Source organism: Methylocaldum sp. RMAD-M, from assembly GCF_017832375.1.
Classification (GTDB): Bacteria; Pseudomonadota; Gammaproteobacteria; order Methylococcales; family Methylococcaceae; genus Methylocaldum.
In genome coordinates this window covers 1-57,493 of the sequence record NZ_JAFIBZ010000008.1, presented here as the reverse complement: position 1 = coordinate 57,493, position 57,493 = coordinate 1, and the positions used below count along the sequence as shown (strand labels likewise).

Sequence of the window (57,493 nt, the reverse complement as noted above, 5' to 3'; positions counted from 1 at the left end):
TCTTTGCGCCTTCATCGCCCGCAAGACCAGCCAAATCGCCGAAAAGCGAACGGTGAAACACCGCCGGTGCGCCGAACGCATCGCTATACCGGGAGGCGACGATCGGCGGATGAGATGCACTGAACGCTTCGACCAGGCGGTTCAAGTGACGGTAATCGATCAAAGCCTGATCGCACAAAGCCAGAAGCACCGCGTCCAGTTCCGGCGCCGTGCTGTTGAGCGCCGTCACTCCCATCCGGATCGAGCTGCCGATGCCTTCTTCCCAGTCCGGATTGATAACGGTCAGCAGCCGAAGCCCTTCGAGTTCGTGGGCGCATGCCTCGGCGCCGGCGCCGAGAATGACTGCGATTTTCGAGCATCGCGAGGCCAGGGCCGACTTCGCCGCCCGGCGCAGGAGGCTTTCTCCGCGATAGTGCAGCAGCTGTTTGGGCTTGCCGAGACGCCGGGAGCCTCCTGCGGCAAGCAGCACCAGGCCGATTTCCGGCTGGTTCGGGTTGGTTGACATCGTTGGGCGCCTCGGGCATTTTGCCGAATAGACATCTTAAACCGCATGTCCGGTGCGGTTTCCATTATAGCCAGAGGAGGGAACACATGATCGCGCTGAACGTCAACGGCAAAAGTTATCAAGTGGACGTTTCCGGAGACACCCCCTTGCTCTGGGTTCTGCGGGATCATCTCGGGCTCACCGGCACCAAGTACGGCTGCGGCGTGGCCGTGTGCGGCGCGTGTACCGTACATGTCGACGGCGAACAGGCTCGCGCCTGCATCACCCCGGTGTCCAGCGTGGGCGGCAAACAGGTGACGACCATCGAAGGCTTGTCCGCACAGGGCGATCATCCGGTACAGAAAGCCTGGATCGAAGTGGACGTGCCGCAATGCGGCTACTGCCAGTCGGGCCAGATCATGGCGGCCGCTGCGCTGCTCGCAAAAAATCCCAATCCCGGCGATGCCGATATCGATAGCGCAATGTCCGGCATCTTGTGCCGCTGCGGAACCTATCAACGCATCCGCAAGGCGATACGCCGGGCCGCGGATATGGCAAAAGGAGCTTAGCCATGAGCATCGAACCCGCCAATCCGGGACGCCGGCAATTCCTCAAATCGTCCGCAGCGCTCGGAGGCAGCCTGGTCATTGCCTTTTATCTGCCGCGCACCATGAAGTTCGCCATGGCGGCGGAAGATCCGGCCAAAACTTATCCGCCCAATGCCTTCATCCGCATCGGCGAGGATGAAACCGTCACGATCCTGATCAACAAGTCCGAAATGGGGCAGGGCGTTTACACTTCGCTCGCGATGCTGGTGGCCGACGAGCTGGAGGCCGACTGGAGCAAGGTCCGGGTCGAAGCCGCTCCGGTTGCGCCGGTTTACAACCATACCGTCTGGAACATACAGGCTACGGGCGGCAGCACGAGCGTCGCGACCTCCTGGGAGCAGCTCCGCAAGGTGGGTGCGGCCGGGCGGACGCTTTTGATTCAGGCCGCCGCCGATACCTGGAAGGTCAAGCCGGATTCCTGTCGTGCCGAGAACGGCTATGTCATCCATACGCCGACCCGGCGGCGCCTGTCCTACGGTGCATTGAGCGCCAAGGCCGCCGAGCTGCCGATGCCGGCCCAAGTTAAACTTAAAGATCCCAAGCAGTTCAAGCTGATCGGCAAGCCGACCCGCCGTCTCGATACGCCGGCCAAGACCAACGGCACGGCCCAATTCGGGATGGACGTGCAGTTGCCGGGGCTGTTGACCGCCCTGATTGCGCGGCCGCCGGTGTTCGGCGCCAAAGTGAAGAGCTTCGATGCCGCCAAGTCCAAAGCCGTTGCCGGTGTGGTGGACGTGGTTCAGGTTCCGTCCGGTATCGCCGTGGTGGCTAAGGATTTCTGGTCGGCCAAGAAGGGACGCGATGCTTTGGAGATCGTGTGGGATCGCGGGGTGAATACCGATCTCTCTTCCGCGAAGCTTCGCGAGGATTTCGCCCGATTGGCCAGGATGTCGGGGCTTCCGGCCAAGGAAAGAGGCGATGCAACCGGCATTCTCGCCAAAATCGCCAAACCGTTCAGCGCCGAGTACGAAGTGCCTTATCTGGCCCACGCTCCCATGGAACCCTTGAACTGCACGGTGGATCTTCGCGAGGACCGCTGCGAGATTTGGACCGGCACCCAGTTCCAGACAGCCGACCGCAACCAGGCGGCAGCCATCGCAGGGCTCAAGCCGGAACAGGTCGAGCTTCACACAACCTTTCTCGGGGGCGGTTTCGGTCGGCGGGGAAACCCGCAGTCCGATTTCGTCAGCGAGGCTGTGCACGTCGCGAAGGCGGTGAAGAAACCGGTCAAGGTGGTTTGGACCCGCGAGGACGACATCAAGGGCGGCTACTATCGCCCGGCCTTCCACGACCGGCTGACCGCAGGCCTCGATGCGAAAGGCAGGCTGGTCGCCTGGACCCATACCATCGTCGGCCAATCCATCGCCATCGGGACGCCGTTCGAAGGTGCAATGGTGCGGGACGGAGTCGATGTGTCATCCGTCGAAGGAGCGGCCGATCTGCCCTATGCGATTCCGAACATCCGCGTCGATCTGCACAGTCCCAAGCTCGACATTCCGGTGCTGTGGTGGCGTTCGGTGGGTCATTCGCATACCGCATTCGTGGTCGAAAGCTTCATCGACGAAGTCGCGCATGCCGTCGGCAAGGACCCGTACCGGTTGCGGTATGAACTGCTGACGAAACATCCCCGGCATCGGGGCGTCCTCGAACTGGCGGCGAAGAAAGCCGGCTGGGGCTCGGCCCTCGCGAAAGGCCGCGGGCGCGGCATCGCCGTGCATTCCTCGTTCGGCAGCTATGTGGCGCAAGTCGCCGAGGTTTCGGTGGAGGACGGACAACCCAGAGTGCATCGGGTCGTCTGTGTCATCGATTGCGGCCAAGTGGTCAACCCGGACACCATCGCGGCGCAAATGGAAAGCGGCATCGTCTGGGCGCTTTCCGCGGCGCTCTACGGGGAAATCACTCTGAACAAAGGCGAAGTGGAGCAGAGCAATTTCACCGACTATCCGATCTTGCGGATCGACGAGATGCCGGCGGTCGAGGTGCACATCGTACCTAGCCGGGAGCCGCCGTCCGGCGTGGGCGAACCCGGGGTGCCGCCGCTGGCTCCGGCCGTTGCCAATGCACTGTTCGCTGCGACCGGTAAACGCATCCGATCGCTGCCTTTGTCCAGGCACGATCTCAAAACCGCTTAAGGGAAATCCCCATGTCGCAAAGCAAGGAATTGCAGGACATTCTGGCCGCACTTAAGGACGGCGGAAAGCCGCGAGCATTGGCGACCGTAATCGAGGCCAAAGGCTCGACTTATCGGCGTGCCGGCGCGCGCCTGCTGATTCTGGAAGACGGCTCGACGGTCGGCGGTGTCAGCGGCGGCTGCCTGGAAGCCGATATCTGCGCCCGCTCCGAAGACATTGCCGCGGACGGTCGGCCGGCAGTCGTCACTTACGACCATACCTCCGATGCGGATTTGGTGTTCGGACTGGCGCTGGGCTGCAACGGCGTAATCCGCATCCTGGTCGAACCGCTGTTGCAAGGGGAGATTCCTGCCTATCTTCAGGCCGTCGAAAATAGTCTCGGATCACGCCGACCGCTAGCGGTGGCCGTGGTCGTCGGCTGCGGAGGCGATCTTCGTCACCGATCGGGTGAGCGTCTATGGATCGGCGCGGATAACGCCATCGGCGGAGAACTTGGACAAAGCCCGTATGCCGAGCGAATCGTCGACGATGCACGGATGGTGTTGAGCAGCGGCCGATCGGAACTAAAAACTTACGGCAGCGGTTCGGGCGAGCTCGAGATTTTCGTCGAGGCGATCCGGCCGCCGTTGGCTTTGATCATCTTCGGTGCCGGCCATGACGCGATTCCCTTGGCGGATCTGGCCAAACGGCTGGGCTGGGATGTCACGGTAGTCGATGGCCGCCCCGCGTATGCCGCACGGGAGCGCTTTCCGATGGCGGACGAGGTGCGTTTGTGCCGGGCCGACGCCGTGGCGAACGAGATTTCGCTCGAAGGAGCCGGCGCGGCGGTGGTAATGAATCACAATTATCATCGCGACCGGGCCATTCTCGCCCATTTGTTGCATTCGCCAGTGTCTTATATCGGCATGCTCGGTCCGCGTAAGCGCACTCAAAAGATGCTCGAAGAATTGGCCCAAGACGGTTTGAGCTTAGATGAAGCTCGACTAGGTCGCCTCCACGGTCCCGTCGGCCTGGACATCGGCGCGGAAACGCCGGAACAGGTAGCCTTGTCCATCATCGCCGAAATCCTGGCCGTCTCGTCCGACCGTTCGGGGGCACCCCTCAAGTACCGCGAAGCGCCGATACACGATAGCCGGGCCTAGTGCGCTTTCCGCGATACGCCGGCGCGGGAATTCTCGGCCAGACGTAGGTCGGCAATTCTTTGCCGACACATGGGCCCGAGTAACCAGCGGATCAGAACGACCGGCTTTTTTCCCGACGGTAGGTCTGTGCCACGGCGATGAAAGCCAGGAAGTCGTAGATGGCATGGATGAGAATGGGGATGACCAGATTGCGTTCGCCGCCGAAATCGAGCGCGATCCCGAGATAAACGCCGGTAAGTCCGGCAAGCAGTGCATAAAGAGGCGTGACCCAATGCACCAGGGCAAATACCAAGTTGCTGAAGGCGATGCCGCCTATCCATCCCCAGTTTTGTTCGAACCAGGGCTGAAGCAGGCCGCGAAACAGGATTTCTTCGGAAATGCCGGCCAAAAAGCCCAGGTACAGCAATTCTTGCCAGCGATAGCGGCTCAGAAAAGGCCCTAGTTTTTCTACCAAGAAGTTCTTTACCGCACGCATGCCGCTCCAAGGCAGGTTATAGGACAGGGCAAACAGCAAATAGAGGGGCAATGTGCCCACGATGCCCAAAACCAAGGCCATCGGGCTGAATCCGATATGCGCCAACGGATTGATCGAAACCGCCCAGCCTATCACGTAGGCAAGGAGAATCAGGCCGCCTTCGAACCAGGTGGCGATCTTCAGGAATTGGTTATATCGAGTGGGGGGTTGTTGGTCTAACATGGTTTCACATCATGTGGAGGCTTCAGCAGCCGTATTCAAGGTACGATTTTCCCAAACGGCCACGGAAAGATAGGCTATTAAGCTGGCCGCCAGAGATGCCAGATAAGGGGTCGCCAGCTCCAGCGCATAACTGCCGATCAGCCACACGGTCATGCCGACGACCAGCGCTGCGGCAGCGCTTTTGGCTTGGCCGATGCGAGTGAACAAGCCGAGCAGGATGACGACGAAAATCGGTGCGCCGCCGAAGGCTGACGCCTCTTCCACAAGCGCATACACGCCTTCGGCGTAGAGCGCCAACACATAGGCCACGATACCGAAGATCAACACGCCGGTGCGGGCAATGCGGACCTTGCCGGATTCGGATACGTTTCCCGCCAAAGGGATCACGAGGTTGTGGGAAACCAGAGCCGAGGCGGCGAGGAGGGCGCTGTCCACGGTCGAGAGAATCGCGGAAATCAGGGCTCCGGCGAACAGCACGTAGGCAAAAGTGGAGAGGTGCTCTTGCGCGAGTCTCGGCAGGATCTGCTCCGGATTTTCGAGTTCCGGCAGCAGGTGAACGCCGAGCAGTCCGATAAAGACCGGAATCGATCCGGCCAGCAGATACAGTCCGCCTCCCGCCAGACAGCTCGCTCGGGCGACATGATGGGAGCGGCTCGCCAGGATGCGTGCGCACAGCTCCTGAGCGAACAATGAGCCGGTGATCGGTATCGCCCAAGTTTCAATCACTTCCAGCAGTGGTTTCTCGCCGCCGCCGAACAGCCTGAGTCGAGATGGCTCGATCGCACCGAAACTTTCTGCTAAGCCGCCGTTGGCCTTGGTTACGGCGTAAAAAAGAACGGCAAGGCCGACGATGAGCGCGATGCCCTGGATCAGGTCGGTGATGACATCGGCGAACAAACCGCCGTAAACCGTATAAATAATGACCACCGTCGCCGCTATCGTGATGGCGATTTCGACCTCGAAATCGGAAGAGGCCGAAATGACTTGTCCGAACGCACGAATCTGTGCCGCGGCCCACATGATGGACGTCGGGGCGAGCATAAGCACCGCCAGCCGCTCGACTTTGGGGGAATAACGGATTCGGAACAAATCCGCCAAAGTCGTGAGTTTTCTGCGCCAAAGGGGCACCGCGAAAAAGAGTCCCATCAGAAGGAGACAAGCGGCATAGCCGAAAGGATCGGCAGACCCGCCGGAAAGTCCTGACTGGTAGATCGATCCGGCGGCCCCGATGCAGGTTTCCGCCCCGAACCAGGTGGCGAAAACCGTGAAAGTGCCTAGCTTAAGCCCAAGCCTACGGCCGGCTAAAAGATAATCGTCCTCGCTGGATATATGTCTGGACACCAGCATGCCGATCAGCAGCTGGACCAGGATGTAGGCGACGATGCCGAGCAGCACGATATTCATGGGCGGCAGCACACTAAGGCAAATTGGTGAAGCGATGGGCGCGTAATTCTAACGGAAAATGGCACCACAGATTAAAACTTGCGCTGTGATGCGTCGAATACGCGTAAAGGGTTGATGTGATGGAAGAATATCCGCCCTGGAAAGCGGTCAATTCTAGGCTGATACGCGCCGAACCGTTGTCGGACGTTCGTCGAACAGGTCGGTTGATCGCGCCTGGCGCCATTCTCGTCTCGCTTTTGTTAGAAGGAGAGTTTGCTTTGTCTGGCAGACCAGGGGCTTGGGCATGGGCTTGGGAACTCGGCTTGAAGCCTTTGCCCGAGTATTCTAGGTGTTTGTCATCGCCGTCGACGAGGGGGTAAAGGCAAACGTCAGGCGATATTGGCGATATTATTGCGGCATATCGCCGGAAACCGCTGAACCGATGGCAGCTTTCGCCTGACTGCCGAGTTCAGCGGGGGCGATCGGTTTTAACCTTTTTTAACCTTCTCCGGGAAACAGCCCTACCGAGCCCGGTTTGAGGCGCTTACAGGCTACGACGATATCCTCCACGTGGCATCTGTATTTACCTGCTCCGGAGGCATCGCCGCTGCATTCCTCGCAAACCAGCTTCCCTTGGTCTTTAGCTTCGGAAACATACCATCCGTAGCCTTGCGTTTCGCAGAACCGTCTTGTGAATTTGTCGATGGTGTACTTATCGGTAGCTTTTTGCGAGGCTTCGTCCTTTACGGCACATTTTTGCGCCGGTATCGTATTTCCCATGAGGGTTCGCTCTATATATTCGGCCGCAAACGCCGTGCCGCAGGAAAAGAAGACGGCGGCCAACACGCAAAGTAATTTGGAACTTAACGCTCTTGTTCTCATGAAGGTGACCTCTTGATGGTGGTCTCGTAATACGAGGCGACGATTAGTTCAAAACTCGGATATTCATTTGGGCCGCCTCTTCGGACAGTTGCTGGCGAATCGGGTCGTATTTGTCGTTTTCACTCAACTTCACCATCGCGATGACGCCGACCAGCGCGATCGTTGCGAGAGCGACATAAATCCAGAAATAATCTTTCTTTACTGCTTGGTTCTCGACATTCATTTTTTTCACCCTAATCCGGTTATAAGCTGGCCTTCAATGGCCAGGGGTTGTTAGGAGCCAGAGTTGCCGCAGATGCCGATAAAAGGTATAAGGTCATTGCGGTTTCTGCGTTTAGAATACGAAGAAGCCCGTTTTGGAACCCGGAAAACGGGGCCCTATCGATACTTTTCAGGCTGCAGCAGGGCATGCGGGAACGCCCGGCCGCTGCTTTTGGTATCGGGTCAATACTTTATGCCCGGCTTGTAAGTCCTGTCAACTAGGGCGCTTCGATTATTTTGGGCGAGCGATGAGGTCGCCGGCGTGATCGATATCCGCTCACGACAGCCGTCTCCGAATCACGTGGCGCGTCTTTATGCCGACGGATCAGGCGGTCATGCTCGAATCGTCGATTTTGAGGCTGAGGTGTTGCGGTCTGGCCGAGTCGCCTAGCTTAATCGCCAGGGCAATCAGATAGACATCCATGACGCCGTAATAACAGATTACAAAACGGTCGAAGAATCGAAGTAGCGGATTATGGATGTTTTCCTGCTCGGTGATGGTCAAAACGGTACCGTCGCCGTCTTCTTCGAGTTCGTAAATCCAAGTACCGCTCAAGGGAAGGTCGTCGCCGACGATTTTGGTGACGAGGCGTGAAGGCAGTTTACGTTCGACTACTCGAAAATGTACTCGGCTATGCTGGGAACAGATTTCGTACCAGCTGGGCAGCCCGTCGATATCGGGACCGCGCTCGGTACGGTGCAATCCCGGCCGCCACGTCGCGTAAGATTCGAAATCATTGATGATGTCCCAAACCTTATTCGGCGGGGCGCTAAGGCGGATCCGGCTGGCGGCCACATGGGTTTTCGGCAATTTTCTCCCGACGAACGTCGCCGCCAAGATCAAGACGGCGAATAGCAGCACGATGAAGAAAAAAGTCGTCATATTGCCGACCCCGGCGGCCAGGAAGCCAAATTTCCGTTGAGAGTCCGGAAGAACGACGGAGGAACGCTCCTCCGCTGGACTTAATCTTGCCAGCTATTATAGGGGTTCGTCGACAAACTCGTGTTGTAATAACGCGGATCGTAAGTCACTTCTTCACCCAACCAGCCGGGTTTCTCGAACGTTTCGTCCGGATTTCCCAGTTCGATTTCCGCGACCACGAGGCCGGTGTTGTCGCCCTCGAAAACGTCGATTTCCCATGTATGGGGCCCCACGTCGACGAAGTACCGGGTTTTTTCGATTAGGGGCCTGCGGCTCAAGGTGCTCAACATGGTGTGAGCGTCGTTTGCCGGAATTTCGTATTCGAACTCCTGCCGCTGGGTACCTATGGTAACGCTCTTGATGTTGAGCCAAGCCCGGTCGCCGCAAACCCTCACCCGGACCGAGCAATGGATTTCGTTATTGAGATACCCCTGACGAAAATAGGCGGAATCCCTGACCGAATTGCGCCAACTGTCGTTTAGGACCAAAAATTTACGTTCGATTTCAAGCGCCATCGTCGATATCTGCCGTGGAAGAAGGTGATGCGGTCTCGGTCGAGAGCCGCGATCCGAATGCAGCGCTTATTCCTGTGCATCCGCCCAGTCTTCCCAGTAGGGTTTCGGATGAAACCGTTCGCTCAAGAAATCGACGAAGGTTCTAACTTTGGCCGACAAGTGCTTGCGATGCGGGTAAACCGCATGAATCTCCAAGGGCGCCGGTACGTAATCGGTGAGCACCGGGTTCAGTCTGCCTTTGCGGATGTCCTGGCCGACCATATAAGTCGGCAGCAACACCAAGCCCAGACCGTTGATCGCGGCCATGCGCAAGGCATCTGCGACATTTGCTTCCATGTTGCCGGTGACCTTGACCACGGTGGTTTCGCCGCCGGGTATGCTGAACTGCCATTGGTCGCGCGGCGGCAAGCTGGAGTTGGTCAAGCAGTTGTGCTTACGGAGATCGTCCGGCGTCTTGGGTATTCCGTGCTTATTGAAGTACTGGGGCGAGCCGCAAACGATACGCTGAGAGCTGCCCAGCTTGCGGGCGATCAGACTGGAATCGCGCATTTCGTCGAGATGAATCGCAAGGTCGAATCCTTCCTCGATCAAATCGATATAGCCCGCCTGCAGCACCAGCTCGACGTTCACCTCCGGAAACGCCTCCATGTAGGCGGCTATCGCCGGTGCCAAATGGTACGCGCCGAAGAACGGCGTCGCATTCACCTTGAGAGTTCCGCGGGGTTCCGTTTGCAACCGGGTGACGGCGATTTCCATTTCTTCCATTTCGTCGAGAATCTGCAGGCAGCGTTCCAGATAAACCATTCCAACCTCGGTGAGGCTGAGGTTTCGGGTCGTGCGGTTCAACAGCCTGATTCCGAGGCCGTTTTCCAATTGCATCACGTGCTTGGTCGCCATGGCTCGGGACAGTCCGAGTTCTTTGGCAGCCGAAGCGAAACTCCCGGCTTTCGCGACCTTGGTGAATACCAACATGCTAGTCAATTTATCCATGGTGATCCGAGTTGATAATTTTAATTATGGAAACAATTCGTAAAGGTTATTAGATATTGTAAACCAACTTTGTTGCTCTATAGTCTACAGTCGTGGGCAAAAAGTTTTAGCCTCAGGAGGTGGTCACATGAGACGTAGCTTAGGACTGATAGTCGCATTATTCGCCGCCTCGGGAACGGGAGCGTCCCAGGCAGCCGAAGATGTTAGACAAATTGCGGAGTCCAGTATTGCAAAGTGGAATGCCGCTTTCGCCAAAGGCAAAGTCGACGAGATTCTGTCTTTGTATGCCGATAATGCAATGCTGGTACAGCCTAACGGTTCAGTATCGAAAAGTGTCGGCGAAATCCGCGCGTTTTGGCAAACACTGATTCAGAAAGGCGTTTATGCGATGGATGTCGTCGATGTGCGCGGCGAGAAGGACGATACCATCGTCGCAACGACGAAGTTGTCCGACATCAAGACGCTGCAAGGTCCGTCGCAAGTGATGAAGTATCGCTACGACGGGGTACTTTACAGTGTATTGAAACGTCAAGCGGACGGAAGCTGGAAGGCGCAAGTCCAGCAATGGACCGGTAACCACAAGATTTAAAGTCTAAAGAGAATGGCCAATCCACCTGTTGAGAGGTAAAAACAGCGATGGTCCGAAATCGACCTGAGAATCAGGTATTCCGAAAAAGAGCTTCATGGGAAGCTCTTTTTTTTGTCAAAGGAAAAGAGGACGGACATGTCGATCGATGCTTCACATGCTTTTTGCGTTGCCTTTCGGATGTTAGACTATATTCCCTACTATTTAAGTTGGAATTTCACCCGTCGACACGATTGGGTGTGCTGATCTTATCAATAGACAAAAGGAGAATCTGATGACTCATGAACTTCCCCCGTTACCTTATGCCAAGAATGCGTTGGAGCCGCATATCTCTGCAGAAACTCTCGAATACCATTACGGTAAACATCATCAGACGTATGTCACCAACCTCAATAACCTGATCGGCGGGACCGAATTCGAGAATCTGTCCCTGGAAGACATCATCAAGAAATCCTCGGGCGGTATTTTCAACAACGCCGCTCAAGTCTGGAATCACACGTTCTATTGGAATTGCCTGAAACCTAACGGCGGCGGAGAACCCGCCGGAGCATTGGCCGGCGCGATCAATCAATCGTTCGGCTCGTTCGAAAAGTTCAAAGAAGAATTCACCAAGTGCGCCATCGGCACATTCGGTTCGGGCTGGGCTTGGCTGGTGAAGAACGCAGACGGCAGTCTCGCGATCGTCAGCACCAGCAACGCCGGCAACCCAATGACGAGCAATCAAACGCCGCTGCTCACCTGCGACGTTTGGGAGCATGCCTACTACATCGACTATCGCAACGCCCGTCCGAAATACGTCGAGTCATTCTGGAACCTGGTCAACTGGGATTTCGTCGAGAAGAATTTCGGCGTTTAGGTATTATTAATCAGGCCCGTAAATACCCTCCTGGTATTTCGGGCCGCCGCCCAGGCCCGGTACACGCCCGGCCTGGGCTCACGCGGCTTGTCGCCGCGCCGGGGCATCCCTGCCCCGGATTAACCCGGCCTATATTTATAGGCCGGGTTAATAATAAATAACGGATCGGCAGTTCGTCGATCCAAATCATTTTACGAGGCCGTTAATCGTTTTCGATTAACGGCTTTTTTGTCGCCTAATCAGGGAGCGCAGTGGCCAGTGCAATCCACCCGGAGGGAAGAGCGCAAACGTCTACAGTTAAGGAAGCTCTGAATAAGTGAATTCCGTTCATGTCCCTTCGACAGGCTCACGAGAGCATTCGACAAGCCTGTCCTGAGCCCATCGAAAAACTTAATCAGAGCTTCCTTGTTTCCGAGCGGCGAAAGCTGCGCTTCGGCGGCCGGGGAGGAGCACGGCCAAGAATAAGCCGAGAGACTGTTTGTGCATGGCCGTTGACAAATAGGTAATCCTACGTGTGATATGTAGCCTCCAACCCGTGCTCCTCCCCGTTCCGAAACGCCCATGACCGTAAAGCTGAAACCCTTGGTCCTATTGTTATTGGCGGCACTTCTGGTAGCCGGCTGTGCTAGCCGGCCGCCCGCGAAGTCGCCGAAAAAAATCGGTAAGGCCAATGTCTCTCCTCCGACCCGGCTATCCCGGAACTCGTCCGCACAAGCCTCCGCGGCTGCGCGGCGTAGGCCCGAATCATCCTACCCTTCGATCCGCAGTTCATCCGGAGGCAGTCATTACCGGGCATTCCGGATCACCGGGGATTACGCCGGCTACCCGGCGCTTCAACAGTTCATCGAATACATGGTCAGCCGGCACGGATTTTCCCGCGAGTATCTGAGCGGCGTGTTTTCGCAAGCCAAGCGTAAACAGTGGACGCTCGATTACCTGGGTAAACAGGCCGATGCGGTTGGACAGCCGCGCCCCGGAGCCTGGTCGCGCTACCGCTCCAAGTTTCTTACCGAGAAGCACATCTCCAGCGGGGCCGCCTTCTGGCGCCGTCATGCTTCGGCGTTGGAGCGTGCCGGCGCGCTGTACGGCGTGCCGCCCGAGTACATTCTCGGGATCATGGGAGTGGAGACGATTTACGGCGCCAATGTGGGCAACCATCGGGTGATCGATGCGCTGACCACGTTATCGTTCGATTACCCGCGCCGGGGAGACTATTTCAAGACCGAACTGGAAAAGTTCCTGTTGATGGCACGGGACGAACGGGTCGATCCGTTCTATCCGGTAGGCTCTTATGCCGGCGCGATGGGTCTGGGCCAATTCATGCCCAGCAGTTTTCTGCAATGGGCGGTGGATTTCGACGGTGATGGTCACCGCGATTTGTGGAATCCGGTAGATGCGATCGGCAGCATCGCCAATTATTTCGCAGCCCACGGCTGGCGGCCGGGCGAACCGGTGGTGACCGCCGCCCGGGGCAGCGCCATGGCCAGAAATCTCGAATCGGGGTTCGATACCCGCTATTCCCTGGCCGCTTTGACGAGCTACGGCATTCAACCCGTCGCCGCCTTAGGCCGCGATTCCACGGTGCGCTTGCTCCGCCTCAGCGCCGACTCCGGCGACGAATACTGGCTTGGTCACCAAAACTTCTACGTGATCACCCGCTACAACCACAGCACCCACTACGCCATGGCCGTGCATCAGCTCGCCCAGGCGATCAAGCGCCGTTATTTCGAGAGTGTGGCTTTATTGCAGTAACGGATAGCGCGTTTCTCGGCTCAACGACCCGGACGATTGGCTCTCGGTTTCCCCCAGAACTTTAATCGTAGGGTGGGTTAGCGCAGCGTAACCCACCGATTCGAGGTCGCTCGGTGGGTTACGGCCTCACGGCCTAACCCACCCTACAAAAATGAGCTCCTTATTGAAAGCGATTTGGAATAAATCGGAGAAGGAAGATTTGTTAAAACGTTATCTTCCCGTAGACGGTGGCATAGGGAGAATTGTCCCGCAGCCGTTTGTAAGTGACTTGCGGATACCAGGTTCCGCTGGTGGTGGGGAGTGTCGTCAACACGTCGAAGCGCTGACCGGGAGAGATGTCTACGCTGGTGACGGTTTTCGGGGTCGGCAGGGCGCGCCCGTCCTGAACATAGATCGTGACGGATTTAAGGTTTCCGGCGCTGTCCTTGATGGCGAAGGTGCCGTTGGTGGAGTGCAGCCCCACGAGTCGCAGCGCGACTTTCTTCGATGTCGCGGCGGCAAGCGATATCGCGGGCGAGGAGGCGGCTTTTCCTCCTTGCCGCTTCGGCCCGGCCGAACAGGGCTACCAGGCACCAGGGCATGATATGTCTTAGTTTTAGTTGTTTTCGTTTTTCCATGTTTCTTACTCTTTTTGGCAGAAAACTCAGCACGGACATTTCGATATGTTTTTCGCCTCGCCACGGCTCTCCCCTGAGCTGATCCAAGAAGCGTGGGTTGACAATCCTTTGTCGAAAAAGGCGTCTGGCCGACAATAAGGTCAAATTGGCATATCACGAGACCGCGAGTGCAGAATTTCTCCGACCGATCGGCCCGAATTCCCGAACTGACCGCACGTTGGCGTTCCGGGGGCTTGAGCGATGCCGCCTATGCGGCGCTGTATTTCTTTACCTGGCTGATTGCATTGCACGGACCGCGTTTTGCTTCGCGCAAGGTCAAGAGCGATCCGAGGCCGGACGCATCAAGTTGGCTGGCGGATTTCGACCGATCGGCCGGAAGCGAATTGGAGCGGGTGCTGGTCGATCGGATCGAGCGTTATCACTTTTTCGGTCTTATCCCGAATGCTTCGGTGGCGCTCTCGGCGTGGTTGCGCGGCGAATGGCCCCTACTGCTGACCGAGCGGATTCCGCCGCCCGGAGAAGTCCTTGAGATGCAGGCGACGGGCCGGCGGCCGGTCACGGTCGTGGCCGATTATCCGCGGCTCTTGCGGCCGGTTCTCAAGAAGCCGAACGGTTTCGCTTTTTTCGTGCACGACCTCGAACATGCCTTCAAGTTCTTCCACGACCCCAATGTCCACGACGGACAGAGGAAATTTTTCGGGTTGCTTCGGGAGACGGTTCGGCAGGGTTTATTCAGTCCCTATCTGGGCGATAAGGTTTTTGCGGAGAAGTTCGATTACCTGATCAGCGACATGAATACCCACGTGATTCACAGCCTGCGCTTCCTGGGCGCGATTCTGATCGAGTGCATCTTGCGCCGGGAAGGGAAGGCGCCGCATGAAACGCTGTCGTCCGCAGCCGGGGACGAGTTAGCCGAACTGCTGCAAACCCTGAGCCGTTGCTGGGCGTTTTCGCCGGCCGCCGAGAAAGCGATGCTGCGTCTCATCGACGGCGGGTTCGGCGAGGCCGATGCGGCTTTGATCGAGCGGGCGGGCTCGCGGGCCTCGTAGGGCGGGTTAGGCCGGAAGGCCGTAACCCACCGAAGAACCCCACACCGGCGGGTTACGCGGAGCCTGTCCTGAGTTTCGTCGAAGGGCCTGTCCTGAGCCTGTCGAAGGGCTAACCCGCCCTACAGCGAACGTTCATTTGAATGCCCTCGGGAATTACGCCGTTTCCACAACAGCCGCCTTGATTCCCGGCTCTTCGGGCCGTTCGATGACCAGCGCGGGCCGGGTTTCGCGAGCGCCGATGGTCGCCAGATCCCAGATCAGCAGAACCAGGCCGACGGCGGTGACGATTCCGAAAATCAGCCGCCAAAACATGGCCTGCGTGAACCAGGGGTGGGTCTGGGCGGCGAAATAACCGCTCCAGGTCGAGCCTTCGATAGCACGTTCGATGAACGATTGCTCGTAGCCGGCGATGAGCAGGGCCACGGTCATGCCGACCACGCCGAGATTCAAGAGGACCATCGACCATTTCCACTTCCAGCCGTTGTCGGCGAGATTGGCGCCCATCCACACATTGCCGCGCCACTGTTGTACCGCGAGATAGAAGAAGGCGATATTGATCGTGGCGTAAGCCCCGAAGAACGACAAATGGCCGTGGGAAGCCGTCCATTGAGTGCCGTGGGTGTAGAGATTGATTTGCGGCAGGGTGTGCATGAAGCCCCAGACGCCGGCGCCGAAGAAGTTGCCGAAAGTGTGCGCGATCACCCAGCCCAGCGCGGGATGATTGGTGCTCTTGAACTTGTGGACGCCGGCGTCATAGATGGAGTGCACCACCATGGCGACCAGCGGAATCGGCTCCAGGGCGGAGAAGAAGCCGCCGATGGGGAACCAGTACTCGGGGGTGCCGATCCAGAAATAGTGATGGCCCAGCCCCAGGATGCCCGAACCGAACATCAGCGCCACCTCGATGTACAGCCAGGTCTGGACGATCTTGCGCCGGGCGCCCAGGAGCTTCATCAGGCTCCAGGCCATGATGCAGCCGACCAGCACCTCCCAGGTCGCTTCCACCCAGAGATGGACCACCCACCACCACCAATAGTGATCCACGGTCACGTTGGTGGTGTAGAACATCCCCGCCAGATAGAGACCGACCAGGGCGACCAGATCGAGTGTGAGCACGCCGGAGACGCCGGACCAGCGGCCCTTGGAAAAGGTGCCCGCGACGTTGTAGAAGAACACCAGCATGACGGCGACGATGCCGATATCCGCCCACCGAGGTGCCTCGATGTATTCGCGCCCTTCGTTGATCAGCCACCGGGTGGTATCGTCGCCCGCGCCGATTTGCAGGAACAGATACACCAGCACGACGACGCCGACCGCGGCCGTCAGCACCCAGAAGGCGATCTCCCCGAGCTTGAGCCCGACGATCTCGACTCCGCTCTCTTCTTCGAGAAACCAGTAGACGGCCCCGATGAACCCGTACAGCATCCACACGATCATCGCGTTGATGTGGAGCATGCGGTTCACGCTGAAATCCAGGGTTTCGAACAGAAAGCCGGGAGCGAGGAACTGAACGGCGGCGAGCAGGCCGAACAGGATTTGCGCCACGAAAAGAACCATCGCGACAATAAAATATTTCACCGCGAGCTTTTGTCCGCCATTGAGATTTCGACTGTCAAGGACTCCGACGCTCATTATTGGTTCTCCTGTGCGTATAGGGTCTTGAAGTTATGAGGAAAGCCGTTGGTGTCGATGGCCGCGGTCCATTTGAGAAAAGCGATCAGTCCCCTGGCCTCGTCTTCGGTGATGCCGAGGTCGGGCATCCTGCGCCCGGTGCCGTACGACCTGGCGTTGCCGGCCGGGTCCTGGAGGAAAGCCAGCATCAGCGTCTCGCGGTTGGTTTCGTCCACCCAATTCGGATCCAGCCAGGACTTGGTCAGGTCGGGCGCGTAGTAGGCGCCGTTCCCCAGAATCGTATGGCAGTTGATGCAGTTCTTCGCCTGAAAGGTCTTCTTGCCGAGGGTCACGAGCTTTTCCGCCTCTTCGTCGCTCAAGGTCTTGCCGAACAGAGGCGCATCGCTTTCGACAACCGGTACGTAGCGGTTCAGCTTGGCGTTGAGACGGTAATCGATCTTCTTGTTGATGACGCTGTAGGCGGGTACGCGCGCGGTGCTGCCGGCCGACACCTTGGCCATCGAGTCGAAGGTCAGGACGATCAGCAGCAGAAACGAAACCGCCGTCACCCAGATGGCGGTTTTCTTCCAAAACGTTTCGGATGCCCATAGAGGCGTGGTGTTCACGATTGTTCCCCCTCTTGTTGTTGGTTGATGATCGGACGATCGTGTTCGGAGTGTTCGCCGGCATGAGTGACCGTGCATAGCCGCCAGATCGCCTGAGGCGCGGCGAAGTAGCCGATCAGCATGAGGCCGGCGATGATGCGCCAAAAGCCTTCGAAATGGGATGTTTCCGCCAACAGCCAAACCGAGACGGCCAGAACGCCGTAGCTGACATAGGCCAAAATCAAGAATCCGGGACGGCGCGTCAGCTTGCCCCAGGCTAAAAGCGCGGCATAAGAGGCGCCGGCGAGGATGATCGTAGCGGCCGAGAAGACGTTAACGAAGAAATCGTCGAGCGCGACCGGTTCGATCATCGGCGGTGCAAGGATGTCCGCTTGTGTGCGTTCAACCGGGAGCGCTACACGTCCAACGATTCATCGTCGTCATATTCGTCGAATCCATCGCCGGAGTCGTCGAAGCCGGAATCGGAAGCCGGTTCGTCAGCGTTGTAGTACTCGTTGATGGTGATGTTTTCGACGTTTTCAGGAGAAGTCGATGCCGAATCGAGGAATCCGCCGCCGGAACCGTGGTGCAAAAGGTTTTCGATGCCGTGGAACAGAAACGCGCCGCCCGCGATTCCGGCCGCAGTCGCTGCCGCCGTACCTAAGAAACTCATGGCGGAGCTTTGTCCGGCCATATTCGTAGCATGGGGCGATGCCGGCGGTCCACCGGCAGGCGGCATGGACGCTGGCCGGTTGGGGGATGTGCCCCAAGGGTCCGCACCCAGAAAACCGCTCGCTTGGGAGCTTTTAACCTGCAATTGATTGATCTGATTTTGCAGTTGCTCGATTTGGGCCTTGGCGGCATTCAGCGCTCTTTCCTGCAACAGCGCTTTCTGTACGAGCAGATAAACGGCATCGGGTTGTTGTGCCGTGGCCTGATTGATGAGAGTGTCGGCTTCCGGATCTTTGCTGGATACTTTAATTTGCTTGAGCTGGTCGAGGAAATTGGTCAGCAGACGTCGTTCTTCGGTGTGCATCAGGGTCTCCGCGTCGGAATATGTTGAATGATGCTGAAGTTAAGGATTTGTCAAACATTTTACAAGGTCTGACGGACGGCGCCGCTGTCGTGCGCCAGGGCAATCAATGAAATGGTTCTAAAGGAGAAATCAGCATGGGTACTGCACTGGTAACCGGTTCCAATCGTGGCATCGGTCTCGAATTTTGCAGGCAATACGCTGATGCGGGCTGGAAAGTTCTGGCGTGTTGCCGCCGTCCCGAGCAAGCGTCGGATTTGCAGGGTTTGGCCATCCATCATCCGTCGGTTTCCATCCATCAGTTGGACCTCGGAAATTTCGATCAGATCGATGCGCTGGCGCACGCCCAGGCGTCCGAAACGATCGACGTGTTGATCAATAACGCCGGAATCTACGGCGACTCCGGCCGGAATGTCCTTGGGGCGCTCGATTACGAGCTTTGGGCGCGGGTTCTGAAGATCAATGCGGAGGCGCCGGTCAAGATGACCGAGGCGTTTCTTCCCCATGTTTCGCGCAGTGAGCGCAAGTTGGTGGTCGCCATAACCAGCCTCATGGGCAGCATGGCCGATAACTCGAGCGGCGGCGCAATCATGTACCGCACCAGTAAGGCCGCGCTGAATGCCGCCATGAAGAGCCTTGCGATCGATCTCAAGCCCCGCGGGGTAGGTGTGATGATTTTGCATCCCGGCTGGGTGAAGACCGACATGGGCGGTTCAAACGCGCCGACGTCGCCGGCCGAAAGCGTCGCAGGCATGCGGCGGACGATCGAAGGTTTCGCTCTCCGCGACTCGGGGCGGTTCCTGGATTTTCGCGGACGCGAACTTCCCTGGTGAAGAAAGACGGCAAGCGTGTCATTTGAAAAAACACGGACCTTTGCCTACGCTTCATGGAACACGGGAAGATCGAAGCGAAGCTTCGAGGTGAAAGAACTTTCTCGTTGCTATGGTCACGAAAATCACTGTTTGCCAGCAAGGGGCCACTCATGTCGAGATCAATAAGAACCATTTTCCTTTCGGCGACGGCGGCGCTGGTCATGTCGTCCGCGTCGATGGCTTCGGACAATTACGGTCATGACGTGGGCATGAAATTGGGTTCGGGGCTGAGCAATCTGGCCATGGGATGGGTCGAGTTCCCCAAGAACATGATCAATACCACGAACGAAACCAACGTCATTTTTGGGCTCTCCGGCGGGTTTCTGAAAGGCGGGTTGCACACTCTAGGCCGTATCGCGTCCGGCCTCGTCGATGTCATTACCTTTCCCTTGCCTACGCAACCGATCACGAAACCTACCTTCGTGTGGCAAGACTTCGGCGTCGAAACGCAGTATGGTCCCGTCTTTCAGTTGAAAGATTAAGTCGGAGCGCGGCGGACCGTTGGTCAAGGTCCGCCTTTCTCGAAGCAAGAAGGGGTGACCGAGGTTCTCCCGGCATGGAGCGCCGACTCACCCCAGCCCTCATGTCCGTCCCCAGCGTTGTCTCCGGCCGATTTAAGGCGGAGTCGATCCCGTCATTGATAATTCTCGATTCGAAATCATACCGGTCATAATAGGTCCAAGTAGGTAAAGCACAATCAGCCGCGTTGACCGGTCTAATTATCTTATCAGCCTGGAATTCGAGCGGTTTTCCGAATCATCGAAATCGCCGCCGACAACATGGAACGCGGGAATTCACTGATTGGCGTCATTTGATCGCTAGCTATATTTCAGATCCAGGACGGACAGATGGTTTTGTCTGAATAGGTTGGTATATGCCAAAGGAAAAAAAGAGCAATCCAGCATCGATGTTTCCGGATGGGATGTCCGGATTCAAGTCGATAGACCGGTTTACCCGAACCTTGCTGGACGGCTTCGACGACGCGGTGTGCATGCTCGACGAGGCAGGCAACGTCGTTTTCATGAATCGGGCAGCGGAGGAGTTGTTCGGCTATTCCGAAGAAGAGCTTCGGGGACGATCCGTGTTTTCGGAACTGGAGGTGCCGGCGGAATCAACGCCGCTCCGCTGGGATCGCAAGCCTACGACGGTTGCGCAGGAACGTTTCTTCAATACCAATGAGACTCGGTTCCGCCGCAAGGACGGAACGGTATTTGGTGCCCGGTATAGACTCACGCCTCTAAAGGAAGACGGCGTCCGTATGAACCTTCTTCACCTGACCTGCATCGGTCCGTGCGAGAAGCGCGACGGCGTATTCGATACGGAGTCCAATCTCAGGGCGATACTCGACACCATCAGCGACGGCGTCATCGTCATTAACGATGTCGGGATTATTCAATTGCTCAACCCGGCCGCCGAGCGATTGTTCGGATACAAACGGGAGGAACTGATCGGGGAGAACGTCAACCGGCTCATGCCGTCGCCTTATCACGAAGAGCACGACGGCTATCTCGCCAATTACCGCAAGACCGGCATCAAGAAGATTATCGGTACCGGCCGCGAAGTCGCCGGTCAGCGCAAGGACGGCAGCGTTTTCCCGATGTATCTCTCCATCGGCGAGCTTCGGCAAGGGAATCGCCGCTTATTCGTCGGCATCACCCACGATTTGACTCGGCGAAAAAAGAACGAGGAATACCTGTCGATTCTGTCCGGTGCGGTGGAGCAAAGCCCGAACGCGATCATGATTGCCGATCTCGAAGGTCGCATCACCTTTGTGAACCGGGCCTTTTGCCGCCTGACCGGATACAGCGCCGACGAAGTCATCGGTCTGAACCCGCGGCTGTTGCAGTCGGGCCAGACGCCGCAGGGGGTTTACCGGCGGCTGTGGGAAACGATTCGGGCCGGCAAAGAGTGGCAGGGAGAGATTCAAGACCGGAAAAAATCGGGCGAACTGTATTGGGCGCTCGAAACGATCACCCCGATCCGCGATGCTTCCGGCAAGGTCACCCGTTATCTTGCGACCCAGCGGGACATCACCGAGCAGAAGCGCGCCAAGGAAGCGTTGCAGGAGAGCGAAGAGCGCTTTCGGCAAGTCGCGGAGATGGTCGGCGAGTGGTTGTGGGAGCAGGACCCGGAAGGCCGTTACGTTTACAGCAGCGGCTCGGTCTATACCATCCTCGGCTTGAAGCCCGAAGAAATCATCGGCAAGCGCTACCTGGATCTCCTGACTCCCGAGGATCGGCAACACTGGGCCGAGACCTTGCCGCCGACCGAGCGCGTTCACGAGGGTTTTTACAGGCTCATCAATCATTACCGCCACCGGGACGGACACGAGGTTTTCACCGAATCCACCGGCGCCCCGATATTCGACGACGAGGGCCAGGTCGTCAAATGGCGCGGCATGGATCTGGATATTACGGCGCGCAAGCGAGCCGAGGATACCCTGCGCTTGCGCGAGCGAGCCATCGAAGCGGCGAGTGTCGGTATCGTGATCGCCGACGCCCGGCAGCCGCATTACCCGAATATTTACGTCAACCCGGCGTTGAGCCGGATTACCGGCTATTCGCGCGAGGAGTTGCTGGGACGAAACCTCAAGATATTGCAGGGTCCGGAAACCGAAGAAGCCGCTAAAGAGACGATTCGCCAAGCATTGAGGCAAGGAACCAGTTGCGAGGTCGTGTTGCGAAATTACCGGAAGAACGGAACTCCCTTCTGGAATGAGCTGCTGCTGTCGCCGGTGCGGGATGGACAGGGTGTCGTCACCCACTACATCGGCATTCAGACCGATGTGACCGAGCGCCGGCGGGCGGAAGAGGAACGGCACGAACTCGAAATCGCCAAGCACATTCAGCTCTCGCTGCTGCCGAAAAGACCGCTGCGGCTTCCGATGGCCGAGATCGCCGGGGTCTGCGTCCCGGCGAGCCACGTCGGCGGCGATTATTTCGATTACTTCCATTACGATGGAAATGCCGATATCGTCGTGGCCGACGTATCGGGCCATAGCGTCGGTGCCGCTCTCATCATGACCGAAATGCGCAGCACCTTGAAAGCCGAGACCCGAAGGACGCCGGACAATCCGGCTCCGCAGAGCGCCGCCGAGGTGTTGCGGGCACTCAACCATCTCCTTTACGAGGATTTGAGTGCGGCCGAGCTTTTCATCACGATGTTCTATCTGAAATACGATCTCGGAGAACGCCTGCTGCGCTATGCCAACGCCGGACACAACCGCGCCTTGTTGCGGAGGCAGCGGGATTGGACCGTTAGCGAACTGGACGCGGAAGGACTGATCCTCGGCGTCAAGCGGGACGTGTTTTTCGAGGAAAAAAGCCTCATTCTGGAGGCGGGCGACCGATTGCTGCTCTACACCGACGGCGTGATCGAGGCGCAGAACGAACAGGGAGAATTCTTCGGCATTTCGCGATTGTGCAACATCTTCGCCGCCGACCGCTCGGAATCGCCGGAAGCGACCATTCGAAAACTGATGAGCGAGCTGCGGACCTTCAGCGGGGAGAACGAGTTCGCGGACGACATCACCATGGTGAATTTACAGGTTCGCTGAGCGGGCAAACTTCGCTTGGTGCGTCCGGTTCGCCCGGCTCCAAGGGATGCTGGCCTTTTCGTTGTAGCGATGTGGCTCTCGTAGGTCGCGATCAGGCGGAGCCGTTCCCCGACAGGCGCGTTATGCTCGGCGCGCGGATTTGTTCAGAGCTTTCTTAACTTAGCCTTACCTTGGTTGATTTCTTATGCGCATGGTATTAAAACGCCCGATTACTGTCGTCTTTTTCGCCCTGATCTTGGCAAGCTGCGCGGAATCCGAGACGAAAACGTCTATGCAGACGGCATCCCGCCCCTCGGATTACGCCCGCGGCAAGTATGTGTATAGCGCCTTCTGTGCCGAGTGCCATGATTCCGGCCGAGACGGGGCCCCCATGCTGGACGATTCCGAAGCCTGGGAATCGCGGACCCTGGAATTGCCGTCGCTGCTGACGGATCATGCGACCAAAGGTTTTTTGGGCATGCCGGAAAAAGGCGCCCATTCCGATTTAAGCGACGACGCCGTTCGAGATGCGGTCCATTACATGATCAGGCAGATTGCGAGCGGCGATTAGCTGCCGAATGGGTGGCGCAATGCCGACCTCGCCGCCGGGATTTTCGGGAACGGTGCAATTACTTCGGTCAGAAGGGGGCAAATCGGCCCGAGTGATGAAACTTCTACTTTAACTTTGGGGTCTTATCGAGGTTCGTCAATTTAGGTAACTCTACTTACCGGCAAGGAGTGCTTTCAACAGGGAGCGCACTCAAATCAAACGGTTTTTGTTGAACAGCTACGTCATAGCGGTACTCGGCACCTTGGCCGTATCGCTCATTCTGGCGTTTTTCAATCCGGTTTTCGCCGGATCTCCGCCGCTGCTGCTGTTTTTGGTTGCGGTACTGCCGGCGGCTTGGCGCGGGGGGCTCGGTCCGGGGCTTCTTGCCACTGCCCTGAGTACTTTTGTCGGCATGTACTTCTTGGTCGAGCCCAGTTATTCGCTGGATATCGCTGAAACCGCCGAAAGACTGCGTTTGCTCCTGCTGTTCAGCGTCGGAATGCTGCTCAGCCTGGTGCTCGATCGTTTGAAAAAATCGGAGGCCCGGGCGCGCGAAGCGGTGATCGATCGCGAGAAGGAGCTGAAGCGAGAAATCGTCGAGCATTGGGAGACCGAGCAAAAGCTCAAGGATGGCGAAACCTTTGCCCGCAAGGTGCTGATGTCTTCCCTGAACGGTCTTTACATCTACGACGTAAAGACCGGTACCGATACCTTCATCAACGCCCAGTATACGAGGCTCACCGGCTATACGCTCGATGATCTCAAGACTCTGCCCGGGCCGGCGTTTTTCGCCTTGTTTCACCCGGACGACCAGGCGCGAGTCGTCGCCCATCTGGAGAATCTTACGCGCATCGCGGATGGTGACGTTTCGGAAATCGAATACCGCTTCAAAACCGCGGACGGCCGTTGGATATGGTGCTTGTCGCGCGATGCGGTTTTTTCGCGGGATGCCGATGGGACGGTCCGCCAATGTATCGGGGCGTTCCTGGATATCACGGAGCGCAAGCAAGCGGAAGATGCGCTGCGCGAGTCGGACCGCCGCAAGGACGAATTTCTGGCCATGTTGGGGCACGAGCTCCGGAATCCCTTGGCGCCGATTCGAAACGCCGTAAAGGTGATGAAGAAGGTCGGTCTGCCCCATCCCAAGCTAGCCTGGGCGAGCGACGTCATCGACCGGCAAGTCAATCAACTGGCGCACTTGGTGGACGATCTTCTCGATGTTTCCCGCATCGTCCAGGGCAAAATCACCTTGCATAAGACCACGGTCGAAGTGGATAAAGTGATCGAGCTGGCGCTCGAAACCACCCGCCCGCTGATCGAGGCCCGCCATCACGAACTCAAGCTCACGCTGCCCGAGGCCCCTCTGCGGCTGGACGGGGATGCCATACGCCTGGCGCAAGTCGTGGGCAATCTGCTCAACAACGCCGCGAAGTATACGCCGGATGGCGGGACGATCTGGGTGACGGCCGCTCGGAAAAACGGCGAAGCGATTATTTCGGTGCGCGACACCGGCGAAGGTATTCCGAAAAACTTGTTGCCCAAGCTCTTCAAGCTTTTCACGCAAGCCGAACGCACCTTGGACCGCGCGCAAGGAGGCCTGGGGCTGGGCCTGACCATCGTGCAGAAAATCGTCGAATTGCATGGCGGCTGGGTCGAAGCCAAAAGCGAAGGCCCCGGCAGGGGAAGCGAATTTATCGTATATCTACCGGCTTTAGCGCCGGCTCTCGAGACCGATTCGCTGCTTAGGGAAGCCGTGAACAAATCCGAAAGCCTTTCGGGTTGACTGTCACGGCGGGCCGGCAAGTACGGCGACAACTTTGTCCAGCCTCGGATGCCTATAAGTAAAGTCCATTCGGGAGCAGGAGCATGATTCGACTCGTATTCGAAAGCAGTGACCCGGGATACGCCATAACGCTTGGCCCAGCGCCTTTATTCCGGGTCGGTGGCAATTTCATCCGGCAAGGACCGGAAAAATCCGTCGTGGCGAGATACCGGAACCATTTCTGGGAAGTTCAGGAGCGGCACTTCACGCGCTACGATTGTCTGGATAGCGCATCGATCCATTTCGAGGATATTGCCGGCGATCCGTCGGAATCGTTCGGGCCGTTTGTTCGCTTTTGGGTCGCCGACGGGGCGCTTTATGCGGAAAGAAATCTCTTCGCCAAATTCATGGAAGAATCTCTGCTCTGGCATTGTTATCCGACCGACACCTATTGGCCGATCATGGTGATTACCCAGGCCGACCGGACCGATTAGATTTTCTCCGGGCAAAACTTCACATTCGGGCGGCGGTCGTAAATCTATCGGCTGTCGGAATTCTTGTGTCAGAGAGCTACGTGGGTGCTGGCCATGTTGCAACTCGCAAGGGAGGTGGGTCGAGTCGATGAGCCGCATCATGCCTTTACGAGCGACTCTTGTATTCATCGCGGCATTTCTCTTCGGCTGCGGGCGGCCGGATTCCGATTCGATCCGTCTGACCGGCTGGATCGCATCGCCGATCGAAGAAAATCTGACGCGGACGTTCATCGACACTTTCGAGCAACGGCATCCCGGCCTTCCGGTCCGGTACGAGCCGATCACGGCCAATTACATGGACAAGCTGCTGCTCATGCTAGCCACCGGGACCGCGCCGGATGTGGTGATGATCGAGGCTTTCTGGATTCCGCTGCTGGTCGAGTATGACGTTTTGCTGCCGCTCGACGGTTTCCTTGTCCGTGACCCCGGCTTTTTTCCGGACGACTTCGAGCCGATGCTGCTCGATGCGTTTCGTTCCAACGGCGCGTTGTACGGATTGCCCAAGGATTATTCGACCCTGGCGCTTTATTTCAACCCGGCGATGTTCGCCGAAGCCGGACTCGCGGAACCTCCGAGGACTTGGGAAGAATTCGCCGAGTACGCCCGGCGGCTCACCCGCGATACCGACGGCGACGGCAGCGTCGACCAGTACGGATACAGCCATGCCGAAGACCTCGAATATTCGCTGCCCTTCGTCTGGCAGAACCGGGGCGAATATCTCGACGCGCAAGGCCGCGCCGCTTTCGGCGAACCCGCCTTCGCGGAAGCGCTGGGTTTCCTTCAGCGGATGAAGACGGACGGCATCGCCGTCATGCCTTCCGACGTCGGAGCGGCCTGGAACATGGACGCTTTCGGCCGCCGCCGCGTCGCCATGGCGATCTCGGGACTCTGGGCGGCGAATTTCCTGAACGAGACCCATGCAGGCACCCCATATCGGGCGGCTTTGCTGCCCGCCGGAAAGAAGGCGGCTTCGGTCGCGTTCGTGGCCGGTTATGCCGTCCCCAAGCGGACCCGAAACCCGGATCGAGCATGGCAGCTGCTTCGTTATCTCACCGGCCGCGAAGGCGGGCGCATCTGGGTCAAATCCGATGTCGGCCTGCCGGCCCGGCGCTCGATTGCGCTGGAATCGAAGATCGAGCGCGATCCCTTGAAGCGGGTTTTTCTGCAAAGCCTCGATCATGCGCGGATTTGGCAATTCAGGGTGAACCAGCGCGTCCTGGACGAAACCCAGAGCGTGCTGCAAGCCATCTTTCTCACCGGCGCCGCGGTTCAATCGACGCTGGACGATTTGAAGCGCCGGGTGGAACGGGGAGGGCAGTTTCACGCCGATGTCCGAGGCCATGAGTCGCAAAGCCGGTCCGGGCCGCCCCGCTGACATGCCCGAGCGTCATCGCGAGGCTTGGGCCGCATTTTTCTTTCTGTCGCCGGGACTCGTCGTTCTTTCGCTGTTCGTGTTCGGCCCCCTGATTTTCATCTTCGTCGTCGCATTTTTCGACTGGAATCTTTTTCGGCCCGAACAGCATTTCCTCGGTGTCGCGAATTTCGTCGAATTGACGGGCGACGAGCTGTTTTTCGCCGCTCTGCGCAACACCACGGTCTATGTTCTGGGCGTGGTGCCGGCCCAGACTCTCTTGGCCTTGTTGCTGGCGCTCGCCGTCAACCAGAACATTCCGGCCCGTGGATTTTTTCGCGCGGCGTTTTACATCCCGGCCATCACTTCCTCGGTAGTGACGTCCATCATCTTTCTGTGGATCTACTCGAAGCCGGGTTTGCTCAATTACGTCCTGTCGCAGTTCGGAATCGTCGGGCCGGACTGGATCGGATCGCCCAAATATGCGCTCGGCGCAATCATGGCGCTCAACGTATGGTCGACCTCGGGGTATTTCATGGTGGCGTTTCTGGCCGGGCTACAGAGTATCCCGGCTTCGCTCTATGAAGCCGCCCGGATCGACGGCGCGAGTCCCTGGGCGCGCTTCCGGCACATCACGGTGCCGGGCCTCAAGCCCACGCTGTTTTTCGTGGTGACCCTCGGGATCATCGGCAGCTTTCAGGTGTTCGATCAAATCTACATGATGAGCGCGGGCGGGCCGGTCAATGCCACCACCACGCTCAGCTATTTCATCTATAACAGCGCCTTCCGGTATTTCCGCTTCGGCTATGCCGCGGCGGCCGCCGTGGTGCTGTTCGCGGTCATACTGCTCGTCACCCGGATGCAGCGGAAGATCGTCCGTCCGGAAGCGCCGTGAACAGATCTCGGACCGTTCGAAACGCAATCCGGAGGTCGGCCGTCCTTGCGCTCTTGCTTGCGGCCACCGGCATTTTCACGCTCCCCTTTATTTGGTCCCTGTCCATCTCGTTTCAACCGCCGGGAGATGTTTTCAGTTGGCCGATCGAGCTCATTCCTGACGAGTTCACCTTGCAGAATTATCGGCGGCTCTGGACCGAAATTCCGTTCGCCCGGTGGCTGCTCAACAGCGGCGGCGTCGCGTTGGCGGTGACGCTGGCGAACCTTTTCTTCGACGCCCTCGCGGGCTATGCCTTCGCCCGCTTGCGCTTTCCGGGGCGGAACGTCCTATTCGCCCTGTTGCTGGCGACGCTGATGGTGCCCGCTCATGTAACCCTGGTGCCCAAATTCATGCTCTTGAATGCCCTGGGTCTGGTCAATACCTATACCGCGCTGGTCGCGCCGGCCATGGTTCAGGTGGTCGGCATTTTCCTGATGAAGCAGTTTTTCGAGTCCATCCCCAAGCAGCTGGAAGAGGCGGCCCGCATCGACGGCTGCAACCGATTCCAAGTGTTTTGGCGGGTGGTACTGCCGGCGTCCCGGCCCGCGCTGGCGGCGCTGGGCATCTATACCTTCCAGAGCAATTGGAACGAATTCCTGTGGCCGCTGGTCGTGACCACCACCAGCGACCGGTTCACCCTTCCGGTCGGCCTCGCCATGTTCCGCTACGAATTCAGGGTCGAATGGACCATGCTGATGGCGGGCGCCGTGCTCATCGCCCTTCCGACACTAATCATATTCCTGGTCTTCCAGCGCCTTTTCATTCAGGGCATCGCCACGAGCGGATTGAAAGGGTGAACACTAGAGCGTGGAGCTAGAGCGTTTTCTGGTTTGGCGTAGCGCCCCGAAGGTGCAGTAGGTCGGCAATCCGTTGCCGACACATTGGGGCGGTGAGGGGCTTTGTCGGCAAAGGATTGCCGACCTACCAAGTTCCCGATTCTCACCGCTAAACTGCGGTGAAAAACGCTCTAGAGATTCGGATGCGCGGTAGGCGGGCAGGCGAACAAATCGATCCGCATGTCATCGGAATCTGGAATGCCGAGACCCGGAAAGACGGTCCTCCGACTTTTACCGCGCAGTCACCCCAGCAGGGTGTTGGTCGAGGCCAACACATTAACAATCCTTGATTTTTAATGAGATACGGCATTTTTCCGGAAATGCCGTTCGGCTGGGCAAACGGTGCCGGTTTCTTTCCATAGCTGTATATGCCAGATAAGTGACTGAAAAATAGAACAATATTCGTGCTGGCATGATTCCTCCCTTGTATTCGGCACCGGGCTCACGGTCACACGGATCGCATCGAGCCCAACACGCCAGGCGTTTCGAAAAATGAAAATACTCGGGAGGATTTATGTCGATTTACCAAGTCTCCAAATTTGCCGAGAACCCGGAGCCGTTGTTCAGCTTCCGAAGGTTTCTTGAAAATACCGCCAATCTCGGCCTCGTTCTGCCGTTCGGCGCGGCCAGCGTCACGTCGGTGGTGTCCCTGGCCCATACCGGCGAGATTTCGCTGCCTCTCGTCTCGTCCGCATTTCTCTGTGTGTATTCCAGTTATTTGATCGATCATCTCGCCGATGTCGGCAGGCTGGATGGAAACCTGGAGTCGACGCGCACCAAGACCCTTTCGAGAAAATCGCTGTTTACCGCCTTCGGCGTGGCCGCATTCGTAGCCGCCGCGGGCATAGCCTTGGTTTTCTCCGGCCTGGAAGCGTTTTTATTGCTCCTCTGCTTTCCTTTGGCGGTGGCTCTGTACGGAACCTCACTGTTCGGGACACTGGCCGGCGAACTTCTACCCTATCGGCGACTGAAAGACATTCCAGGCATCAAGGCCTTTTACACGGCATTCTTCTGGGGCTTTTTGATGCTCTATGCTTCCCGTTTCGTCGATGCTCAGGATTTGCGCCAAACCGTATTTTTCTTCGTTTACATGATGCTTTCCGACTTCGTGAATACCGTCTTTTGCGACTTCAAAGATCTGGCGCGTGATCGGGTGGAAGGCGTCAAGACCCTGCCCCTGCTGCTGGGCGTGGCGAGGACGAGCAAGCTTATTCAAGCGGTGAACGGCATTGCGCTCATGGTATTGGCAGTGTCCGTCCATCTGCAGTGGATTCCGGCCTGGATGTTGGCATTGGCGCCGGTTCACCTCTATGTCCGGGCAATCGTCGATCATGGCCAAAAGCTGGTAGCCGCCGACGGCAATCCCGGCGATGCGGCGATGGATGCCGAATTCCTCCTGTGGTTGCCCCTGGTCTTGGGCGGGTTGGCGCTAGGCCTGTGAACGACGGCTCCGACACTTCCAAAGGTACCCAGCCATGACGCCACAACAAGAACTCATTTTCCAGATTTCAGCCACGGCATCGATGACCCTATGGATTGCCGCCTATATCCTCATCATCCGCCGCGGCTTCAAGGATCAAACGTATGGCATGCCGTTCGCACCGATGTGCGTGAACGTCTCCTACGAATTCATTTTCGGTTTCGTTTATCCGGATATGCCGCCGGTGAATTACGCGAATATCGCTTGGTTTTTCATCGATCTGGCCATCGTCTATCAATATCTGCGGTTCGGGCGGGAAGAGTTTCCTGCTGTGTTTCCAAGGCAATGGTTTATCCCGGCTTTCGTCCTGGGGCTGGTGACGGCGTTTTTCGGGGTCATCGCGATTACCCTGGAATTCAAGGACTTTCACGGGAACTACACGGGATGGGGAGATCAGTTGCTGATTTCCATAACCTACCTGTATCTGTTGGCCCGCCGCGAAAGCACGCGCGGCCAGTCGGTTTATATCGTCCTGACGCGGATGTTCGGTTCGATTGTTCTGATTCCCGCGCAGTATGTCCAAGCCCCCGAGTCGATTCTCCTGCCGTTTTTGTATGCGGGATTCATCGTGTTCGACGCGATATACCTTTTCTTGTTGGTTAGGCAGTGCCGTTCGGAGGGGATTAATCCCTGGGCGCGGGTTTAAGCTTCGTAGAGTGGAACGGGTTAGGTCTTATCGACCCGGTTTTTCCGGCGCAGCTTTCAGGAAGCAGTTGTTTGGATATGGATTCCGCCGATCATTGACCTTGGGTGTCCGTGTATACGACCATATACAGTTGATAAGAAAAGTTATCGCTTTTGCCACTGTCAAGTGGTCCAAGTCGAGCGGTCAAAAATCGGGCGGGTCAACCGCCCGTTTCCGTGTTTGTCCCTGTGACGGCCGGTTGCTGTAAGACTGTTTAGGGGGAAAACGTCCGGAGTAGCAGGTCCATGGCTTGCCTTCACGGGCGCGCAGTCGGAAAAGAACAATTAAAAGGCAATACGGCACTGATGGCAGTTCGTCACAGCATCCGGAGTTGGACCAGAACACTCTTTCGGAAAGCTTTTCTTTCAGCGTTTGACGGCAACGCTTGCTCTCGGCGAGTGATTCTTGCCGGGGTGCTATCCGGCGTTTTGGCTCCGCAGACGGCCTCTGCCGATGCCTTTCCCGGCGATCTGCTGCTCTTTCCCGAGCTCACCAGTCTCCATCGCTTCGATCTTCAAGACGGTTCCAGCCTGAAGAACTATTGGATCAATCCGGGGCTGAATCTCTTCTACGGCTTGGATCAAGGCCGGTTCCGTTTCCTGCTGGAGTGGCTGGTGGACCGCTCCGCGCAGGAGGTCCAGAGGTTGCAGCTCGGCTGGCGCTGGCAGGACACCACGTTTTGGGTGGGCCGGTTTCACAATCCCATCGGTTACTGGAACATCCATTTTCATCACGGGGCTTACATGATGACCAGCATCACCCGCCCCGGTGTGATGACTTACGAAACGTCAGGCGGCCCGCTGCCGATGCATGTCACCGGGCTTTACGTCGAAGGGGTTCGGGAACTCGGGGATTCCAGTCTCTATTACGTTCTGAATGCCGGCGTGGGTCCGGACCTCGAGAAGAAGCGGCTGGACGCGTTCGACGTTCTGGACCCGGAAGGTACGCGGCTCCCGGCCGTGACTTTGCGCCTCGGATATCAGCCGGTCAGCTTCGGTTCCGACGAGATCGGTTTTTCCTTCAGCTATACCGAAATATCCGGCCGCCGGATCGGCGTGGACCGAATCAATCAGATCGTGGCGGGCGTCTTTGCCAATTGGCGATCGGAGAATCTCGGTTTCCTGGGCGAGGCCTTTTACATCCATAACGATTTCACGGGCGGCGCTTCGGAACCCGAATCCGACGTGCTGAACCTCTACGGGCAGGCGGAATGGCGGGTGGCCGACGATCTGACCTTGTACAGCCGGATTGAAGGCACGTTCAACGATAACGGCGACTTGTACTTCGATCATTTTCGAAACTTCGTGCGTGATCGATACATGGGCGGCGTACGCTACGAACTGCCCTACAAGATGGCTCTGAAACTCGAGCTTTCGCGCGAGCACACGAGGGATGACGCCTTCGGGCAGGTGGGGCTCCAATGGAGCGCGGTGTTCCCCTAGCCATGTCCAAGCTGTCGTTCCTGATCCTGTTGTTATCGCTCGCGTCCGGCGCGCTGGCCATTGAGGCCGACGGCTTGCGCGAACTCGTTCTCGCCGCAAGTTCCCAGTCGAACATTCCCAAGCTTTCGCTGCAGGAGACCCGGAAGCTTTATCTAGGCGTACCGGTCGAGAAGAACGGCAAGACCATCAAACCTCTGCTGAATGTCAGCGAGTCCCTGCTGTTCGAAGTATTTTTGCAGAAGGTTACCTTCATGTCCTCCGACGCCTACGAGAAACAGGTCCTGGCGATCGTATTCCGCCTCGGCGGCCAGAGGCCCCAGGCTTTTCACGATAGACAGACCCTGAACGCCGCCTTGCTGGAACATCCGGATTCGGTGACGTTCATGTGGGCCAAGGATTTGGATCAGTACAGAGGGCTGAAACCTATCAACACTCTTTGGGCGGGGTCTGCCGATTGAAACGTTTCTTCCATAGCTTCAACGGGCGCCTGCTGCTGTCCATCGTAGGTGTTCATATCATGCTGGTGCCCCTGTTGCTGTTCGGGGTTTATTTGATCGCCAAGCCCGGTGTCGAGCGGCAATTCGTCAATCAGGTGCGCTCGGATGCATTGCTTTTCGGCAATCTGATCGGTTCTCGGCTGACGACGGGGGATACGGCGGAAATCGCGGCGCTCATGGGCGAGTTTCTGTTGAACGGCCGGCTGATTTTTGCCGAGGTGCAGATGGGCGACCGGATAATACCGCCCAATATCCCGCTGGCCACACAAGAACCTTTCAACGAGGATTTCTTCTTCGGACAGCATGAGGACGGCATTTATTTCATCGCGGTGCCTTTGACCGAAGGCGATGCCGGCGGACAGCCGGTCTTGCGTCTGGGTTACGACGAAACCCCGGTCCGGCAGGAACTCATGTCCCTTTACCGCCGCGGCATTTATCTGGTGGCGTCCTATCTGGGCCTGACCCTGATCGTCGTGGCCTTGTTGGGAAGGCGCCTGGTTCGGCCGCTGGAAATTCTTCGGCGGGAGGCGGATCAGATCACGGCCGGCGACCACGGCACCGAGTTCGGCACCCGTTCCGGAATCGCCGAGGTGGCCGCCTTGGCGGAGAATCTCGAACGGATGCGGCAGGGCCTCATTCATGCGCGCGACGCGGCCCTTCAGGCGGCGCTGACGAAAAGCGAATTCCTGGCCAACATGAGCCATGAAATCCGCACGCCCATGAACGGCGTCATCGGCATGCTGGAACTGGCCTTGCGCACCGAACTCACGCCGCAGCAGAAAGACTATCTCACCATGGCCAGTTCATCCGCCGAATCCCTGCTGCGCCTGCTGAACGACATACTCGATTTTTCGAAGATCGAGGCACGAAAGCTGGAGCTCGAGTGCATCCAGTTCGATTTGCGCGACGCCGTGGGCGACACACTGAAGCTGCTGGCGCCTCAGGCCCATGCCAAAGGCCTGGAGCTGACTTATCTCATCGATCCCCAGATACCCGACATCGTTTCCGGAGACGTCGGCCGTTTGCGGCAGATTCTCATCAATCTGGTGAGCAATGCCATCAAGTTCACGCCGCAGGGCGAGATCGTGGTGCGGGTCGAGTCCGGATGCGACCGCTGTGCCGACAGCATCTGTCCCCGCTTCTCGGTGAGCGATACCGGCGTCGGAATCCCAGCGGACAAGCAAACGGTGATCTTCGACGCGTTTACCCAGGCGGATGCCTCTTCCACGCGCATGTTCGGCGGAACCGGGCTGGGATTGGCGATTTCCTCGCGCCTGGTGAATCTGATGCGGGGGGACATGGGCCTCGAAAGCGAAGTAGGCCGCGGCAGCACCTTTTATTTCACGGTTCCGTTAAAAGTACCGTCGGAAACGGCGCCGGGCCCCCGGCAAAGGTCCTTCGATCTGCACGGGGTCAAAGTCCTGGTGGTGGATGATCATCCGGTCAACCGCTACATTTTCATGGAGATGCTGACGCAGTGGGGCATGAGCCCGGTGCAGGCCGATTCCGGCAAGGCCGCGCTGCACGAGATCCAGCGGGCCACCGAGCAAGGGGCGCCGTTCCGGTTGATCCTGCTGGACGCCATGATGCCCGAGATGGACGGTTTCGAGGTGGCCGCCCACATCAAGGCGACGCCCAGCACGGCCCTGACCACCATCATGCTGCTGTCCTCGGCGGACCGCGGCGGCGACTTCGAACTTTCCCGCCGCTTGGGCATTTCGCGTTTCCTTCGAAAGCCGGTCAAGTATTCGGAGCTGATGGAGGCGATCCAGGCTGCCCTGGACGAGTCGGAAGCCACGCCCGTTACGCCCGAAGTGTTGCCGGCATCGCCGTTCCGTGCCGTGCAGCGCGGGCTGCGCATCCTGGTGGCCGAGGACAATCCGGTCAACCAGAGGCTGGTGCAGGCCTTGCTGGAAGACCGCGGGCATTCCGTGCTGATGGCGGGCAACGGCGAGGAAGCCTTGCGCTTGCTCGAGCGGGAATCCTTCGACGCGGTGCTGATGGACGTGCAAATGCCGGTGATGGACGGCTTGCAGGCTACGGCCGCGATTCGGGAGCGGGAACGGGACACCCGCCGCCATGCCTACATCGTGGCGATGACGGCTCACGCGCTCAAAGGCGACAAGGAACGTTGCCTCGCGGCCGGCATGGACGCTTATGTATCCAAACCCATACGCGAGGCGGAATTGCTGGCGGCCGTCGAACGCTGGAACGAGGAGCCGGCATCTTCCGACACTCAAGGGGCATCCGCCATGTCGTCCGACCAACCCCCGTTCGATCTCTCCGAAGCCTTGGCCCGGGTCCGCAACCGGCGGCCTCTGCTGCGCAGTATGGCCGAAATCTTCATCGGACAATCCGACGATCTGCTGGACCAATGCGAGGCGGCCATCGAAAGCGCCGACGGACCCACCCTGGAGAGGGCCGCTCATACGCTCAAGAGCTCGGCGGCGAGTTTTTGCGCAGCCACCGTGTCGGAGATCGCCCAACGGCTCGAGAATGCCGGCCGCACCGCCGAGTTCGGGAATGCGAAGGCGGATTTTCAGGTATTGAAATCCGAAATGGGCCGGCTGCTCCCCGCCTTGAAGCGGTTCCTGGACGAGCCGGACCCGCCGGCCTGAGGCTCGAAATGCTTACAGCCCTGTCGTTTAACTGTTGGAATTGTCGGATATGACCCGCAAGACGGAACGAAAACCCCTGGTTCTCATGGTGGACGACAATCCGGTGAACCTCGCCGAGTTGTACGATTTGCTGACGGAGGCACAATACGAGGTATCGATCGCGGAAAGCGGGGCCGGCGCCATCCTCCAGGCCGAGCGCGTGGTTCCCGATCTCATCCTGCTCGACGTGCTCATGCCGGGCATGAGCGGATTCGCCGCCTGTGCCAAGCTCAAGGAATCTCCGAAGACGGAATCCATCCCGGTACTGTTCATGACCGCCCTCGACGATACCGCCGACAAGCTGCAGGGCTTGCGGCTCGGAGCCGTCGATTACATCACCAAGCCCTTTCAGCACGAGGAGGTCCTGGCGCGGGTCAATACCCATTTGACGCTGGCGCGGCTCCGAAGCGAGCTGCAGGCCAGCCGGGAACGGCTTTCCCGGATCGTGACCTATGCGCTCGACGCCATCATCACTGTGGATGCGGAAGGCCGGATCGTCCTTTTCAATGCTGCGGCCGAAAAACTGTTGAAATGCCGGGAGAGCGAAGCGGTGGGGGGAGTCCTGGAGCGATTCCTGACGCCCGCGCTCAAGGAGCATCTTGGCCACTGCATGGACCACTCGTCGGACCAGGCGATCTGGCTGCCGGAAGGCGTCGGCATTCTGCGGGGCGACGGCGCGGAGGTGCCGATCGAAGGTTCGATATCGCGGGTGGAAGCCGGCGACGAAAAGCTTTTCACCGTGATTCTGCGCGACTCCGGCGAGCGGCAGCGGCGCATGCAAGCGGAGGCGGAATGCCGGCAGCTCAAGGGCATCAAGCTTTACCTGGAAGAAGAAATCAAGGCCGCCCACAATCTGGACGAACTGATCGGCGGGTCGGCGGCGCTGAAGCAGGTTGTGACGCTCATCAACCAGGTGGCCGAGACCGATTCCACGGTGCTGGTCACCGGCGAAACCGGCACCGGCAAGGAGCTCATCGCCCGTGCGATCCACAATCTCAGCAGCCGCAAAGCCAATGTGCTGGTCAAACTGAACTGTGCGGCCATTCCGGCCAATCTTGCGGAGAGCGAGTTGTTCGGCCATGAGAAAGGGGCCTTTACAGGAGCCCTGTCGCGCAAGCAGGGGCGCTTCGAACTGGCCGACGGGGGCACCCTGTTCCTGGACGAAATCGGGGAATTGCCCCTGGATCTTCAGGCCAAGCTGCTGCGGGTATTGCAGGAGGGCGAATTCGAGCGGGTGGGCGGCACCCAGACGATCAAGGTCAACGTCCGCGTCATCGCTGCCACCAACCGCGATCTCGGCCGGATGTCCCGCGAGAACCAGTTTCGGGCGGATCTTTATTACCGGCTCAACGTGTTTCCCATCCATCTGCCCCCGCTTCGGGAAAGGGCGGACGATATTCCCTTGCTGGTCCGGCATTTCGTCCAAAAGTACGCCACCCTGCTCGGCAAGCGGATCGAGACCGTGGCGCAGCCGATACTGTCGGCGCTTTGCGCCTATCCCTGGCCCGGCAATATCCGCGAGCTGCAGCACGTGATCGAAAGAGCCGTGATTCTGTCCGAAGGCGGCGAACTGGCGCCCATCGACTGTATTCAGCGTCCCGCCGCGGAAACGCGGAACGGTGGCTTCGCCACCCTGGAAGAAGTGGAACGGGCGCATATCCTCAAGGTGCTGGAGGCCACAAGCTGGCGGATCAGCGGCGAAAAGGGCGCGGCCGTGATCCTGGGTATGCCTTCGACCACCCTCCGTTCCCGCATGGAACGGCTCGGCATCACGCGGCACTCGACCACGGCCTGATGCAGGCCAAAATCATTGTGGTCGTAGGTCGGCAATGCTTTGCCGACACGTTGGCTTGGTAAGGGCCTTTGTCGGGAAGGGATTCCCGACCTACTCGCTTAGTGTGGGAGCGGGCCGTAAACCAATCCGGCAGCAGCTCTAAGAGCATTGCCTCACTCACTCCCTCCTCATCCTTTCGCCGGAAGCATGGAGCGGCTCCGCCGAATCGCCGTCGAACAGCCAGCATTGATTCCGGCCCGCCCGCTTGGCGAGGTAAAGCGCTTGATCGGCCTGCCGCAGCAGACCGTCGTCGTCATCCCCCGCTCCGGCGAACAGGGTCACCCCGATGCTCGCGGAAATTGGAACGACATCGTCGACAACGGGGAAAGGCTTGGCCAGCGCGGCGAAGATGCGGGCCACGGTTTCGCGGCAATCCGCAGGGCCGCCGATGTCGTTCAGCAGCAGGGCGAATTCATCGCCACCCAGCCGGGCCACGGTATCGCCTTCGCGCAGTTCCTCGCGGAGCCGCCTTGCGACTTCCACCAGCAGTCGATCGCCGGTTTCGTGCCCGAAGGTGTCGTTGATGATCTTGAAGTCGTCGAGATCGAGATAGCAAACGGCGAGCTGGCGCTTGGAACGCTGGGTTCTGCTCATGCGAAGCCTGTCCGCGAACAGGGCGCGATTGGGCAATTGGGTCAAATAATCGTAATAAGCGAGGCGTTCCAGGCTCTGCCGGCGTTCCACGTCTTGCGTGATGTCCGAGACCGTAACCAGGAAGCGCTGCAGGTCGCCCTGCGGGTTCCGCAAGGCTCGCACCGAGGTGTCGGTATAAATGAGCTGTCCGTTGCTGTGGACGAACCGTTTCTTGAAGCGGACGGCATCGATTTCCCCATTCCAGAGACGTTCGAAATGGGCGAAGTCCTCGGCCAAGTCGTCGATATGGGTGATTTCCACCCAGCTCGTGCCGTTCAGCATTTCCTCGGAGTAGCCGAGCATTTCGCGAAACGCCCGATTGACCTTCACCCATCCTTGGGCAGGACTGAGAATCACCATTCCGGGCAAGCCGAATTCGAAGAAGCTTTCGTACTCGTTCTTGCAATGTGCGTGCGCGAATCCCGTGGTCTTCCGGGGGCGAACACGCGTTTCATGCTCGTCCGCCGTTCCGGCCGGATTCCGGGATGATCCGGCGGGAACTCCGCGAGTCGGCTCGCGCTCCATAGATCCGGCAGGTCTCCGCAACGGTTCCTCGGTCCCCAAGACCGGTTCGGAACGGGAAGCGAAAGCGGGTTGGACCGGTTTGCTTGCGATGAACCCGAAGGCCTCGACCACCGCCGGATCGCCAAGATATCGACATTCGATCATTTCTTTTTCCTTTCTGCTCGGTAGGGCGGAGCGGCGTCGGTTGATCAGGGCTTTGCGCCGTCGAACGAAATCCCCTCGACATAAAGCCCGGCCTTGAACGTCGGGCGCGGGTCGCCGCCCGACCCGCCAAGACCGTAATCGAGGGAATAGATGCCGAGATGGTCGAGACCGATGGTCAGAAGGGGAGTTCTCAGGTCCGGAGCGAGCAAGGTGATGCTTCCTTTGCGTTCCTTCGAATCGGACGAGTTGCCGCTCAGGACGAAGTCCTGGTGCCACTCGATCAGTCCGCCCGAAGCCGCTTCCGGCATGGCAACGCTCAGGTTCGACACTTCCCGGCCGGCAAAATCGTGTTCATACTCGCGAAACTCGCCTCTCTCCTGGAGCTTTCTCTTGACGGTCAAAGCACCGACGCCGATGGCTCTGGACATATCCAGCCCATCGATTTCCAACCGGAAGTTGGACTTCAGCATTCTTGACTGATTGACGGCGCGCTCCAGTCCCGCATAGCGCGCTCCGCCTTTTTGCCATTTGACATACGAGGGCCGTAGCTTGAGCGTGAGTTGCAGCTTCTCCCGCGAGGTCTTGTCCAGCGCCGGAATGCTTATCTCCGAAATCACGGCATTGAATAAGGTGGCTCGCCGCATTTCGTTTCCGTGGAGATCGAGGATGACGATCCCCGCATGAGCGGCATAGAAGTTCGAATGCAGACTGGCCTGGACCCAGTTGAGCAACTCGCCTTCCGGAGCCACGTCCAGCTTTACCGTCCAATCCTTGTACCGGGTTTCTCCCAGGACTTTGTTCGGAAACTGAGCCGGCCCGGCGGGTTGCGAGATGACCTGTCCGCTGGCTTCGCTCCCTTCGAACGAAGAGAGATAAGCGACTGGCTTGCCGTTCAATTCGAAGACATAGATGCCTGGCGAGTAAGATGCCGCCGCCGTGGCCCGCAGCGGAGAGAACAGTGCCGCCAGCATGCCCAGTAGGCTAAGGGCGCGCAGAAAGAATGCGCGTTGCGTTTGAATGTTCATTGTCATTGTCCCTTTTCGGTGTTTATGAACTGCTAGTCCGCTTAACGACAGACGCCTCTCGGTGGGACGACCGTCTCCACGTTCTGACGTTTTGGTCTGCCCCTCGAACTGGCGTGTCGATGCGCGGTCGGCAGACTAGGCGCAAGAGCGATGCCAATAAGGTCTGCGTGTGCAAGTAATTGAAATGGATGACGTTTCAGTTCGGGTCCGGCAGGAGTTCGCCGACGTGTTTTACGAAATGTCGTCAATGCACGCTATCTCGTAAGTTCGTCCGGGCCTTCTCGATCCGGTATGTACGGTCAGGCTTCGAAGGCTTTTGCTCGGACGAAGATTCCGCGTATTCTGGAAAACGTGATTTCAACCAAACCGGGCTGGAGGCCGAACAGCTCCCATCCATGTCCAGAACCTCTACCGACCTGCATATCGATCAACTCCTCAGGATCATCGCGGAAGGTACCGCCGCGGTCACCGGCGACGATTTCATGCGCTCGCTGGTGCGCCATCTGGCCGAGGCCTTGGACGTCAAGTACGCGTTCGTGGCCGAGTTTACGGAGGTGAAAACCCGCGTCGGGACGCTCGCTTTCTGGGCGGATGGCCAGTTTCTCGAAAACTTCGAATACGATCTGCCCGGCACGCCCTGCGAAGCGGTCTTGGCCGGAGAAATGCGCCTTTACACGGCGGGCGTCCAGGATCTTTTTCCGTCTCACCGGGAGGAACTGGCTGCCATCGGCGCCGAGAGCTATCTCGCGATTCCGCTCGCGGACAGGGCGGGCGAGGTGATGGGCCATCTGGCCCTGATCGACGTCAAACCCATGAGCGGAGACCCGTCCGAGTTTTCCGTGTTCAGAATCTTCGCCGCACGGGCCGGGGCGGAGCTGGAGCGCATGCGGGCGGAAGAACTGCTCAGGCGCAGCGAGGAGCGGCTGGGTTCCATCCTGGCCTCGGCCATGGACGCCATCGTCACCATCGATGAGAGCCGCCGCATCACTTTGTTCAACAACGCCGCCGAGCGGATTTTCGGATGCTCGAAGAACTGGGCGCAGGGCCAGCCGTTCGATCGTTTCCTGTCCAAGGGTTTCCGGAGCCTCCTGAATCGCCATCTTCGGGAGAGCACGGGAATGAGCGCGAAGCCGCAACCGGTGTGGGCGCCGGAGGGATTGACCGCGTTGCGCGCCAATCGGGAGGAGTTTCCCATCGAGGCCACCCTGTCCCCCCTGGAACTGGGCGGCAAGCGGTACTACACCTTCATACTTCGGGACGTCGACGAGCGCCGGAAGATCGAAGCGGAACTCCATCGCCTGCAAACCGAAAACGTTTTTCTGCAAGAAGAAATCAGCGCGCCGTACCGCTTCGAGGAAATGATCGGCGGATCGCCGGCGATGCGCAGCCTGTTTTCCGATGTCGAACAGGTGGCCGGCACCGATTCCACGGTGCTCATCATAGGCGAAACCGGCACCGGCAAGGAGCGGATCGCCCATGCCATCCACAATCTCAGCCCGCGCAAGGACCGGCTTCTGGTCAAGCTCAATTGCGCCGCGTTGCCCGCCGAATTGATCGAAAGCGAGCTGTTCGGCCACGAGAAAGGCGCGTTCACCGGCGCGACCGCGCAGCGCAAGGGGCGGTTCGAAATGGCCGACCGGGGCACGCTGTTCCTGGACGAGGTTGGCGAGCTGAGTCTGCCGGCCCAGGCCAAATTGCTTCGGGTGCTTCAGGAACGGGAGTTCGAGCGGGTCGGCGGCGGACAGACGATACGGGTCGACGTCCGGGTCATCGCCGCCACCAACCGCAATCTGGCGGACGCGGTCAAAGCCGGCGAATTCCGCGCCGACCTTTACTACCGGCTGGACGTATTCCCCCTGCGGGTACCGCCGCTCTGGGAGCGGAGCGAGGACATTGCGGTCCTCGCTGATCATTTCCTCCGCCAATTCGCCCGCAAGCTCGGCAAACCTCTTGCCGGCATCGCACCGGAATCGTTGCGGACGCTGGAACGCTATACCTGGCCCGGCAACGTCCGGGAACTGCAAAACATCATCGAGCGGGCAGCCGTGCTCGCGAAAACGCCGCTGGTCGACATCGACCTCAAGCTGGACGATTCCTCTCCAGACCCGCCGCAGACGGAAGCTTCGGAACTGCTGCTGGAGGCCGTCGAGCGCGGCCACCTGCTGAAGGTCCTGGAGGAGTCACGCTGGATCATCGAAGGCAGGACCGGCGCCGCCGCGAAATTGGGCCTTACGCCCAGCACGCTCCGTTATCGGATGCAAAAGCTGGGGATAAGGCGGCCGAAGCAGGTTTGAGCGGGGGGTACGGAAGGCGGGTTACGCTGCGCTAACCCGTCCTTGTGGCTTTCCTGAACATAAGTAAACATAAAGTTTTGTAGGGCGGGTTAGCGTACTCGCGTAACCCGCCTTCCGAGACTCGATCCTTATTCCAAATCCCAAGCCCGAATGTCGACCGGCGCCGCCCATTCCAAGGAATACTGCCCCAACCGAACGAATCGGTGAAAGCTCGAATGCGGCCAATCGGCGGCGCGCGGTACCCAGCCGTGCTTGACCGGGTTGTAATGGATGTAGTCGAGATGGGCGTCGAAATCGCTTTGATCCCGAATGGCATGTTCCCAAAACCGCCGCTGCCAGATGCCGCGTTCGCGTTTCATCTCCCTTCGGGTCGATAGCCGTTCCCCCGGCGCTATGGCGCGCGCGAAAGCCGATTTGATCAAGCGCCAGCGAGTCGAAAAATCCACATCGTCCGGCGGCAAGGTCCAAAGGCAATGTAAATGATCGGGGAGTATGACGATGGCCTCGATCCGGAACGGGCGTTGAGTTCGCACGGTGCGAAAGGCTTCGCGTAACGCGTCGATGTTGTCGGTCAGCAAGCGACGGCGACGTTCCAGCAGCGCTACGGTAAAGAAGTATGAACCGCCGGGGACATAAGCACGAATGTAGTTGGGCATAGGGAAAGTGTGGCCGATGTCTCGCTTTCTCCGAAGGCGGGTTACGCTGCGCTAACCCGCCCTACGAAACTGGCCGAAGGGTGCCGGGCAGGACAGGCCAAGCCAGCATTGAATCCAGAGCACACGGATGTGACAGGCTTCTGCCGTCCATGGCTTCTGGACCCCGGCATTCCAATCGCAAACGGTGTCTTCGGGAAGGGCGTGGCCGGCGCTCCCGGCCAGGCCGTTTGCGATTGGAGCACCGAAGCCACCCTTCCTTGCCGGGGTGACGTCAGCCATCTTCACTAAATGGCATTGCCTTACAACCTCCCTCCCACAAATACCCGCGGCCGCCCGCAACTATTAGTGGCCCCAATGCTCGCCAGTTTCTCGCCATTGCTCGCATGGCATCGATAACAGTTTGTTATTTAACCCTTTTTTGTCCTGAGCTATCGATGGCGCGAGGGTTGCTGTAAAAACATGTCGCGAGTCGGTGTCGCGCAGAAAGCACTTTTAAACCCTTTATTAAGGATCATGAAAAATTCCGCATCTGTCGTTTCTTCCACTTTAGGTGCCATTATTCCGCTGAGCCGCGCCGCGACTGATGTTCCGTAACGCTGTCGAATAGCTAGACGTTCGTTGATAGGGAGAAAAACCATGAATTCGACTGCGAACACGAAAAAGCGCCTGCTGGAAGGCCAGCGCGCCATCGTCACCGGCGGCAACACGGGCATCGGAGCGGCCATCGTCGAGGGTTTGGCCGAAGCCGGCGCCAGGGTGGTGGTGGATTATGTGACCGAACCCGACAAGGCCGAGGCACTGGTGCAACGCATCCGAGATAACGGCGGCGAAGCCGTCGCGGTCGAGGCCGACGTGAGCCGAGAGGAACAGGTGCGGGCCATGTTCGGCGCCGCTCTGGAAGCTTTCGGGGGTGTGGACATCCTGGTGAACAACGCCGGCTTGCAGAGGGACGCGCCCTTGACCGAAATGAGCCTGGACGACTGGGAAACGGTGATCCGCGTCAACCTGACCGGGCAGTTTCTGTGCGCGAGGGAGGCGGCGCGAGAGTTTATCCGCCGGGGCGTGAATCCGGAGCTCTCGGTTTCGGCCGGCAAGATCATCTGCATGTCCTCGGTGCACGATGTGATTCCCTGGGCCGGCCACGTCAACTACGCGGCCTCCAAAGGGGGCGTCGCGATGCTGATGAAAACCCTGGCTCAGGAACTGGCGGTCCACAAGATCCGGGTCAACGGTATTTCGCCGGGCGCCATCAAGACCTGCATCAACTACGACTCCTGGATGACTCCGGAACGGGAAGCCAGGCTGCTGGAGCTGATTCCCTACGGACGGGTCGGACACACCCGCGACATCGCCAAGGCGGCGGTCTGGCTGGCTTCGGACGAATCGGATTACGTCACAGGGGCCACCCTGTACGTGGACGGCGGCATGACGCTGTACCCCGGTTTCGAGGACGGAGGCTGACAGTTGCATATGATGACTTTTGATGCGGCTTTCACTGGAAAGCCCCCGAACGTAGCTCTGCTTTGGCGGGTTACGGCGCACGCGAAGCGTAGTGATCGGTGGTTGGCCGGTTCCGGTGTGCGCCTAACCCGCCCTACGAAATTGCGGACCGAATCGGGAGGGGAAACATGAACCGCTACGCGCGAGCTGGATTACGAGGTCAACGTCCGCTCTCATCAAATAATCCCGGAGCTCGAAAAACGCTTGGACGCGCTTTTTCAGGCCCATTCCGTTCAAGAGGTCAATCGCGATGCTGATCAAGAAACCCTCCGATATCAGGCCCTCGGAAATCACCCCGCGCGAGCTGTTTTACGGCCGGCGGCGGTTCCTGCAACTCGCGGCCGGAGCCTCGGCCCTGGCTCTACTGCCGCCGGGTCTCGCCGCCGGTGAGAAGCTGCCCGACGTCCGAAAGAGCGATTACGTGCTCCCGGACAAGACAACGCCTTACGAGGACATCACCCGCTACAACAATTTCTACGAATTCGGCACCGACAAGGAGTCCCCCGCGAAACTGGCCGGGAGCCTGAAAACCCGTCCCTGGACGGTGGCGGTGGAGGGCGAAGTCCGCAAGCCCAAGACTTACGATATCGACGAGCTGCTGAAACTGGCCCCGCTGGAAGAGCGCGTCTACCGGCTGCGCTGCGTCGAAGCCTGGTCCATGGTGGTGCCCTGGGTGGGCTTTCCCCTGGCGGAACTGATCAGGCGCGTGGAACCCACCGGCAACGCCAAATTCGTGGAGTTCACGACCTTGCTGGACCCCGCGCAGATGCCCGGCCAGCGCTCGGCGGTGCTGGACTGGCCGTATGTCGAGGGGCTGCGCATGGACGAGGCCGCGCACCCTTTGACCCTCCTTGCGGTGGGGCTTTACGGTGAGGTCCTGCCCAACCAGAACGGCGCGCCGATACGGCTGGTGGTGCCCTGGAAGTATGGCTTCAAGAGCGCCAAATCCATCGTGCGCATCCGCTTCGTGGAAAAGCAGCCGGTCTCCACCTGGATGAAGGCGGGCGCGAGGGAATACGGCTTTTACGCCAACGTGAATCCGGAGGTCGACCACCCCCGCTGGAGCCAGGCCAAGGAACGCCGCATCGGCGAATTCTTCAAGCGTCCCACCTTGCCTTTCAACGGTTATGGCGATCAGGTGGCGCAGTTATATGCGGGGATGGATTTGCGTAAGTTTTTTTAGGGCAGCTTGATCGCTCTGGGCGACTTTCTCCCAAAGGGCATGGATATGACACAAGTCGTCACCCCGGCAGGGATTGCCGGGGTCTAGTGTCCAGGGATGAGGTGCGACTAAAGCGACCGTTTGCTGTTGGAAGAACTAGAGCGTTTTTATCTCGCTCGTACGGCAAAACAGGCTTGGCGGACGTCGTTGGCGCCTTCGGCTCGGGTGAATTGATTCAAGCATTCGTAGGTCGGCAATCCTTTGCCGACGAAGACGCTCGGCTGGGACGTGGTGTCGGGAAGGGGGGCTTCGGCGCTCCAATCGCAAACGGTCATCCCAGGAGCGCTGGGATGACCCTTCCAATCGCAAACGGCCTGGCCGGGAGCGCCGGCCACGCCCTTCCCGAAGACGCCGTTTGCGATTGGAATGACGGACAAGATAAAGGCGGTTTGGGATTGCGCTTCGTCTTATCCCCCGCCGACAAAGGCTTATCAAATTTATGGTCATGAATATTCGAAATCCCCATCCCAAGACGATAGCCGCCCTCAAGCGAGGACTCTTCCTGATCTTATCGATCCCCCTGTTCAAGCTGATCGCCGACGGCGTGCTCGATCAGTTGGGGGCGAATCCGATCGAGAAAATCACCCGGACCACGGGGTACTGGACCTTGACCCTGCTGCTGGTCACCTTGGCGGTGACGCCGCTCCGGCGGTTTTTCGGGTGGTCCTGGCCGGGGCGTTTCCGGCGGATGCTGGGGCTGTTCGCTTTTTTCTACGGATGCCTTCATTTCCTCACCTACCTGGTTCTGGACCAGTTCTTCGATTGGGCCGGCATCGTCAAGGACATCGCCAAGCGGCCGTACATCACCGTGGGATTCACCGCCTTGCTTCTGCTCGTTCCCCTCGCCGTCACCTCGACCGACGGGATGATCCGCCGTCTCGGCGGGAAGCGCTGGCGAGTGCTGCACCGATTGGTTTATCTGATCGCCATTCTCGGAGTCGTTCATTTCTGGTGGCTGGTCAAGAAAGATATCTCGAGGCCCGCGATCGATGCCGCGATCTTGGCCTTGTTGCTCGGTTTTCGGATGATGGACGCGGTCCGGAAACAAGTTTCCGGGGCTCGATCGGAGGAGAAGCGGAAGTCATCGAATATCGACGGACCGAGTTCGAGTCGGCATCCGCCGGGCCTATCGGTCTTGGACGGAAAAGCCCATTCCGAGACTACGCCGTAGACCTGCCTCTCGTCCGTTCGGATAGCCGAATCCCTTCGTTTTCGGCTTCTTCATCCGAATTTTGGATTTTTCTTCGCTTGACAGCGTCTTAGCTGAAACGCACCCTTTCGGCAGAAAGGTGTCACACCGATCAAATTTCCCATTCTTCTCCGGAAACACTACCGTGTCGCTCGAAATTTCCATGTTCGCCATCGGCAAGATTCAGCGCGTCGTTTCTCGAAAGCCGCGAGCCGCGCGATGATACGGTTCGAGAAGCAGCGCACCCCGGTGGCCGATGCCGCCATCGTGCTCGGCGTCGCGTTCGGCTTCGTGACCGATATCATGACTCCGCTCGGCATCGCTGCATGGGCCGTCTACTTTCTCCCGCTCGCTTTCAGCCTCTATGTTTGGCGTCCGCGGATGCCGATCGTCATAGCCGTCGTCGCAACGGTCTTGATCGTCGCCGGCCGATTTCTCTCCCCGCCTTCCATAGATCCCTTGCCGACCATACCGTGGTTGAACAGAACCCTCGGCACGCTGGCGATCTGGGTGGTGGCGGTGATCGCCCGACAGAGTATTTTTATAAAACTCAGGCTCAGGGAGGATGATTGGATTCGTTCCGGTCAGCGGGACTTGGGCATCCGCATGCAGGGAGAGCAGACACTGCCGGTCCTCTGCGACAATATTCTGCGCTTTCTCTGCGAGTACCTCGATGTGCCGGTCGGCGTTCTCTACGCGGCCGAGCGGGACGGCGGCGAGTTTCGTCGCATGGCGACGTACGCCGTCGGAGCGGATTCGGCCTGTCCCGAACGCATCGCGCCGGGTGAAGGGCTGGCCGGCCAGGCGGTCAAGGACCAGCGGGTCTTGCGCTTCGATAAACTGCCCGACGGGTATCTCCGGGTTTCGTCGGCGCTCGGGGGAGCCGGTCCCAGGCACCTCGTGGTGATGCCGGCGATCATCGACGGCAAGGTCAAGGCGGTGGTCGAGCTCGGTTTCATCCAGCCGGTGGGCATCTCGGACATGGATATCCTCGGCACGATGGCCGAGTCGGTGGCCAGCGCGATTCGCTCAACCCTGTACCGCACCCGGCTCGAGGACCTCCTCCGGAAAACGCAGCGGCAGGCCGACGAACTGCAGAGGCAAAAGGAGGAGCTGAAGGTGGCCAACGAGGAGCTCGAGAGCCAGAGCAAGGCGCTGTCCGAGTCGGAGGCGCGCCTGGAAGCGCAGAACGAGGAGTTGACCGAGATCAACGTCCGGCTCGAGGAACAGCGCGACGAGCTGTCGCGAGCTCAGGGGGAGCTGATGAAGCGCTCGGAGGATCTCGCCCGAGCCAACCAATACAAGTCGGAATTCCTGGCGAACATGAGCCATGAGCTGCGCACCCCGCTCAACAGCGCGCTCATTCTGGCCAAGCTCCTCGCCGACAACAGGGACGGCAATCTGACCCCGGAGCAGGTCAAGTACGCATCGATCATCTACACGTCGGGCAACGACCTGCTCGACCTGATCAACGATATTCTCGATCTCTCCAGGATCGAGGCGGGCCGCATGGAGATACGGCCTGAGCCGGTTCAACTCGAGACCTTGGTAGAGACGCTCCAGCGAAGCTTTCAACCGGTAGCTTCGCAGAAGAAGCTCGCATTCGAAGCTCGCATAGAGCCCGGGACGGCAAGGGTGATCACTAGCGATCCGCTCCGTCTCCAGCAGATTCTGAGAAACCTGCTCTCGAACGCCTGCAAGTTCACCGAGGCGGGCGAGGTCGGCCTGCGCGTGGAGCAAGTCGGACCGGACCGGATCGGCTTTGCCGTCCGCGACACCGGTATCGGCATTCCGCCCGAGCACCAGGACGCCATATTCGAGGCATTCCGCCAAGCCGACGGGAGTACCCAGCGACGGCACGGGGGCACCGGGTTGGGTTTGACGATTTCAAGGGAACTCGCACACCGATTGGGCGGCGAAATCTCGGTGGAGAGCGTTCCCGGTAAAGGAAGCACCTTTACGCTCGTTCTGCCTACCGAGTTCGCACAGCAAACCGGCGAGGAGCGGCCTCCCGAAGCGGAGGTGATTTTCCTGAATAAGGCCCGTCCGGCGGCCGAGCGTTCCGCCCCGAGCGTGGAAAGAGTCTCCGCGGACCCGACCGGAGAGCCGGCGCAGGACGACCGCGAGCGTCTCGCGCCGGGCGATCGGAGCATTCTGATCATCGAGGACGACCGGGCGTTTGCCGGCATCTTGCGCGATCTCGCGCACGAAATGCGTTTCCAGTGCCTGATCGCGGCGAGTGCCGGCGAGGGCCTCGCGCTCGCGGAGCAATTCCTGCCCAGCGCGATCATTCTCGATATCCACCTTCCGGACCATTCGGGGCTCAGCGTGCTCGAGAGCCTCAAGGGCCATGCCGCGACCCGCCATATCCCGGTGCACGTCATCTCGATTTCCGACTATACCCAGCAAGCCCTCGAAATGGGCGCGGTCGGGTACGCGCTCAAGCCGGTCATGCGCGAGCAGCTCGTGAGCGCTTTCCGCAAGCTGGAGCGGAAGCTGGAACAGAACGTCCGCCGCGTTTTGGTGGTCGAGGACGTCGTGGTCCAGCGCGAGAGCATAGAGCGGCTTCTCCGCACCGAGGGGGTCGAGGTCGTTTCGGTCGGGACCGGCAGCGAGGCGCTGAGCCAGCTGAAGGACTCGACCTTCGACTGCGTGGTCCTCGACCTCAGCCTGCCGGACATCTCGGGTTACGAACTGCTCGACAAAATGGCTTCCGGCGAGGCCTTCTCGTTCCCTCCCGTCATCGTTTACACCGGACGGACGCTGACGCGGGAGGAGGAGAGCCGGCTGCGCCGCTATGCCAGCACCATCATCGTCAAGGGCGCGCGATCGCCCGAGCGCTTGCTGGACGAGGTGACGCTCTTTCTCCACCAGGTGGAGGCCCAGCTTCCCCGAGAGCATCAGGAGATTCTGCGCGAGCTGCGCAACCGCGAGGAAGCGCTCGAAGGCCGCAACATCCTGGTGGTCGAGGACGACGTGCGCAATATCTTCGCGATTTCCAGCGTGCTCGAGCCGAAAGGCGCCAAGGTGCGCATCGCCCGCAACGGCAGGGAAGCGCTCGAGGTCCTCGAGCGTTCCGCGCAGGAGCCCGATGCCGCGGTCGATCTGGTTCTCATGGACATCATGATGCCCGAGATGGACGGCCTCACCGCAACGCGGGAGATCCGCAAGCGCCCGGAATGGAAGAATCTCCCGATCATCGCGCTCACCGCAAAGGCGATGCCCGACGACCGAGCGATATGCCTTCAAGCGGGCGCCAACGATTACATCGCGAAGCCCATCGATATCGATAAGCTGATTTCGCTCATCAAGGTCTGGATCCCCAAGTAGAGGATGCTTTGCACGACGACACTTTCGACACGGAGCTCAAGTTAATCCTCGAGGCGATTTACCTCAGGTTTCACTATGACTTTCGCCATTATTCGCCGGCATCGCTGAAGCGCCGGCTTTCCCAGGCGATGCAGCGGTTCGGCTGTCGATCGCTGTCGGGGCTCCAGGAGCGAATCCTGCATGAGCCCGGCGTCTTTCCGGAGCTTTTGTCGTTTCTCACCATCATAGTGAGCGAGATGTTTCGCGATCCCGCGTTTTATCTGGCGCTGCGCGAAAAAGTGGTCCCTTTTCTGCAAACTTATCCGTCCCTGAAGATTTGGGTCGCGGGTTGCAGCACCGGCGAAGAGGTTTATTCCCTCGCCATCTTGCTGAAAGAGGAGGAACTGCTCGACCGAAGCCTGATTTATGCGACGGACATCAATCCGGAAGCGCTGCGGAAGGCCAAGGCGGGCATCTACGATCTGGATCGGATTGCGGGGTTCAGCGAAGCCTACCAGGCTGCGGGCGGACGTACGTCGCTCTCCGATTATTACACCGCGGCCTACGGTTCGGCCGTGTTCGACAAAGCTCTGCGCAAGAACATCTTGTTTTCCGACCACAGCCTCGCGACCGACAATGTTTTCGCCGAGGTTCAGCTCGTCACCTGCCGCAACGTCCTCATCTACTTCGACCGCGCGTTGCAGGACCGGGCGATAGGGCTGTTTCGGGATTCGTTGTCCCGGAAGGGATTTTTGGCCCTGGGGGCCAAGGAGACGCTGCGGTTCTCGGATCACGCTGCGGAATTCAGCGAGTTCGCGGGCGCCGAAAGAATCTATCAGAAGGAATGAAACACAATATGGAATCATGGACGATGCCGGCCACAGCGGAGGCGATCGTGGTGGGCGGTTCCGCCGGGGCGCTGGAAGCGCTCTCGACTCTGCTCGCCGATTTGCCCGACGACTTCACCGTACCCATCGTTATCGTTCTGCATTTGCCGCGGCACAAGCCCAGCGTGCTGCCCGAAGTTGTCGCGGCCAAGGCCGGCCGCCCGGTACGGGAACCACTGGACAAGGAACCGGTCTCAGGTTCGATGATCTATGTTGCTCCGGCCGACTACCACCTGCTGATCGATCGGGAGGTGGTTTTTGCCTTCTCGGTAGACGAGCCGGTAAATTTCAGTTTACCCTCCATCGATGTTCTGTTCGAATCCGCGGCCGATGTCTTCGGCGCGCGGCTGATCGGAGTCCTGCTCTCCGGCGCCAATGCCGACGGTGCGAGCGGTCTCAAGGCCATCGAGGACGCAGGCGGGCTCGCCATCGTCCAGGCTCCGGAAGACGCCTCGATTCCGGTCATGCCGAACGCCGCCATTGCCCTGTGCAAGCATGCCCGCGTGCTGCCGGCCGCGGGCATTCGCGCATATCTGCTCCGGTCGGCGGGGTGCGGTGAAGCAACCGAGCGTAAGGAGAATCATGACCGCTAAACCGAAAATCCTGTTGGTCGATGATCGCGAGGAGAATCTCGTGGCGCTGGCGGGCCTTTTAAGCGGGCATGAGGCCGATCTGCTATGCGCGCGTTCCGGCGAGGAGGCATTGGATCTTCTGCTCGTGCACGAGGTGGCGCTGGCGCTCGTCGACGTGCAGATGCCGGGAATGGACGGGTTCGAGCTGGCCGAATTGATGCGAGGAACCGAGCGCACCCGCGAGGTCCCCATCATTTTCGTCACCGCCGGCATTCACGACCATGCCCGCGTATTCAAGGGTTACGACTCGGGGGCCGTGGACTTCCTGTTCAAGCCGCTGGACCCGCACATCCTGTCGAGCAAAGTCGCCGTCTTCATGCAGCTCTACCGGCAGAAGCAGGAACTGGCGAAACGCGTGCGCGAGCTGGAAGTTGCGCTCGCCGAACGGCAGCGGATCGAGAATGCGCTGAAGGCAGCCGACAGGCGCAAGAACGAATTCCTGGCCATGCTCGGCCATGAACTTCGGAATCCGCTGGCGCCGATCAAGAATGCCGCGCAAATCATGAAAAAAATGAACGTAACGGATCCGAAGCTTCAAACGGTTCAGCAGGTTATCGACCGTCAGACCGGGCATTTGGCTCGCCTGGTAGAGGATCTCCTCGATATCTCTCGGATCGAGCAGGGCAAGATCACCATCCGGAAGGAACCGATCGAGCTCGCAGCGGTAGTCGATCAGGCCTTGGAAAGCACCCGGCCCTTGATTCAGTCGCGTCAGCACGAATTGATCGTTTCGGTCCCGAATGTTCCCATTCGGCTCATGGGGGACGGAGCGCGTCTGGCGCAACTGATCTCCAATCTGCTGAACAACGCCGCCAAATACACGCCCACGGGAGGGACCATTTGGCTGACTGTGACTCGGGAGCGCGAAGAAGCTCTAATCCGGGTAAAGGATAACGGGGAAGGCATGGCGGAATCGCTGTTATCCCATGTTTTCGATATCTTCACTCAGTCCGAGAGAACCCTCGATCGCGCTCAGGGCGGGCTGGGGCTAGGTCTGGCCATCGTCAAGAACCTGGTGGAGTTGCACCAGGGGCGAATCGAGGCCTACAGCGAAGGACCGGGGAAGGGGAGCGAGTTCTCGGTGTGGCTGCCGGTGCTGGCTTGAGACTCTGTGGAACGGTTCACGACGACGACCGTCCAGGCCATCGCGGCGAAGGTTTCGACGAAATCCGGGGGAAGCCCGAAGATCAATTCTGTCTAATCTCGAAACCTTTTGTTGTTTCGGGTTAGCCAGGAGGAACGCGTCATGGCCGATACACCAATCGATCCCGCCTCGGAAAATCAATCCGTCGCCTTGATAACCGGCACGTCCTCGGGCATCGGGCGGGCGGCCGCCCTGGCTCTTAAGGCGGCCGGATTCATGACCGTCGCGACCGCGCGCCGGGTCGCCGATATAGAGGAGTTGAAAGCGAAGGGCTGCGACACGGTTCAGCTCGACGTGACCGACGAAGCTTCGATGCAAAATGCCGTAAAAACCGTCGAGAGCGCTCACGGACGCCTCGATGTACTGGTGAACAATGCGGGATACGGACAGTACGGGCCTGTCGAAGAGGTGCCCATGGATGCCGTGCGGCGGCAATTCGAGGTCAATGTTTTCGGCCTCGTCCGTATGTGCCAGCTGGTACTGCCGGGGATGCGCCGCGCGGGCAGGGGCCGCATCATCAATGTCAGCTCCGTCGCCGGCGAAATCACCCAGCCGGGTGCCGGTTTCTACCATGCGACAAAACACGCGGTGGAGGCGATCAACGAAACCCTGCGCATGGAGGCGAGCACCTTCGGCATCGATGTGGTGGACGTCCAGCCCGGACCCGTCGCGACCCGGTTCGCCGAAGTGGCGATCAGCACCATTCCCGACACGGGAGCGGACAGTCCCTACCGAGTGTTCAAACAGAACCTTGCCGAGACCACGCGGGAAATGCTCAAGTTCGGCAGGACGGGGGTGCTGACGGCCCGGGAGGTTGCCGAGGTCATCGTCGAGGCGGCGACAAGCCCGAAGCCGGACACCCGCTATCACGTCGGCGCGCCTTCCAAGCTGATGTCCGTGCTGCACGGCTTGATGCCGGACCGGATCTGGGATGCGGCGGTTTCGCGGATGGTGCCGATGGAACCGAAGTAGCGCGATGCCCGCTCGTGTTTTAGCTCCTCACCCCTTTGAGGGCGGAGTTCGGTAGCGCCGGTCAGTCGCATTCCGGCACCGGCTGGCCGTCGACCCGTGTTCGAAGCGCTCGAAGAAGGAGAGGGGAGCCCGGAAGAACCGCCGCCGGCCGGAAACTGCTACATCCCGGAGTAGCCCATACTGTCGTCCAAGGAACATCGCGCACCGAGATCATCGCCGCAGCCCTCGAATCGAGCCTGACCCACAAGCCGGCCGAGGCACCGCTCACGCGGGAGGAAGGAAACGCCCGCATCCTGACCGAATGGAACGGGCGGAATGTGAAAGAGCTGATGGCCCGGTACGGCCTGAGCCGGTCGGCGGTATATGCCATCGTGGGAAAGTAAAGCGCGGCATTGACGCCATTTCGGTTCCGAGGCTACTCTCGCGCAGCCGCCGCAAGTCCGGCAGGAATATTTCTCAGGTCAGACATCTCTTGAGTTGAAGGACCACTATAACCGCCGACACCCACACCCAATCGGTTACCAAGACCGATCTGGAAACCGCCCTGGCCCCCATTCGCACTGATTTGGCCGTGCTCAAGTGGATGATGGGCGTACTGCTGGCCGGGGTCCTCTCGCTGGTCCTCAAAGCCTTCTTTTAACTCGCCCCTGCGGATCGCCCAGTTTCGATTCCCCCAATCGGGAGCGCTACGCTTTCCGTAAGTGACCGTATCCGCCACGCTAAATATCAAAAAGCCAAAGCCTGACCCGTTTTTCCTTCCAGGCGGGGAGAAGTGCCTGGCAGGCGGGCGTGCGGCGCCGTTGACACCTAATACCGCTCACGCCCATCATGGGAACTCAACAGTGGACAGGGGAGGTTGTTATGGTGCACAAAGTATCTAGGACAAGCACGACTCGGTGTCTCGCAGTCGAAATCAATCTATCGCGACACAATTTGCCGATGTTGAGTCGATCCATAGCGATGTCGCTACTCAGCGCGATAATGACGGTCGGCGCGCGGGTTGCCTGGGCTGAGCCGATCACCTCCCCGGCCTTTCCGGGTAAGTGCGTTGAGGGATCGATTCAGGGAGGATTGTTATCGTTGATGGATTGCAACAGCTCTGCTGCGCAGGATTTTCGGTTCGACCCCGGCACGTCGCGTCTTGTGATGCACCGCTCGGCTCCGCAGTTGTGTTTCGATTTGAATGGCCCTGTTCGAACCGGCATGGGCGTCTCTGTAAGCGTCTGCAATGACAACGCAGCACAGAAATGGGCTTTCCCGTTTGATAGCCGCTTACGGCCTGTCGGAGTGGACCCCAATAAATGCCTGACCCACGCTACGCGCGTTGGCAAGCCGCCGACGGGCTGGGGTTTAGACGTTGCAGTCGTTGACCCCGGCTGCGAATTTCCAGAAGTGGGAGGCGGCGGATTTTGTTTACCTACTTTCGAATTCTTCTTTGAGATGATGCTCTCGAAGTGTGAGGGTCTAAATGTGCAGCAGTGGAGTCTGCGGCAAGAAGGTATGCCCTTCCCATCCGAAGGCATAGTCACGCGCAAGGTCCACGTCACCGTCAACAATATGAAGATCGATGACTGTCGCGAAGGCGGCGCCTGTGATTGGAAGCTTCACTGTGGCATTGGCAATGAGGCGGATACAGAGTTAGTGGGAATGGTGGAGAAGGATACAGGTGGGACTATCGACGTAAACCGCACACTTATCCACGAGAGCGGACTGCCCGTGACTGTCACTTGCCAGGTCCGCGAGTTCGATCGCGGCATTTTTGATCCCGATGTTTGGGAAGTTGTAGGTACCGTGACCAGGACTTTTGGCGCGGCGGGGCCAGGAACAATGCAAATGGATAATTCTGAAGGCAAGGTCACAATAAACTTCACTATCGAACCGCTGGGCGTTATCCAACAACCATTATCTGCAGAGCAGCTGCAGGCAGTACCCATAAAAATCGACGCTATGCATGCATTGCGCTTGGCTGGGGTCGATTTCAGCGTCCCGGAAGCGGATCTAAGGGATTGGCTTAGCAACCCCAGCTTTACACCTTATCCCGCAATTACCGGAGCGCTGATTAAGATGCTTGGAGGCAAGCAGCTCCGGCGACCGGTGTTTATAGACGTGATTGTCTTTAACTATGAGCATGCGCCGGGCGCTTCCTCGCCACGTAGAATGGCAGACGTTGACTTAGACCTGCTGGCGAAGGCGATAGTTAAAGGTCACAATACGCGCTATGGTGAGGCTGTCAGGGATCTTCAGAACCTGCTTCAATAAGGCGTAACAGAGGGCTAATGACGGGACAATTAGCCCTCGTACAGCGGGTAGCCGTGTTGCCCTGTAAGTTTAATCTCGCTCCCCCATGGTAACGTCCGGCTCTATCGGTCCAGCCCAATCCGCCGGATAGTGGCAACTAATCTGATCCTGAAATTGCGTTGATTGCAGTCTTCTAAAGCTATGGATGCGGTGCAGGCCTTGAGGCTCAGCAGGTAGCAAACAGGTCGGACATGCCGTGCAGCTTGCCCGCTCCTCGGCGGGGAGTGCCGTAGGCTGGGTTGAGGAACGAAACCCAGCTCTTTGACACGTGGATTCGCTGGGTTTTCGCTATCGCTACAACTCAGCCTACGGTCCTCATTATGACGTCCAACTTTCGACATGAGCGCCAGTTTGCCAGAAGCCATCCGCTCGACGGGAGGGTTAGCCGTCATTCGATGCATCCGAAGAACCTTGCTGGGTTGTGATCCAGAAGATATGGGTGCGCCAGAACCACAGAAGCCACATCGACTTCAACGGCTGACCAGGGACAGCTCCGCGACGATACTGAAAGATCTGTGGCCACGAATGCGCGCCGGGATTCAGCATATGGTTGTACTGGGCGACCGCCTCCACATGACGACGTTCTCGGACGAAGAGGCACATGACGTCCCAGTCGGCTGGGGCGGCTGAGCCTGTTTCGAGGAAGTGCAGTCCTCGCACAATCTTGGTGGCTACAGCTTCGAGGCGTGGTTCTTGAATGCTGAACGCCATCCGACGACCCAAATGAATGCCCGCAGGCGTTGTGAGTTGTACAGCTTGAAGGGCGCTACCGATATGTCTACGAAGGCCCAAGTTCTTTGCGTACATGCGCTGGAGCTTCTGGTTCCAAAGTTTCTTTCCCGGTTCCGTTACGCCCGCGTCCGAGAACATAAGTGCTGCCAAGAAGTACTCTTCGTCGCGGCCCGCTGCGTTGTTGCAGGCAAAGCAAGCGGGCACTGTTTTCAGGTTGCTGGGCCGCGGCCGTGGGAAGAAGGCCTTGGGTGGGACGTGATCGGCTGTGACGCTCACGGCGACACCACAGTAAACGGTAAGCGTCCGCCGAGGACCGTCTCGACGGATTGAAAGGCTCAGGCGACACTGGTGCGAGCGGATGCACGGGGTGTCCGCACACTCTTGAGGTGGACGCACTGATGACTCACGATGCTGACTTCACAATGGGCGTGGTGGCGATGGATACCTTGGGCCGGCGGCGGTTTGCGCCTGAGTTCAAGCGCGAACTGGTGGAGCGGACCCTACAGCCGGGCGCCTCGGTCGCGGGGATTGCGCTGGCGCATCGGATCAACGCCAATCAACTGTTCAAATGGCGCCGACACTACCTTAAGGACCGGAACGCCCCGGCCGGTCCGCCGGGGCCGACCTTATTACCGGTGGCGATGACGCCCGCATTGGCCGCGCCAGCGCGTGAAGCCACGGTATCCGCTCCACCGGGCACCATCACCATCGAACTCGGGGGTACGCGGGTTCAGGTGAAAGGTCCCGTCGATGCGGCGACCTTGCGCACCGTCCTCGCGAGTCTCAAGGGCCCATGATCGCGCCTCCGTCCGGCACCCGCATCTGGATTGCCGCCGGGGTGACCGATCTGCGCCGCGGCTTCGATGGCTTGGCCGCCCTGGTCCAGACCCAGCTCCAAGCCGAGCCCTTCTCCGGACACATTTTTGCCTTTCGCGGGCGACGCGGCGACCGGATCAAACTACTCTGGTGGGACGGCGATGGACTCTGCCTGTTCGCCAAGCGGCTGGAGCGGGGCCGCTTCGTCTGGCCGCAGGCGACGGGCGGCACGGTATCCCTCACCCCCGCCCAGTTGTCGATGCTGCTGGAAGGCATCGACTGGCGCCGCCCGATCCGCACGGCTCCCGTTCACGCTGCCTGACCGAAGGCGGGTATAATCGGGGCATGACCAACCCCGACGTGCTTCCCGATGAGATTCCCGCCCTCAAGACGCTGATTGAAGCCCAGCGCGTCGAAATCGC

General features: G+C 59.0%; 53 protein-coding genes (1 of these 53 cut by a window edge). 35 read left to right on the top strand and 18 right to left on the bottom strand.

Features of this window, described 5'->3' with window-relative positions; genetic code table 11:
- A protein-coding gene (locus tag JOD69_RS10205; RefSeq protein WP_210023921.1) for a nucleotidyltransferase family protein crosses the window boundary here: on the bottom strand, positions 1–505 show its 5' portion. Its footprint begins 116 nt before the window's first position; only the first 505 of its 621 coding nucleotides appear in the window; it begins with the start codon at positions 503–505; its stop codon lies off the left edge, out of view.
- 86 nt (positions 506–591) lie between these two features.
- Here JOD69_RS10205 and JOD69_RS10200 point away from each other — a divergent pair, with 86 nt between their 5' ends.
- Genes JOD69_RS10200 through JOD69_RS10190 form a run of 3 tightly spaced genes read left to right on the top strand, consistent with a single transcriptional unit; the run spans position 592 to position 4,366 of the window.
- Complete coding sequence (locus JOD69_RS10200) at positions 592–1,053, top strand: (2Fe-2S)-binding protein (RefSeq protein WP_210023920.1); 462 nt, start codon at positions 592–594, stop codon at positions 1,051–1,053.
- Between the two features lie 2 nt (positions 1,054–1,055).
- Entirely contained in the window at positions 1,056–3,224 is a 2,169-nt protein-coding gene (locus JOD69_RS10195) for a xanthine dehydrogenase family protein molybdopterin-binding subunit (RefSeq protein WP_210023919.1), read from the top strand.
- An 11-nt stretch (positions 3,225–3,235) separates the two neighbouring features.
- The gene (locus JOD69_RS10190; protein ID WP_086134895.1) at positions 3,236–4,366 is read left to right on the top strand and encodes an XdhC/CoxI family protein; all 1,131 of its coding nucleotides are present in this window, start codon (positions 3,236–3,238) and stop codon (positions 4,364–4,366) included.
- Between the two features lie 91 nt (positions 4,367–4,457).
- On the opposite strand, the gene JOD69_RS10185 is transcribed toward JOD69_RS10190, so the two are convergent.
- From JOD69_RS10185 to JOD69_RS10155, 7 genes are all read right to left on the bottom strand, one after another.
- Positions 4,458–5,063 carry a CPBP family intramembrane glutamic endopeptidase gene (locus JOD69_RS10185; RefSeq protein WP_086134894.1) on the bottom strand — a complete coding sequence of 202 codons (606 nt, stop codon included), beginning with the start codon at positions 5,061–5,063 and terminating at the stop codon, positions 4,458–4,460.
- A gap of 9 nt (positions 5,064–5,072) precedes the next feature.
- The gene (locus JOD69_RS10180) at positions 5,073–6,467 is read right to left on the bottom strand and encodes a sodium:solute symporter family protein (protein ID WP_205780657.1); all 1,395 of its coding nucleotides are present in this window, start codon (positions 6,465–6,467) and stop codon (positions 5,073–5,075) included.
- A 477-nt stretch (positions 6,468–6,944) separates the two neighbouring features.
- Positions 6,945–7,328, bottom strand: a complete 384-nt coding sequence (locus JOD69_RS10175) for a hypothetical protein (protein WP_240507080.1) — start codon at positions 7,326–7,328, stop codon at positions 6,945–6,947.
- 43 nt (positions 7,329–7,371) lie between these two features.
- Positions 7,372–7,551 (bottom strand): hypothetical protein, encoded by a 180-nt coding sequence (locus JOD69_RS10170; RefSeq protein WP_077728587.1) that lies wholly within the window; start codon positions 7,549–7,551, stop codon positions 7,372–7,374.
- Positions 7,552–7,914: 363 nt separating this feature from the next.
- Positions 7,915–8,472 carry an SRPBCC family protein gene (locus JOD69_RS10165; RefSeq protein WP_077728588.1) on the bottom strand — a complete coding sequence of 186 codons (558 nt, stop codon included), beginning with the start codon at positions 8,470–8,472 and terminating at the stop codon, positions 7,915–7,917.
- An 80-nt stretch (positions 8,473–8,552) separates the two neighbouring features.
- Positions 8,553–9,026, bottom strand: a complete 474-nt coding sequence (locus JOD69_RS10160; RefSeq protein ID WP_077728589.1) for a CYTH domain-containing protein — start codon at positions 9,024–9,026, stop codon at positions 8,553–8,555.
- 66 nt (positions 9,027–9,092) lie between these two features.
- Positions 9,093–10,016 carry a LysR family transcriptional regulator gene (locus JOD69_RS10155; RefSeq protein WP_077728590.1) on the bottom strand — a complete coding sequence of 308 codons (924 nt, stop codon included), beginning with the start codon at positions 10,014–10,016 and terminating at the stop codon, positions 9,093–9,095.
- A 127-nt stretch (positions 10,017–10,143) separates the two neighbouring features.
- On the opposite strand from JOD69_RS10155, the gene JOD69_RS10150 reads away from it, so the two are divergent.
- The 3 genes from JOD69_RS10150 to mltB all read left to right on the top strand — a co-directional run bounded on the left by JOD69_RS10150 (position 10,144) and on the right by mltB (position 13,210).
- Positions 10,144–10,605, top strand: a complete 462-nt coding sequence (locus JOD69_RS10150; protein ID WP_086134892.1) for an SgcJ/EcaC family oxidoreductase — start codon at positions 10,144–10,146, stop codon at positions 10,603–10,605.
- A gap of 271 nt (positions 10,606–10,876) precedes the next feature.
- A complete protein-coding gene (gene sodB, locus JOD69_RS10145; RefSeq protein WP_077728592.1) occupies positions 10,877–11,458 on the top strand; it encodes a superoxide dismutase [Fe] in 582 nt (193 codons plus the stop codon).
- A gap of 561 nt (positions 11,459–12,019) precedes the next feature.
- A complete protein-coding gene (gene mltB / locus JOD69_RS10140; RefSeq protein WP_077728593.1) occupies positions 12,020–13,210 on the top strand; it encodes a lytic murein transglycosylase B in 1,191 nt (396 codons plus the stop codon).
- Between the two features lie 202 nt (positions 13,211–13,412).
- Here the strand turns inward: mltB and JOD69_RS10135 are convergent, their stop codons facing one another.
- Positions 13,413–13,718 carry a hypothetical protein gene (locus JOD69_RS10135; protein WP_139841128.1) on the bottom strand — a complete coding sequence of 102 codons (306 nt, stop codon included), beginning with the start codon at positions 13,716–13,718 and terminating at the stop codon, positions 13,413–13,415.
- 276 nt (positions 13,719–13,994) lie between these two features.
- Between JOD69_RS10135 and JOD69_RS10130 the strand changes: the two genes are divergently transcribed.
- Positions 13,995–14,876 carry a hypothetical protein gene (locus tag JOD69_RS10130; RefSeq protein ID WP_086134890.1) on the top strand — a complete coding sequence of 294 codons (882 nt, stop codon included), beginning with the start codon at positions 13,995–13,997 and terminating at the stop codon, positions 14,874–14,876.
- A 153-nt stretch (positions 14,877–15,029) separates the two neighbouring features.
- Here the strand turns inward: JOD69_RS10130 and JOD69_RS10125 are convergent, their stop codons facing one another.
- The 4 genes from JOD69_RS10125 to JOD69_RS10110 are packed head-to-tail and all read right to left on the bottom strand — an operon-like array spanning position 15,030 to position 18,128.
- The gene (locus JOD69_RS10125; protein WP_077728596.1) at positions 15,030–16,508 is read right to left on the bottom strand and encodes a cbb3-type cytochrome c oxidase subunit I; all 1,479 of its coding nucleotides are present in this window, start codon (positions 16,506–16,508) and stop codon (positions 15,030–15,032) included.
- Positions 16,508–17,113 (bottom strand): cytochrome c, encoded by a 606-nt coding sequence (locus JOD69_RS10120; protein ID WP_240502393.1) that lies wholly within the window; start codon positions 17,111–17,113, stop codon positions 16,508–16,510. Before JOD69_RS10120 ends, JOD69_RS10125 begins: the two co-directional genes overlap by 1 nt.
- On the bottom strand, positions 17,110–17,463 hold the full coding sequence (locus JOD69_RS10115; protein WP_077728598.1) for a hypothetical protein: 354 nt from the start codon (positions 17,461–17,463) through the stop codon (positions 17,110–17,112). Before JOD69_RS10115 ends, JOD69_RS10120 begins: the two co-directional genes overlap by 4 nt.
- Positions 17,464–17,507: 44 nt before the next feature.
- Complete coding sequence (locus JOD69_RS10110; protein ID WP_077728599.1) at positions 17,508–18,128, bottom strand: DUF2076 domain-containing protein; 621 nt, start codon at positions 18,126–18,128, stop codon at positions 17,508–17,510.
- Positions 18,129–18,262: 134 nt separating this feature from the next.
- On the opposite strand from JOD69_RS10110, the gene JOD69_RS10105 reads away from it, so the two are divergent.
- The 15 genes from JOD69_RS10105 (at position 18,263) to JOD69_RS10035 (ending at position 37,054) form a co-directional block, all read left to right on the top strand.
- Complete coding sequence (locus JOD69_RS10105) at positions 18,263–18,958, top strand: SDR family oxidoreductase (RefSeq protein ID WP_086134889.1); 696 nt, start codon at positions 18,263–18,265, stop codon at positions 18,956–18,958.
- Between the two features lie 149 nt (positions 18,959–19,107).
- Positions 19,108–19,479 (top strand): exosortase system-associated protein, TIGR04073 family, encoded by a 372-nt coding sequence (locus tag JOD69_RS10100; RefSeq protein WP_077728601.1) that lies wholly within the window; start codon positions 19,108–19,110, stop codon positions 19,477–19,479.
- A 392-nt stretch (positions 19,480–19,871) separates the two neighbouring features.
- The gene (locus JOD69_RS10095) at positions 19,872–22,553 is read left to right on the top strand and encodes a PAS domain S-box protein (protein ID WP_240507079.1); all 2,682 of its coding nucleotides are present in this window, start codon (positions 19,872–19,874) and stop codon (positions 22,551–22,553) included.
- 184 nt (positions 22,554–22,737) lie between these two features.
- A complete protein-coding gene (locus JOD69_RS10090) occupies positions 22,738–23,103 on the top strand; it encodes a c-type cytochrome (RefSeq protein WP_077728602.1) in 366 nt (121 codons plus the stop codon).
- A 208-nt stretch (positions 23,104–23,311) separates the two neighbouring features.
- Positions 23,312–24,865: an ATP-binding protein gene (locus JOD69_RS10085; protein WP_210023918.1), complete on the top strand. Its 1,554-nt coding sequence runs from the start codon at positions 23,312–23,314 to the stop codon at positions 24,863–24,865.
- Between the two features lie 83 nt (positions 24,866–24,948).
- On the top strand, positions 24,949–25,338 hold the full coding sequence (locus JOD69_RS10080; protein ID WP_086134887.1) for a hypothetical protein: 390 nt from the start codon (positions 24,949–24,951) through the stop codon (positions 25,336–25,338).
- Between the two features lie 139 nt (positions 25,339–25,477).
- Positions 25,478–26,752, top strand: a complete 1,275-nt coding sequence (locus JOD69_RS10075) for an ABC transporter substrate-binding protein (protein WP_168183864.1) — start codon at positions 25,478–25,480, stop codon at positions 26,750–26,752.
- Positions 26,718–27,623: a sugar ABC transporter permease gene (locus JOD69_RS10070; protein WP_168183863.1), complete on the top strand. Its 906-nt coding sequence runs from the start codon at positions 26,718–26,720 to the stop codon at positions 27,621–27,623. Before JOD69_RS10075 ends, JOD69_RS10070 begins: the two co-directional genes overlap by 35 nt.
- On the top strand, positions 27,620–28,459 hold the full coding sequence (locus JOD69_RS24615) for a carbohydrate ABC transporter permease (RefSeq protein WP_205781118.1): 840 nt from the start codon (positions 27,620–27,622) through the stop codon (positions 28,457–28,459). The genes JOD69_RS10070 and JOD69_RS24615 overlap by 4 nt, the downstream gene beginning before the upstream one ends.
- Positions 28,460–29,012: 553 nt before the next feature.
- Positions 29,013–29,939: a UbiA family prenyltransferase gene (locus JOD69_RS10060; RefSeq protein ID WP_086134884.1), complete on the top strand. Its 927-nt coding sequence runs from the start codon at positions 29,013–29,015 to the stop codon at positions 29,937–29,939.
- A gap of 34 nt (positions 29,940–29,973) precedes the next feature.
- Entirely contained in the window at positions 29,974–30,624 is a 651-nt protein-coding gene (locus JOD69_RS10055; protein WP_139841127.1) for a hypothetical protein, read from the top strand.
- A 437-nt stretch (positions 30,625–31,061) separates the two neighbouring features.
- On the top strand, positions 31,062–32,105 hold the full coding sequence (locus JOD69_RS10050) for a hypothetical protein (RefSeq protein WP_139841126.1): 1,044 nt from the start codon (positions 31,062–31,064) through the stop codon (positions 32,103–32,105).
- A gap of 2 nt (positions 32,106–32,107) precedes the next feature.
- Complete coding sequence (locus JOD69_RS10045; protein WP_086134881.1) at positions 32,108–32,563, top strand: hypothetical protein; 456 nt, start codon at positions 32,108–32,110, stop codon at positions 32,561–32,563.
- Positions 32,560–35,220, top strand: coding sequence for a response regulator (locus tag JOD69_RS10040; RefSeq protein WP_086134880.1), 2,661 nt, complete (start codon positions 32,560–32,562; stop codon positions 35,218–35,220). The genes JOD69_RS10045 and JOD69_RS10040 overlap by 4 nt, the downstream gene beginning before the upstream one ends.
- Positions 35,221–35,269: 49 nt before the next feature.
- Positions 35,270–37,054, top strand: coding sequence for a sigma-54-dependent Fis family transcriptional regulator (locus tag JOD69_RS10035; protein ID WP_086134879.1), 1,785 nt, complete (start codon positions 35,270–35,272; stop codon positions 37,052–37,054).
- A gap of 156 nt (positions 37,055–37,210) precedes the next feature.
- Here JOD69_RS10035 and JOD69_RS10030 read toward each other — a convergent pair whose 3' ends face one another.
- Together JOD69_RS10030 and JOD69_RS10025 are read right to left on the bottom strand one after the other, a co-directional pair.
- A complete protein-coding gene (locus tag JOD69_RS10030) occupies positions 37,211–38,395 on the bottom strand; it encodes a GGDEF domain-containing protein (protein WP_086134878.1) in 1,185 nt (394 codons plus the stop codon).
- A 44-nt stretch (positions 38,396–38,439) separates the two neighbouring features.
- Positions 38,440–39,420, bottom strand: a complete 981-nt coding sequence (locus JOD69_RS10025) for a phage tail protein (protein WP_168183862.1) — start codon at positions 39,418–39,420, stop codon at positions 38,440–38,442.
- A gap of 395 nt (positions 39,421–39,815) precedes the next feature.
- Between JOD69_RS10025 and JOD69_RS10020 the strand changes: the two genes are divergently transcribed.
- Positions 39,816–41,714: a sigma 54-interacting transcriptional regulator gene (locus tag JOD69_RS10020; protein ID WP_086134876.1), complete on the top strand. Its 1,899-nt coding sequence runs from the start codon at positions 39,816–39,818 to the stop codon at positions 41,712–41,714.
- 128 nt (positions 41,715–41,842) lie between these two features.
- Here JOD69_RS10020 and JOD69_RS10015 read toward each other — a convergent pair whose 3' ends face one another.
- The gene (locus JOD69_RS10015; RefSeq protein ID WP_086134875.1) at positions 41,843–42,370 is read right to left on the bottom strand and encodes a transposase; all 528 of its coding nucleotides are present in this window, start codon (positions 42,368–42,370) and stop codon (positions 41,843–41,845) included.
- Positions 42,371–43,006: 636 nt separating this feature from the next.
- Here JOD69_RS10015 and JOD69_RS10010 point away from each other — a divergent pair.
- Complete coding sequence (locus tag JOD69_RS10010; protein WP_086134874.1) at positions 43,007–43,831, top strand: SDR family oxidoreductase; 825 nt, start codon at positions 43,007–43,009, stop codon at positions 43,829–43,831.
- A 295-nt stretch (positions 43,832–44,126) separates the two neighbouring features.
- A complete protein-coding gene (msrP, locus tag JOD69_RS10005) occupies positions 44,127–45,053 on the top strand; it encodes a protein-methionine-sulfoxide reductase catalytic subunit MsrP (protein ID WP_086134941.1) in 927 nt (308 codons plus the stop codon).
- A gap of 146 nt (positions 45,054–45,199) precedes the next feature.
- Here msrP and JOD69_RS10000 read toward each other — a convergent pair whose 3' ends face one another.
- Positions 45,200–45,469 carry a hypothetical protein gene (locus JOD69_RS10000; protein ID WP_077728616.1) on the bottom strand — a complete coding sequence of 90 codons (270 nt, stop codon included), beginning with the start codon at positions 45,467–45,469 and terminating at the stop codon, positions 45,200–45,202.
- Between the two features lie 68 nt (positions 45,470–45,537).
- Here JOD69_RS10000 and JOD69_RS09995 point away from each other — a divergent pair, with 68 nt between their 5' ends.
- From JOD69_RS09995 to JOD69_RS09960, 8 genes are all read left to right on the top strand, one after another.
- Positions 45,538–46,263, top strand: coding sequence for a protein-methionine-sulfoxide reductase heme-binding subunit MsrQ (locus tag JOD69_RS09995; protein ID WP_077728742.1), 726 nt, complete (start codon positions 45,538–45,540; stop codon positions 46,261–46,263).
- Positions 46,264–46,500: 237 nt separating this feature from the next.
- A complete protein-coding gene (locus JOD69_RS09990; RefSeq protein ID WP_086134873.1) occupies positions 46,501–49,611 on the top strand; it encodes a response regulator in 3,111 nt (1,036 codons plus the stop codon).
- A gap of 8 nt (positions 49,612–49,619) precedes the next feature.
- Positions 49,620–50,438: a protein-glutamate O-methyltransferase CheR gene (locus JOD69_RS09985; RefSeq protein WP_205780659.1), complete on the top strand. Its 819-nt coding sequence runs from the start codon at positions 49,620–49,622 to the stop codon at positions 50,436–50,438.
- A gap of 8 nt (positions 50,439–50,446) precedes the next feature.
- Positions 50,447–51,070, top strand: a complete 624-nt coding sequence (locus JOD69_RS09980) for a chemotaxis protein CheB (RefSeq protein WP_205781117.1) — start codon at positions 50,447–50,449, stop codon at positions 51,068–51,070.
- Positions 51,060–52,214, top strand: coding sequence for a hybrid sensor histidine kinase/response regulator (locus JOD69_RS09975; RefSeq protein ID WP_086134872.1), 1,155 nt, complete (start codon positions 51,060–51,062; stop codon positions 52,212–52,214). Before JOD69_RS09980 ends, JOD69_RS09975 begins: the two co-directional genes overlap by 11 nt.
- 141 nt (positions 52,215–52,355) lie before the next feature.
- Positions 52,356–53,225 carry an oxidoreductase gene (locus JOD69_RS09970; protein WP_086134871.1) on the top strand — a complete coding sequence of 290 codons (870 nt, stop codon included), beginning with the start codon at positions 52,356–52,358 and terminating at the stop codon, positions 53,223–53,225.
- A gap of 35 nt (positions 53,226–53,260) precedes the next feature.
- Positions 53,261–53,608 carry a Mor transcription activator family protein gene (locus JOD69_RS09965; RefSeq protein ID WP_077728621.1) on the top strand — a complete coding sequence of 116 codons (348 nt, stop codon included), beginning with the start codon at positions 53,261–53,263 and terminating at the stop codon, positions 53,606–53,608.
- Positions 53,609–54,086: 478 nt separating this feature from the next.
- Complete coding sequence (locus JOD69_RS09960; protein WP_210023917.1) at positions 54,087–55,484, top strand: RICIN domain-containing protein; 1,398 nt, start codon at positions 54,087–54,089, stop codon at positions 55,482–55,484.
- A gap of 420 nt (positions 55,485–55,904) precedes the next feature.
- Here the strand turns inward: JOD69_RS09960 and JOD69_RS09955 are convergent, their stop codons facing one another.
- Entirely contained in the window at positions 55,905–56,531 is a 627-nt protein-coding gene (locus JOD69_RS09955; RefSeq protein ID WP_139841124.1) for a hypothetical protein, read from the bottom strand.
- A 122-nt stretch (positions 56,532–56,653) separates the two neighbouring features.
- Between JOD69_RS09955 and JOD69_RS09950 the strand changes: the two genes are divergently transcribed.
- The gene (locus tag JOD69_RS09950; RefSeq protein ID WP_210023916.1) at positions 56,654–57,052 is read left to right on the top strand and encodes a transposase; all 399 of its coding nucleotides are present in this window, start codon (positions 56,654–56,656) and stop codon (positions 57,050–57,052) included.
- Positions 57,049–57,393 (top strand): IS66 family insertion sequence element accessory protein TnpB, encoded by a 345-nt coding sequence (gene tnpB, locus JOD69_RS09945; protein ID WP_210023915.1) that lies wholly within the window; start codon positions 57,049–57,051, stop codon positions 57,391–57,393. The genes JOD69_RS09950 and tnpB overlap by 4 nt, the downstream gene beginning before the upstream one ends.
- The last annotated feature ends 100 nt before the right edge of the window (positions 57,394–57,493 follow it).

Bases quoted from the DNA above. Each gene is read 5' to 3' on its own strand.
- JOD69_RS10200 (WP_210023920.1), top strand. From the start codon at position 592: ATGATCGCGCTGAACGTCAACGGCAAAAGTTATCAAGTGGACGTTTCC.
- JOD69_RS10195 (WP_210023919.1), top strand. From the start codon at position 1,056: ATGAGCATCGAACCCGCCAATCCGGGACGCCGGCAATTCCTCAAATCG.
- JOD69_RS10190 (WP_086134895.1), top strand. From the start codon at position 3,236: ATGTCGCAAAGCAAGGAATTGCAGGACATTCTGGCCGCACTTAAGGAC.
- JOD69_RS10185 (WP_086134894.1), bottom strand. From the start codon at position 5,063: ATGTTAGACCAACAACCCCCCACTCGATATAACCAATTCCTGAAGATC.
- JOD69_RS10180 (WP_205780657.1), bottom strand. From the start codon at position 6,467: ATGAATATCGTGCTGCTCGGCATCGTCGCCTACATCCTGGTCCAGCTG.
- JOD69_RS10175 (WP_240507080.1), bottom strand. From the start codon at position 7,328: ATGAGAACAAGAGCGTTAAGTTCCAAATTACTTTGCGTGTTGGCCGCC.
- JOD69_RS10170 (WP_077728587.1), bottom strand. From the start codon at position 7,551: ATGAATGTCGAGAACCAAGCAGTAAAGAAAGATTATTTCTGGATTTAT.
- JOD69_RS10165 (WP_077728588.1), bottom strand. From the start codon at position 8,472: ATGACGACTTTTTTCTTCATCGTGCTGCTATTCGCCGTCTTGATCTTG.
- JOD69_RS10160 (WP_077728589.1), bottom strand. From the start codon at position 9,026: ATGGCGCTTGAAATCGAACGTAAATTTTTGGTCCTAAACGACAGTTGG.
- JOD69_RS10155 (WP_077728590.1), bottom strand. From the start codon at position 10,016: ATGGATAAATTGACTAGCATGTTGGTATTCACCAAGGTCGCGAAAGCC.
- JOD69_RS10150 (WP_086134892.1), top strand. From the start codon at position 10,144: ATGAGACGTAGCTTAGGACTGATAGTCGCATTATTCGCCGCCTCGGGA.
- sodB (WP_077728592.1), top strand. From the start codon at position 10,877: ATGACTCATGAACTTCCCCCGTTACCTTATGCCAAGAATGCGTTGGAG.
- mltB (WP_077728593.1), top strand. From the start codon at position 12,020: ATGACCGTAAAGCTGAAACCCTTGGTCCTATTGTTATTGGCGGCACTT.
- JOD69_RS10125 (WP_077728596.1), bottom strand. From the start codon at position 16,508: ATGAGCGTCGGAGTCCTTGACAGTCGAAATCTCAATGGCGGACAAAAG.
- JOD69_RS10115 (WP_077728598.1), bottom strand. From the start codon at position 17,463: ATGATCGAACCGGTCGCGCTCGACGATTTCTTCGTTAACGTCTTCTCG.
- JOD69_RS10110 (WP_077728599.1), bottom strand. From the start codon at position 18,128: ATGCACACCGAAGAACGACGTCTGCTGACCAATTTCCTCGACCAGCTC.
- JOD69_RS10105 (WP_086134889.1), top strand. From the start codon at position 18,263: ATGGGTACTGCACTGGTAACCGGTTCCAATCGTGGCATCGGTCTCGAA.
- JOD69_RS10100 (WP_077728601.1), top strand. From the start codon at position 19,108: ATGTCGAGATCAATAAGAACCATTTTCCTTTCGGCGACGGCGGCGCTG.
- JOD69_RS10095 (WP_240507079.1), top strand. From the start codon at position 19,872: ATGCCAAAGGAAAAAAAGAGCAATCCAGCATCGATGTTTCCGGATGGG.
- JOD69_RS10090 (WP_077728602.1), top strand. From the start codon at position 22,738: ATGCGCATGGTATTAAAACGCCCGATTACTGTCGTCTTTTTCGCCCTG.
- JOD69_RS10080 (WP_086134887.1), top strand. From the start codon at position 24,949: ATGATTCGACTCGTATTCGAAAGCAGTGACCCGGGATACGCCATAACG.
- JOD69_RS10075 (WP_168183864.1), top strand. From the start codon at position 25,478: ATGCCTTTACGAGCGACTCTTGTATTCATCGCGGCATTTCTCTTCGGC.
- JOD69_RS10070 (WP_168183863.1), top strand. From the start codon at position 26,718: ATGAGTCGCAAAGCCGGTCCGGGCCGCCCCGCTGACATGCCCGAGCGT.
- JOD69_RS10060 (WP_086134884.1), top strand. From the start codon at position 29,013: ATGTCGATTTACCAAGTCTCCAAATTTGCCGAGAACCCGGAGCCGTTG.
- JOD69_RS10055 (WP_139841127.1), top strand. From the start codon at position 29,974: ATGACGCCACAACAAGAACTCATTTTCCAGATTTCAGCCACGGCATCG.
- JOD69_RS10045 (WP_086134881.1), top strand. From the start codon at position 32,108: ATGTCCAAGCTGTCGTTCCTGATCCTGTTGTTATCGCTCGCGTCCGGC.
- JOD69_RS10035 (WP_086134879.1), top strand. From the start codon at position 35,270: ATGACCCGCAAGACGGAACGAAAACCCCTGGTTCTCATGGTGGACGAC.
- JOD69_RS10030 (WP_086134878.1), bottom strand. From the start codon at position 38,395: ATGATCGAATGTCGATATCTTGGCGATCCGGCGGTGGTCGAGGCCTTC.
- JOD69_RS10025 (WP_168183862.1), bottom strand. From the start codon at position 39,420: ATGAACATTCAAACGCAACGCGCATTCTTTCTGCGCGCCCTTAGCCTA.
- JOD69_RS10020 (WP_086134876.1), top strand. From the start codon at position 39,816: ATGTCCAGAACCTCTACCGACCTGCATATCGATCAACTCCTCAGGATC.
- JOD69_RS10015 (WP_086134875.1), bottom strand. From the start codon at position 42,370: ATGCCCAACTACATTCGTGCTTATGTCCCCGGCGGTTCATACTTCTTT.
- JOD69_RS10010 (WP_086134874.1), top strand. From the start codon at position 43,007: ATGAATTCGACTGCGAACACGAAAAAGCGCCTGCTGGAAGGCCAGCGC.
- JOD69_RS09995 (WP_077728742.1), top strand. From the start codon at position 45,538: ATGAATATTCGAAATCCCCATCCCAAGACGATAGCCGCCCTCAAGCGA.
- JOD69_RS09990 (WP_086134873.1), top strand. From the start codon at position 46,501: ATGATACGGTTCGAGAAGCAGCGCACCCCGGTGGCCGATGCCGCCATC.
- JOD69_RS09980 (WP_205781117.1), top strand. From the start codon at position 50,447: ATGGAATCATGGACGATGCCGGCCACAGCGGAGGCGATCGTGGTGGGC.
- JOD69_RS09975 (WP_086134872.1), top strand. From the start codon at position 51,060: ATGACCGCTAAACCGAAAATCCTGTTGGTCGATGATCGCGAGGAGAAT.
- JOD69_RS09970 (WP_086134871.1), top strand. From the start codon at position 52,356: ATGGCCGATACACCAATCGATCCCGCCTCGGAAAATCAATCCGTCGCC.
- JOD69_RS09960 (WP_210023917.1), top strand. From the start codon at position 54,087: ATGGTGCACAAAGTATCTAGGACAAGCACGACTCGGTGTCTCGCAGTC.
- JOD69_RS09950 (WP_210023916.1), top strand. From the start codon at position 56,654: ATGACTCACGATGCTGACTTCACAATGGGCGTGGTGGCGATGGATACC.
- tnpB (WP_210023915.1), top strand. From the start codon at position 57,049: ATGATCGCGCCTCCGTCCGGCACCCGCATCTGGATTGCCGCCGGGGTG.